The 54,486-nt window shown below is 50.9% G+C and carries 36 protein-coding genes and 2 pseudogenes; 14 read left to right on the forward strand and 24 right to left on the reverse strand.

Annotated features, from left to right (window positions below; genetic code table 11):
* Positions 1-85 precede the first annotated feature (85 nt).
* The 12 genes and pseudogenes from Q4A89_RS02405 to aroQ form a co-directional block, all read right to left on the reverse strand.
* Positions 86-841 carry a metal ABC transporter ATP-binding protein gene (locus Q4A89_RS02405; RefSeq protein ID WP_303183485.1) on the reverse strand — a complete coding sequence of 252 codons (756 nt, stop codon included), beginning with the start codon at positions 839-841 and terminating at the stop codon, positions 86-88.
* Between the two features lie 11 nt (positions 842-852).
* Positions 853-1,626, reverse strand: coding sequence for a metal ABC transporter solute-binding protein, Zn/Mn family (locus tag Q4A89_RS02410; RefSeq protein ID WP_303183535.1), 774 nt, complete (start codon positions 1,624-1,626; stop codon positions 853-855).
* 93 nt (positions 1,627-1,719) lie between these two features.
* Positions 1,720-2,937, reverse strand: a pseudogene (locus Q4A89_RS02415) (FtsX-like permease family protein); the annotation flags it as partial.
* A 7-nt stretch (positions 2,938-2,944) separates the two neighbouring features.
* Entirely contained in the window at positions 2,945-3,280 is a 336-nt protein-coding gene (gene rbfA, locus Q4A89_RS02420; RefSeq protein WP_303183487.1) for a 30S ribosome-binding factor RbfA, read from the reverse strand.
* Between the two features lie 517 nt (positions 3,281-3,797).
* A complete protein-coding gene (locus Q4A89_RS02425; RefSeq protein WP_303183488.1) occupies positions 3,798-5,336 on the reverse strand; it encodes an arylsulfatase in 1,539 nt (512 codons plus the stop codon).
* 7 nt (positions 5,337-5,343) lie between these two features.
* Positions 5,344-6,885: a RagB/SusD family nutrient uptake outer membrane protein gene (locus Q4A89_RS02430; protein ID WP_303183490.1), complete on the reverse strand. Its 1,542-nt coding sequence runs from the start codon at positions 6,883-6,885 to the stop codon at positions 5,344-5,346.
* 12 nt (positions 6,886-6,897) lie between these two features.
* Complete coding sequence (locus tag Q4A89_RS02435; RefSeq protein ID WP_303183492.1) at positions 6,898-10,317, reverse strand: TonB-dependent receptor; 3,420 nt, start codon at positions 10,315-10,317, stop codon at positions 6,898-6,900.
* 198 nt (positions 10,318-10,515) lie between these two features.
* Complete coding sequence (locus Q4A89_RS02440) at positions 10,516-11,535, reverse strand: FecR family protein (protein ID WP_303183494.1); 1,020 nt, start codon at positions 11,533-11,535, stop codon at positions 10,516-10,518.
* A gap of 69 nt (positions 11,536-11,604) precedes the next feature.
* Complete coding sequence (locus Q4A89_RS02445) at positions 11,605-12,180, reverse strand: RNA polymerase sigma-70 factor (RefSeq protein ID WP_303183496.1); 576 nt, start codon at positions 12,178-12,180, stop codon at positions 11,605-11,607.
* 186 nt (positions 12,181-12,366) lie between these two features.
* A complete protein-coding gene (locus tag Q4A89_RS02450; protein WP_303183498.1) occupies positions 12,367-12,996 on the reverse strand; it encodes an O-methyltransferase in 630 nt (209 codons plus the stop codon).
* 17 nt (positions 12,997-13,013) lie between these two features.
* On the reverse strand, positions 13,014-14,459 hold the full coding sequence (pyk, locus tag Q4A89_RS02455) for a pyruvate kinase (RefSeq protein ID WP_303183500.1): 1,446 nt from the start codon (positions 14,457-14,459) through the stop codon (positions 13,014-13,016).
* Complete coding sequence (gene aroQ / locus Q4A89_RS02460; protein WP_303183501.1) at positions 14,456-14,875, reverse strand: type II 3-dehydroquinate dehydratase; 420 nt, start codon at positions 14,873-14,875, stop codon at positions 14,456-14,458. Before aroQ ends, pyk begins: the two co-directional genes overlap by 4 nt.
* A gap of 79 nt (positions 14,876-14,954) precedes the next feature.
* Between aroQ and xerD the strand changes: the two genes are divergently transcribed.
* Positions 14,955-15,860, forward strand: a complete 906-nt coding sequence (xerD, locus tag Q4A89_RS02465) for a site-specific tyrosine recombinase XerD (RefSeq protein WP_303183503.1) — start codon at positions 14,955-14,957, stop codon at positions 15,858-15,860.
* A gap of 17 nt (positions 15,861-15,877) precedes the next feature.
* Here the strand turns inward: xerD and Q4A89_RS02470 are convergent, their stop codons facing one another.
* Complete coding sequence (locus Q4A89_RS02470) at positions 15,878-16,894, reverse strand: lysylphosphatidylglycerol synthase transmembrane domain-containing protein (protein WP_303183505.1); 1,017 nt, start codon at positions 16,892-16,894, stop codon at positions 15,878-15,880.
* A 178-nt stretch (positions 16,895-17,072) separates the two neighbouring features.
* On the opposite strand from Q4A89_RS02470, the gene rsmA reads away from it, so the two are divergent.
* The 3 genes from rsmA to Q4A89_RS02485 are packed head-to-tail and all read left to right on the forward strand — an operon-like array spanning position 17,073 to position 20,321.
* Entirely contained in the window at positions 17,073-17,888 is an 816-nt protein-coding gene (gene rsmA, locus Q4A89_RS02475; RefSeq protein ID WP_303183506.1) for a 16S rRNA (adenine(1518)-N(6)/adenine(1519)-N(6))-dimethyltransferase RsmA, read from the forward strand.
* Positions 17,889-17,892: 4 nt separating this feature from the next.
* On the forward strand, positions 17,893-18,840 hold the full coding sequence (gene corA / locus Q4A89_RS02480; RefSeq protein ID WP_303183508.1) for a magnesium/cobalt transporter CorA: 948 nt from the start codon (positions 17,893-17,895) through the stop codon (positions 18,838-18,840).
* 20 nt (positions 18,841-18,860) lie between these two features.
* Positions 18,861-20,321, forward strand: coding sequence for a potassium/proton antiporter (locus tag Q4A89_RS02485; protein ID WP_303183509.1), 1,461 nt, complete (start codon positions 18,861-18,863; stop codon positions 20,319-20,321).
* Between the two features lie 9 nt (positions 20,322-20,330).
* Here the strand turns inward: Q4A89_RS02485 and Q4A89_RS02490 are convergent, their stop codons facing one another.
* The 11 genes and pseudogenes from Q4A89_RS02490 to Q4A89_RS02540 form a co-directional block, all read right to left on the reverse strand.
* The gene (locus Q4A89_RS02490; protein ID WP_303183510.1) at positions 20,331-21,869 is read right to left on the reverse strand and encodes a YifB family Mg chelatase-like AAA ATPase; all 1,539 of its coding nucleotides are present in this window, start codon (positions 21,867-21,869) and stop codon (positions 20,331-20,333) included.
* A gap of 158 nt (positions 21,870-22,027) precedes the next feature.
* Positions 22,028-22,738 (reverse strand): hypothetical protein, encoded by a 711-nt coding sequence (locus Q4A89_RS02495; RefSeq protein ID WP_303183512.1) that lies wholly within the window; start codon positions 22,736-22,738, stop codon positions 22,028-22,030.
* 3 nt (positions 22,739-22,741) lie between these two features.
* Entirely contained in the window at positions 22,742-27,430 is a 4,689-nt protein-coding gene (locus tag Q4A89_RS02500) for an efflux RND transporter permease subunit (RefSeq protein WP_303183514.1), read from the reverse strand.
* Positions 27,427-30,513: an efflux RND transporter permease subunit gene (locus Q4A89_RS02505; protein ID WP_303183515.1), complete on the reverse strand. Its 3,087-nt coding sequence runs from the start codon at positions 30,511-30,513 to the stop codon at positions 27,427-27,429. The genes Q4A89_RS02500 and Q4A89_RS02505 overlap by 4 nt, the downstream gene beginning before the upstream one ends.
* A 49-nt stretch (positions 30,514-30,562) precedes the next feature.
* The gene (locus Q4A89_RS02510; protein ID WP_303183516.1) at positions 30,563-31,618 is read right to left on the reverse strand and encodes an efflux RND transporter periplasmic adaptor subunit; all 1,056 of its coding nucleotides are present in this window, start codon (positions 31,616-31,618) and stop codon (positions 30,563-30,565) included.
* A gap of 41 nt (positions 31,619-31,659) precedes the next feature.
* On the reverse strand, positions 31,660-33,132 hold the full coding sequence (locus tag Q4A89_RS02515; RefSeq protein WP_303183536.1) for a TolC family protein: 1,473 nt from the start codon (positions 33,130-33,132) through the stop codon (positions 31,660-31,662).
* An 82-nt stretch (positions 33,133-33,214) separates the two neighbouring features.
* On the reverse strand, positions 33,215-36,574 hold the full coding sequence (locus Q4A89_RS02520) for a xanthan lyase (RefSeq protein WP_303183518.1): 3,360 nt from the start codon (positions 36,572-36,574) through the stop codon (positions 33,215-33,217).
* 47 nt (positions 36,575-36,621) lie between these two features.
* Complete coding sequence (locus Q4A89_RS02525; RefSeq protein ID WP_124751911.1) at positions 36,622-37,518, reverse strand: ABC transporter ATP-binding protein; 897 nt, start codon at positions 37,516-37,518, stop codon at positions 36,622-36,624.
* 145 nt (positions 37,519-37,663) lie between these two features.
* The gene (locus Q4A89_RS02530; protein ID WP_303183520.1) at positions 37,664-38,635 is read right to left on the reverse strand and encodes a type I phosphomannose isomerase catalytic subunit; all 972 of its coding nucleotides are present in this window, start codon (positions 38,633-38,635) and stop codon (positions 37,664-37,666) included.
* Between the two features lie 84 nt (positions 38,636-38,719).
* Positions 38,720-39,280 (reverse strand): hypothetical protein, encoded by a 561-nt coding sequence (locus Q4A89_RS02535; RefSeq protein ID WP_303183521.1) that lies wholly within the window; start codon positions 39,278-39,280, stop codon positions 38,720-38,722.
* 139 nt (positions 39,281-39,419) lie between these two features.
* A pseudogene (locus tag Q4A89_RS02540) lies at positions 39,420-41,420 on the reverse strand (alpha amylase C-terminal domain-containing protein); the annotation flags it as partial.
* A gap of 653 nt (positions 41,421-42,073) precedes the next feature.
* Here Q4A89_RS02540 and Q4A89_RS02545 point away from each other — a divergent pair.
* The 10 genes from Q4A89_RS02545 to ilvC all read left to right on the forward strand — a co-directional run bounded on the left by Q4A89_RS02545 (position 42,074) and on the right by ilvC (position 54,322).
* A complete protein-coding gene (locus tag Q4A89_RS02545; RefSeq protein WP_303183537.1) occupies positions 42,074-43,564 on the forward strand; it encodes a 2-isopropylmalate synthase in 1,491 nt (496 codons plus the stop codon).
* Positions 43,565-43,623: 59 nt separating this feature from the next.
* Positions 43,624-45,060: a 3-isopropylmalate dehydratase large subunit gene (gene leuC / locus Q4A89_RS02550; RefSeq protein ID WP_303183523.1), complete on the forward strand. Its 1,437-nt coding sequence runs from the start codon at positions 43,624-43,626 to the stop codon at positions 45,058-45,060.
* Between the two features lie 40 nt (positions 45,061-45,100).
* Positions 45,101-45,508 carry a GxxExxY protein gene (locus tag Q4A89_RS02555; protein WP_303183524.1) on the forward strand — a complete coding sequence of 136 codons (408 nt, stop codon included), beginning with the start codon at positions 45,101-45,103 and terminating at the stop codon, positions 45,506-45,508.
* A 60-nt stretch (positions 45,509-45,568) separates the two neighbouring features.
* Positions 45,569-46,162: a 3-isopropylmalate dehydratase small subunit gene (leuD, locus tag Q4A89_RS02560; RefSeq protein WP_303183526.1), complete on the forward strand. Its 594-nt coding sequence runs from the start codon at positions 45,569-45,571 to the stop codon at positions 46,160-46,162.
* 165 nt (positions 46,163-46,327) lie between these two features.
* Entirely contained in the window at positions 46,328-47,908 is a 1,581-nt protein-coding gene (locus Q4A89_RS02565) for an alpha-isopropylmalate synthase regulatory domain-containing protein (protein WP_303183527.1), read from the forward strand.
* A 60-nt stretch (positions 47,909-47,968) separates the two neighbouring features.
* Positions 47,969-49,042 carry a 3-isopropylmalate dehydrogenase gene (leuB, locus tag Q4A89_RS02570; RefSeq protein ID WP_303183528.1) on the forward strand — a complete coding sequence of 358 codons (1,074 nt, stop codon included), beginning with the start codon at positions 47,969-47,971 and terminating at the stop codon, positions 49,040-49,042.
* Entirely contained in the window at positions 49,039-50,862 is a 1,824-nt protein-coding gene (ilvD, locus tag Q4A89_RS02575; RefSeq protein ID WP_303183530.1) for a dihydroxy-acid dehydratase, read from the forward strand. Before leuB ends, ilvD begins: the two co-directional genes overlap by 4 nt.
* Before the next feature lie 25 nt (positions 50,863-50,887).
* The gene (gene ilvB / locus Q4A89_RS02580; RefSeq protein WP_303183531.1) at positions 50,888-52,645 is read left to right on the forward strand and encodes a biosynthetic-type acetolactate synthase large subunit; all 1,758 of its coding nucleotides are present in this window, start codon (positions 50,888-50,890) and stop codon (positions 52,643-52,645) included.
* Between the two features lie 35 nt (positions 52,646-52,680).
* Entirely contained in the window at positions 52,681-53,259 is a 579-nt protein-coding gene (gene ilvN, locus Q4A89_RS02585; RefSeq protein WP_303183533.1) for an acetolactate synthase small subunit, read from the forward strand.
* 16 nt (positions 53,260-53,275) lie between these two features.
* Positions 53,276-54,322, forward strand: a complete 1,047-nt coding sequence (ilvC, locus tag Q4A89_RS02590) for a ketol-acid reductoisomerase (RefSeq protein ID WP_303183534.1) — start codon at positions 53,276-53,278, stop codon at positions 54,320-54,322.
* The last annotated feature ends 164 nt before the right edge of the window (positions 54,323-54,486 follow it).

Raw genomic sequence — 54,486 nt, forward strand, 5'->3', positions numbered from 1 at the left:
GAGTTCGCGGAAACTTTCGACAGCGATCAAATATTCTCGCGAGGTTCGCGGGAACTTTCGACGGTTATCATTGCTTCAAAAAGATTCAGTCGTGCCTTTTCAGGATGCGGTGCGGCAATTCGCCATGTCCCACCAGCTCGATCGGACAACGGTACACTTCATCCATCCATTGTTCCGAGACATCGGCTCCCGGGTGATAATGCAGCGATTCGTTCACGCACGCGACGTTCTTTACCAGCGAGAGCACCGTGCCTACATCGTGCGATACGAGAACGACAGCCGTATCTTGATTGATTTCGCGCAACAAGTCGTACAGCTTCGATTCGAATTGCTGATCGACGTACGTGTTCGGTTCGTCGAGAATAAGCATCTGCGGCCGCGAAACGATGGCACGCCCGAGCATCACGCGTTGCAACTCGCCACCGGACAGTTCGCCGATCGCTCGTCCACTTAAAGCCTCCAGCCCCATCTGTGCGATCACCTCAGCCATACGTTGCCGCTGTTGGGGCGTAAGGCGGCGGTACCCTTTTGTCTGTGCCATCAGTCCCGAAGCAATCACCTCCCGCACCGAAATCGGAAAACGCTTATCGATTTTGTTGATCTGCGGGAGATAGCCGATGTTCAGCGACGCTACAGGCTGCCCGTCGCGATAGAACGCAACGGTTCCCGTCACCGGCTTCAGTAGCCCAAGGATGACTTTGAGCAGCGTTGTCTTGCCACCTCCGTTCGGACCAATGATGCCTAAGAAATCGTTTTCCCACACCGTCAGCCCGACATTGCGCAAAACGACCTTCGTATCGTAAGCCGCCGTGATATGTTCGAGAGTAAGCAGTTTGTTCATTAGATATACGATTAGGGGGTTGCGAGTGATTGCGCGATACGGAGCATCTCCCTCTTCCAGTCGGCCGACAAGGGATTAATCGTTACGATGCGTGCCCCGATTTCGGCAGCCAGCGACTCCGCATGCTTGCGGTCGAACTCCTCCTGTACGAACACAACCCGCACTCCGGCCTCACGCGCCTCGTCGACGAGCACCTTCATCGAAGCGGCCGACGGCTCTTTACCGTCAGTCTCGATCGAGAGCTGCGTTAACCCGTACTCGTGGGCAAAATAAGTCAGCGCCGGATGATAGATGACGAATGTGCGGTGCGACAACGTATCGAGCATGGCGTGCAACACACGCCCGGTCGAATCGATTTCGGCCGATAGCGCGCGATAATTCGCTTCGTAGTCCGACGTATGCGCCGGGTCGATCGCACACAAGGCATTCAACGTGTTGCGGGCAATAATCTGAGCCATATCGGTCGAATTCCAGATATGCGGGTCCATCGCGCCGTGATCGTGGTCATGCGCATGGTCATGGTGCGTGCATTGTCCTTCGATCCACGTAACGCCTTCGGACAAATCGAAAACGAGCAGATGGGGATTGTTCTCCTGAATTGTCGACATCCAAGCCATCTCGAAGCCGATCCGCCCGATGCGCAGGTACGCCTTGCTCTCGGCTACGGCGATCATCTCGCGCGGCGTCGGTTCGTACGTTTCCGGACTCTGACCGGCCGGCACGACCGTATGCACATCCCAATGCTCGCCGGCAATGCGTTCGACGAAATAACGCTGCGGCTCCATCGTCACCGTCAGACGCTGCTCGTCCGATGTGCCTTGTCCTCCGCAAGCCGTCAACAGCAACAGCGGCGCAACGAATAACGCAAACGCTCCTTTTTTCAACCATTTGCCGCCAAGATAACGCACCGGATACCACGACGACAAACCGCCGATTACAAACACCGTAACGAAAATGGCCAAAATATCCCACGGAGCGATCCGCACCGGATAATTATCGCTGACAAACGCACCGACAGTACCGAGCTTGATAACCCCGTAATATTGTTGAATCAGACAGAGCACCACTCCGATCACGATCCCGACTAATGCACCCAGTACCGGGATCATACAGCCCTCGGTCAAGAAGATACGGCGTATCAGACCGTCGTCCGCCCCCATACTGCGAAGCATCCGCACATCGTCTTCTTTCTCGATCATCAGCATCGACAGCGAGCTGACGACGTTGAACAGCGCAATCATTAAGATAAACGCCAAGATCAGGAACGTCATCCATTTCTCCACCTGCATCATCTTAAACGATGCTTCCTGTTGTTCGTAACGATTCTGTACCCGGAACCCATCGCCGAGTATCGTACGAATCTCCTGCTGCACGGCCTTCGCATCAGCCTGCGACGAAAGTTTCAACTCCAGCGCCGACACCTCCTTCTCATAGCGAAGCATCGAACGCATCAGTCCGATAGGGAGAATCAGGTAATTCTCGTCGTACGAAGGCTGATTGAGACAGAAGACACCGCCGATAAACGCGTACTCGATCTGAAACGAGGTCGCCGGGTGAGCCATGTTTACCCGCTCATCCCGTTTGGGAGCGTAGATTTCCATCGGTGAGGTAAACGCAGCGTTGACGCCTAACGAAGAGGCCAAACCAATCCCCATCACCCCGTACGATGTCTCACCCTCCTGCAAAACGAAACGCCCGTCGACTAACACCGTATCGATCGAGACCATGCGATGAAACGTATCGTCCACTCCTTTGGCTACGGCAACCTGCTGACGGTCGTGATAGCGTACCAGCACGTTGTCCTGCAACACCCCGGTACACATCGCCACCTCTTCCAACGCTCTGACCTGACGCACGGCCGGCGTATCGGGATCGAATACTTTTCCGACGGCCGGCGTAATCTTCAGCTCCGGATCGAAGTTGCCGAACATCGACGCAACCAAGTCGTTAAAACCGTTATAGACCGACAGGACACAGACGAGCGCAACGGTCGCGACGGCCACACTGCACACCGAAATCATCGAGATGATATTAATGGCATTGTGCGACTTCTTCGCGAACAAATAACGGCGAGCGATAAAAAACGAAAGATTCAACGGACAATTACTTTTTTAAAAGATGGTCGATGTTATCCACGTAATCGAGCGAATCATCGAGGAAGAAAATCAACTCCGGAATCCTCCGCAATTGCAGACGCACCCGCTGACCGAGATCGTAACGGATCGTCTTTTTATTCGCCTCGATGGCTTCCATCAGCTCCTGACTTTTCTCCGAGGGGAAAATGCTCAGGAAAACCTTAGCCACGCTCAAGTCCGCGCTTACTCGCACGGCACTCACCGAAACGAGGGTACCCGGCATCCCTTTCGTCTGTTTCTGAAACAGGTCGCCCAACTCTTTCTGCAGCAACCTCCCGATTTTATTTAACCTTGTTCCTTCCATTTCTTGTTCTTTTTTAATGAGGTCATCGTCACGTTTATTCTTAGGGAAAAGAGAGGGATAATTACTCATGTAATAAAAAGCCATGTGCAACCTCCTCCCCTAACCTTATGAAAGACCTGACAAAGGTACGAAAAAAAGATCTTTCGACTGATCCGGGAATCGCAGATCGCGGATTTATTTCAGGAGGCTCATTTTAATTCCGCAAAATACACGCGTAAACGGTCAATAATTACCTCAAGCGATTCTGCCTCAATATGAGTAATAATATCTTTTTTCAGCCTTATCATTCTATGCAAGCACTTAGACTATAAAAGTGCTGATTTTCAATAAAAAAACACCCAAAACAATCCGTTTATTTTCTGCAAAAGAATACCCCCTCTGACTTAACGAAATATTCTCGATGTCGGAGAGGGTATCATTTTCTCATCAAAATAACTTCTCATTGATCGCTCCACAATAGACCAAATACAAGCAAGGTATTGTTATCTCCGGAGACAAACCAAGACTCAGCCTGTTTTCACTCTTGCATCCAACTCAGCTGGCTCCAAAACTCCGGTCCGTCATTCTTCTGAGGGACTCCGGGAGTACTACGACCTTCTTCCACATATTTGTTCATCAGGGCCTTCAACTCAGCAACCACTTCAGGATATTGAACATGTACATTATTTTCTTCTCCGGGATCTGTTTTCATATTATAAAGCTGAACCGACGGTAATGTTTGGATTACCTCATCATCCGTACCCGGTCTTGGGAAACTCCACCCTCCGGAGCTAGGAGATAATAGCAACTTCCATTCTCCTTTACGGATCGTGAAGTCTCCGTTGATAGAATGATGAACAGTCGCTTCACGAATAGCGCCCCCCTCTTCCTCATTCACCAACACAGGGAGAATATTATAACTGTCTTCTCCTTCCGAATCTTTCAACCGATAATCCACGATCGCTGCAAAGGTGGCAAAAAAGTCGGTCAAACAAATTGTCTGATTAACCGTATGAGGCTTAATCTTTTGAGGCCATCTCACTACGCAAGGAACACGATGCCCCCCATCGAAAAGGTCCGCTTTATGCCCGCGATAAATGTAACTCGGATAATGGCCTTTTTCGTGAAGCTCATCGAACAGAGCTTGCGGACTACACCCATTATCCGCACTGAATACGAGTATGGTATTATCATCCACCCCAGCATCTTTTAACGCTTGCATCACTTTGCCAACCATATCATCCACCATCAGGACAAAATCACCATAAGGATTCAGCCCTGACTTTCCTTGATACTCTTTAATCGGTAAAATCGGGGTATGAGGGGCCGGTAACGAAAGATACAAATAAAAAGCTTGCTTCTTTTTCGCTTGTTCATGAATGTAATTCACGGCCTTGCTAATTAGGTTGGGTAACGTCTGTTCATGGTCAAAATCAGCTCCAGTCGGGCCTTTACGCCAAAAAGCCATACCGGTATTGACCGTCTCTCTATCAGGCAAAGCAGTAACCCGATCATTCTCCACATACACATAAGGAGCCATATCTAACGATGCCGCTATGCCATAGAAGTAATTAAATCCCCTGGTAGTCGGACCGTTCGTAATCGGCTTACTGAAATCCACACTATGTTCTCCTGCTTCAATATTATTCCAATCCCAGCCCAGATGCCATTTGCCGATACAGGCCGTCTGATACCCTTGACCCTGTAAAACATCTGCAATCGTACGACGTTCAGGAGCGATTAATGCTTTATTATACCCCAACAAGACACCGGATTTGAGTTCCGAACGCCAACTGTAACGCCCGGTCAGTAAGCCATAACGTGACGGCGTACTGACTGACGAGCAGGAATGAGCATCCGTAAAAGTAACCCCTTCATGAGCAATCCGGTCGATGTTTGTCGTCTGTATCTTCGAGTTCTCATTCAAAGCAGAGACATCCCCATATCCCATATCATCGGCAAAAATGAAAACGATATTTGGTTTTTTATGTTCCTGTGACTGTTGAACGCAGCCATTCAGAACGACCATACTGCCCAGCGAAAAGAGCAATCCGCGATTTTTAATTAATTTACTCATTTTTATCTTATTTGTAATTTGGATTCTGAATCAGTACTCCCTTATTCTTGTCGATTTCACTCTGCGGGATCGGCCATAAATAGAAACGCTCTTCAAAGACTGATTTATATAAAGGTAATGTAGGCTCCTTAAAATTATTCATAACCTCTCCAATAATGCGCCAACGTTTCAAGTCAAAATAACGATGTCCCTCAAATGCTAACTCTATTCGTCTTTCATGGCGAATCTTTTCGCGCATCTGTGCTTTACTCAGACCAATTGGTAGAGGAGGCATATTGACTCCTTTCCGCGCACGGATCGTATTAATCGCATTATATGCTTTCTGGGTTGGTCCATTTACTTCATTTTCTGCTTCTGCGATTGTCAACAAAATCTCTGCATACCTGAAATGCACCCAATCCTGATCACTACGTGTATTATACCCTATGGGATATTGTGTTTTATCACGAGTAACAAATTTTTTCAACCCATATCCGGTTGGTAAAACGCCTGTAACAGGCTGTTCCACATCTCCTATGACTAATTGATGATAAAAGGTCGACATGCCCATACGAGGGTCCCTGTTTTCAATTGGATTTTCCGGATTATACAAAGTATTTTCTGTGGAGAAAGGACTTCCATCCTTATATTCAAATTCATTAACCAAATTAGTTAATGGAGCACACCATAACCATGCTCCAAATTGCAAATCACTTTTATGCCAATTATTAGGGGCCAAATATTTTGTAGAAAATATAATTTCAGGATTTGTCTCTTGCCCAGCTCCCTGGAATAGATTCTCAAAATTGTCACAAAGAGTGTATCCTTTTATTTGTTCTGAAACAGCTAATATTTTTTTCATTTTCTCCTCATTTGCCGAACCTGTATTATCATAAGCGTCATAGAGCATCATACGGATCTTTAAGGCTAATGCGGCACTTTTGGTCACCCGCCCCGGTAATTCTCTGTATGTATTATCTGGCAACAAGCCGATTGCATTGTCCAAATCTAAGAATATCTGATTCAACACTTTTACTGCATCTGCTTTGGGCTGATATTGTGTTTCCATATCTAATGGCTCCAAAATAAGAGGGACATCTCCATAACATCTATACAAATAAGAATAATAAAAAGCTCGCAAAAAAAGAACCTGCCCCTTATAAAAGTCTCTTTCAGAATCAGACAAGTCCGTATTTGTATACTTATCCAATTGATAAAGGAACAAATTCATACGTGTTATTCCAATATAAGAATCTATATAAACATCCCGAATGATACCAGTTGTAGAAGGATCTATATTGCCCTGAAAAACATCAAAAGTTATTCCTTCATCAACGCTGCGGCAGTTATCAACAAAACTATCCCATTTAGGTGTTCCCCAAGAAAAATAGCCTTGTACAGATTTTGTCATTGTTCCATAACAGGCGGTCAATGCCATGTCCAAATCTCTTTTTTGTTTCCAGAAGGTATTCCCTGAAGGTTTGGACGGGGGATTCTTTTCCAGGAAATCATCGCATCCATTTATTACAATTGCCAATACTAAAACCAAATAGTATTTCACTTTTTTCATAGCCATATCGAATTAAAATTGAATGTTAATACCGAAAGAACATATCCTATTCTGGGGATAAGCGACAAAACGACCATCTTCCTCTCTTTCTGGGTCTAATTCAGGATAATTCGTGATTGTCGCCAGATTATCTCCTGAGAAAAACACACGTATTTTTTGAATCAACCACTTCCTTGTCAACTTCGATGGGATGACATAACCAATCGTTACATTCTTCAAACGGAAATAAGATGCGTCTTTCAAGAAGTAAGAGTTTCTTCTTGTATTTTTACTTCCTCCGAAGTTATCGAAATACATTCTCGGATACTTTGCGTTATCCGGCTTCTCTTCTGTCCAACGATGTTTTACATAGTCAATCGTCGGAGCACTTCCTTGGCGAAAAGGCTGCAATCCCCAATCTGTTACATAATGCTTCTTACCTTCTACTCCTTGCATTAAAATAAAAACATCAAAACCTTTCCAAGCAGCTGATAAGTTCACAGCGTATTCAAATTTCGGAAATCGACCGTCTATCACTATACGGTCTGTATTATCTATTACACCGTCATTATTTACATCTCGATATTTCAGGTCTCCGGGCAATGTGTTATCATTAAACTGCTTAGGCGATCTTTTCACATCTTCTTTATCTCGAAAAACACCTATACAATCAAGCATATAATAAGAATTATAAGGTAAACCTTCTTTACGCAAATAGTATCCGGAAATCTCTTCCGAACCGAACTTCGTAACCTTGTTTCTATTACGGTCAAAATAGAAACCAACATTGTAAGTTAGTCCCTTGAATGATCCGCTTTTTATATCTTTCAAATATTGGATGTTCAATTCGAAACCCTTATTTTCCATTTCTCCACTATTAATGACAGGCGCTTCCAAGCCTAAAGTCCCTGTTACTTGAGCATTACGAAGAACGTTCTTCGTTTTCTTCTTATACCAATCAAATGTCACACTAAGACCATTCAATATCATGGCATCCAAACCGATATCCGTAACAGCCGTCATCTCCCACGTAATATTCTTATTTGCATATTTGGTTTGAGCATAACCTGTCGATAATGAAGAATTATCAAAAGTATAATTGCCCTCATTTTCCATTACTGCCTGATAAGGATATACTCCAATATTCTGATTTCCCAACTGCCCCCATGAAGCCCTAATTTTCAAGTTATTCAACCACGACAATGATATATCTTGCATAAATTTTTCTTCGGTGATTCTCCAACCAGTAGAAAAAGAAGGAAAAATTCCCCATCTGTCATCTGGATTAATTCGGGAAGAACCATCATAACGAAAATTAGCCTCAAACAAATAACGTTCTTTATAATTATAATTGAAACGGCCAAAAATCCCCATTAATGACCATTGCTCCTGATTACCTTCTGCCTCCTGCAACTCTTTTGAACCCGCATCAATCTCTGTTAAAGGAAATGGAAAATCTTTTCTGTATCCTTTCAACCAATCGTAATCATTTGTTTCCTGAGAATATCCAAGCTGGAATCCAAAATTATGATTCTGATCTTTTGTTACCACATCATATTTCAAATAAGAATACAGATAAGTATAAAAAGTATGATAATTATTCGCATTTAACCCTTTGGCCCCAACATCCAGTTCATTCATATATTCACCCGTATGATAATTATATAACTTCACTAAAGGACGCCATTCCTTTTCTCTTTCAGCAATCATGCGGACGGCGCCTTTGGTATGCCAAGATAATCCTTTAGCAATATCTATTGTTAACCAAGCTTGTGCATTTACATCATAATTTGTATTTTTCCGTAATGCATCATTGCCAACCAAAGCAATCACATTCTTATTGTTACTTTCCCAAGGGTATGCTTTATAAACCCATGAGCCATCTGTACGCCGAGGGGCATAAGTCGGCGCCTGTGCAAAAATAGAAGTAAAACTACCATCTGTCCCTCCCTCATAAGGTCGTTTCCTGTCTCCTCTCATGAAACCCACATATGAACCGAATTTCATCCATTTGGTTATTTGACTTTGCAAATCTGCCGTAAAATTATATTTTTTATATCCATGTCCGTCCATTGTCCCATTTTCATCCGCATAATACATAGAAACATTATATACCATCTTATCTGATCCTCCGGAAACAGCAATGTTATGATTATGCGAAAAGTTACTATGAATATGTTCCCCCAGCCAGTTATAATTAGGATATTCCGGACCTCTTAATTTTGCATGTTTATATAAATCTATTACATCTTGAGGATACAAACCAGAAGAAATACCGGAATTGGTTTTCGCTTCATTCCATAGATTCATATAATCAACAGAATTGGTAATAACTTTCAACATTCGTGTCGGAGAATAAATAGCAAAATTTCCGGAGTAGCTAATAGATGTTTTTTTTATCCCTGTCTTTGTGGTAACCAATACAACACCGTTTGCCGCACGCGCTCCATAAACGGCTGCAGATGCCGCATCTTTCAAGACGGAGATACTTTCTATGGCATTAGGATCTATGGATGAAAGCTCCCCAGGAACACCATTAATCAACACTAATGGATCAGAACCTGCATTGGAATAGGTTCCTTGTCCGCGAACACGCAAACTAACCTTATTATTACCGGATTGTCCGGAGCCATTTACAACCCGCAAACCAGGTATTTGTGCCTGCAACATAGAGGTTACATTCGTTATCGGACGCTTCGTCATCTCTTCACCCCTTACAACTGACACCGCGCCAGTCAGATTCACTTTTTTCTGTGTTCCATACCCCACAACCACTACTTCATCAATCATTTGAGTGTCTTCTTTCAAAACAATATCAAACGATGTGACTCCTTTAACCGATACTTCAAGAGGCAAATAACCAATATAAGAGATTTGCAATACGGCATCTGAGGAAACTTTTAATGAGAATTGCCCCTTCGCATTCGTTATCGTTCCATTACCCGGTACGCCTTTCTCGATTATATTGGCTCCGATTACCGGCTCTCCTTTCTCATCCCTGACAATCCCGGAGACAGTCTTTACAGGAGTATCACGACGAGATTCTTTTACCGATGACCGCGTCAAGACGATTTGCTTATTTTTTAACGTATACGTAATATCGGTACCGGCAAACAATTGCGATAAGGCCTCGGCCAAATCTTTGTTTTGTATGTCTATACTGACTTTACGGCTAACATCCACCTGTTCCTTGCTATACAAAAAGTGGTAGTCTGTTCGCATTTCGATTGCGGATAGAACCTGCTCTAAGGGCACATCCTGCAATTTCAACGAGAGATTTGTCTGTGCTTCAGCATAAAAACGTCCCGGATAAAGCAGGAAAAGCATACATAGAAGAAAAATCATCCGGCAATAAACGGAGACAAGAAAAGACTTTCTTCTTCTGGAAAATACGGTTTGTTCTGTCATGTGTTCTGCATTTAGATAATTAACATCGATTTTTAAACGCTTCATATATTTAAGACGTTTCAAAAATAAAATCCCACATTTTTTTATCTAATTCTTAACATGGCAGACTTTTTCATTGGAGAGGTTTCACATAGACATCGAAAGAACGACTCTCTTTATTTACGCCCGAAGAGCGCCAATAAAGCACCAACAATCAAACTGCTAAAAAAGACCGATAGAAGTCTGAAAAACTTGTCGAAAAAATCAGAGGGCCTGATTTTTATGATATACGTTGATAATTTTTTTCGGATTTCGTCTGTCACCCTTGAAATCATAACGGATGGGTGCAGAGATTCGCAGAAGTTCCAAAATTTCGTCCAACGACTCCTGTTCGAAAGTTGCACGATAACGTTGTTTGGCGAGTGCAGGGTCTTTTACACATATATCGACATTATAGGTTCTTGCAACTCGTTTAAAGATATTTTCAAGGGATTCATCATGAAATATCAGGACTCCTTCTCTCCATTTGCCATACAATAAAGGATCGACCTGTCGACAGTTACCTTTTCCCGTATTTTTATTCCATACGAATTGACCGCCCACCTTGACCTCCCGTATCCCTTCCCGATGAGGTAAATCGACGGAAACACGTCCCCGCTCCAATGTGACGGCACAAAGTGTATCGGAAGGATACGCCTCTACGTTAAAGCGGGTGCCGGTCGCATTAATTCTCATATCTCCTGCGATAACGATGAAAGGGTGCTTTGGGTCGGCTTCGACTTCGAAAAAAGCCTCGCCGGCCAAGTATGTTTCCCGCGTTTCTTGCTTAAAAGGAAGCATATACGATAATTTACTGCCCGAGTTTAGCCAAACGGTTGATCCGTCGGACAATGAAATCCGACTATATGTACCAAGGGGTGCCATAATTTCCTGATAAGAGCAAGTCGCATCTTTTGCCGTATGACGACTCAGCAACAAGTATACGGACAACAATAACAGAGGGACGACAATAACGGCGGAGACCCGTTGCCACCATATCGGGAAAGCCATACGCTTCGGCTGTTTTCTGTTGATTTTCTTCCAAATTGTAGCCTCTGCCTGATCCGTGTTCACTGTCCAAACAGGGAAAGCAGGCCGTGTCGCATCCCACACACTCTTCATTTGCACGAAAGCAGATTTGTTTGCTGCACTCTCGTTATACCAGTTTTTTAATTGCTCCTCTTCTGTTTCAGAGATTGTTCCGTTGAAGAGTTTGGCTATTAAGATTTCTATGTTTCGTTCCAATTTCGGTTATATTTTCTTTGATCAATGTATGTTTATAAATAAGACGTTTCCACACGGCCTTCCCACATTTCAAAACCACCAATACAATATAAGAATGCCCCAGAAAAGAAAATCACTCAAAAAACGACGCAGAAACTTCAATGCTTTGGCCATTCTCTCCTCAACGGTTCTTTCCGATATCTGCAACTTCGCTGCTATTTCTTTATACTTAAGCCCTTCAATCCGACTTAATACAAGCACGTTGCGACACTCTTCCGGCAGTCTGTTCAAGCCTTTTTTCAGGTGATTCTCAAGATCGGAATATAAAATATATTCTTCCGTTTCCCAATCACGATCTATTCCTGAAAAAGCCATGTACTCGGCATGCACCCTGACCACTCCCTCATGCCGCAGTTCATCTAAACAACCGTTCCGAACCGACTGCAATAAAAATCCTTTGACAGAAGTTTTAATGACTCTTTCGTTACGATGATTCCAGAGGTCCATGAATACATCCTGTACGATATCTTCACAAAGTTCCTTCCGACCGGGAAGAATCGTTCCGGCAAATAACACCAAATCCTTGTAATACTTACGAAACAGAAATGAAAAGGCCTCTTCATTCCCTTTCCTTAAATAATCAAATATTTGTTGTTCATTTAACATCTTTCTTGGTATCGCATATTAAGGATTGCACACAACCTACATACAGACTCGTTGATAATTATGCCTGAAAACGACAAAACGACAAGCAAGAAAAAGCCTTGCTAATCCGGTCTTAATTATTCTCATTCCGATCATATTACTTTTTGTGTGCGACTTGAGTGGACGAGTGCAGTTGATACCTCATCCCTATTTCTTCCAGATCAAGGTCAGGCCATCACGCAGAGGAAGGATGACCTTCTCGACTCGCTCGTCGGCCTTTATCTTTTCGTTAAAGGCCAAAATGCCTTGTGTTTGGGTATCGGACGAGGCAGCCCCCTCCTCCACGACCTTTCCCGACCAAAGCGTATTATCGGCAAGAATCAGTCCGCCGGAACGCACCAAAGGGAAAATCATATCGTAATACATGCAATAGTCGCGCTTATCGGCATCGATGTACACCATGTCGAACGTCTCGTCGAGTGTAGGAAGCACTTCGCGTATATCGCCCCAGTGAGGACGTATCTTCTCCTTATCCGGAGACTGCTCAAAATAGGGTCGGAAGAACGGCTCCATCTCATCGTTGATCTCGACCGTATGAATGACCGCATCCTCGTCTATCCCTTCGGCCATGCAAAACGTGGCATATCCCGTGTACGTTCCGATCTCCAAGATGCGTTTGGGACGGAGCATGCGGCAAAACATTTTCAGCACGCGCCCCTGCAACGGGCCCGCGATCATACGCGGACGGAGCAGTTTCACATGAGCGTCGCGGTTGAGCCTCGCCAGCATGGAAGGCTCGTCATCGCTATGCTCAAGAATATAATCTTCAATGCTCACGTCCGTAGTTTAAGATTTTAAAATGTCGGCAACTGGTACTCCTCTCCTCCCTGAAGCACTCTGTGCACGTCGTTAATCTCGAGGAAAGTCGTGCCGCCTCCTTCTCCGAAACTGCCACTCAAGTAAGCGACCTTATCCTGTTCGGTGAGCATACTGCTCGTGATTAACTGGTTCAAAGCGTCGTAATAATACTGGCGCCGGCTCGGTTGCCAGGGTTGGAATACAGCCCAAACACCGTACGAGAGCGAAAGCATCCGCATCACCTCCTGCCGGTAGCAGATAGCAAAGACGGCTGCACGGCCTCGGAAGGCAGCCAGATAACGTGCCGTACGCCCTGTATAACTGTCTGAAATAATCGCGCGCACCCCAAGTTTAGCCGACGATTTCACAGCCTGTTCGGCAAGGAACGAAGTCACATCCATCTCGGTTCCTTCGATCGGAATACGGATATCGTTTTCCGCGAGCTTCGTTTTTTCCGCTTCACGCGCGACTTTGGCCATCATCCGCACCGCTTCGACCGGATATTTGCCATAAGCCGTTTCCCCGCTGAGCATTAACGCATCGGTACGGTAATAAATCGCATTGGCGATGTCGGTCACTTCGGCACGAGTCGGCCGCGGATTATTAATCATCGAGTGCAACATCTGCGTCGCCACGATCACAGGACGTCTGGCCTCCACACATTTGCGGATCAGCATGCGCTGGATACCCGGGATACGCTCGGCCGGCACTTCGATACCCAGATCACCTCGCGCAATCATCACGCCATAGGCCACCTGAAGGATCTCGCCGATATTATCGACGCCTTCCTGGTTCTCGATTTTGGCAATAATTTTGATTCCACTTTTGTGGGCATCCAAGATGCGCTGCACAGCCTGCACGTCTTTCTTATTCCGAACAAATGAATGGGCAATAAAATCAAGTTTGTTGGCAATCGCCCACTCGATATTCTTTTTATCTCTGTCCGTGAGCGACGGCAGATTAATACGTACCCCCGGCACATTGATGCTCTTTCGGCTGCCCAATATCGCATTGTTCTGCACTTCACACACAAGCCGGTCGGCCTCCTTCTTAATTACTTTCAGTTCCAAGTCGCCATCGTCGATCAGGATGCCGCTGCCGACCGACAAATCTTTGACGAAATCGGGATACGAGACACAAATGCAATCGTGCGTTGTCTCCGTATCGGGACAGCCCTTCATCATCACTTGTTCGCCGGCCTGAAACTCGATCGGGGCAAACGTTTTTGTCGTACGGATCTCCGGACCTTTCGTGTCGATCAAAATCCCGATCCGGCCGGAGACCATGCGCGTATTCATCACCACGCGATTTAATCCTTCTTCATCCATGTGCGCCGTATTCAGTCGCACCACATTCATCCCCGCCTTGTAGAGCGAACGGATAAACTCGACGTCACAGCGCTGGTCTGAGATCGTCGCTACTATTTTCGTATGTTTAATCATTTGTTAAGCGCCTCCACCGCTAATCGGTACGAATCCATTCCAAATCCGAGAATAACTCCTTTGCATACGGACGAGAGGAACGAGCGATGCCGAAACTCCTCACGTGCGTAAACATTCGAGATATGCACCTCAACAACCGGAGCCGTTACGGCCTTCACCGCGTCGTGCAACGCGATCGACGTATGCGCGTATGCGCCCGCATTGAGTACAATACCGTCGCACACAAAGCCCGTTTCATGAATCTTATCGAGCAGTTCTCCCTCGCTATTACTCTGGAAATAGGCAATCTCACATTGCGGATAAGCTGCCCTCAATTGTTCCAGATAATCTTCGAACGAGACGTCGCCGTAGATTCCCGGCTCCCGTTTGCCCAACAGATTCAGATTTGGCCCGTTGATAATTTGAATCTTTTTCACACCTCGTTTTTTATTAAAATATGCTATCTTTGTCGTTTTTCAACGCACAAAAGTAGTGCTTTTTTTTGAGATTCTCACTATGAACCGTCATCAGAAAAACGACCCGGTTGAGAAATACAAGACGTATTTGCGTCTTGAAAGAGGCCTGTCGAAGAATACGGTAGAAGCGTATCTGGATGACCTGAAGAAACTGTTTCGGTTCGCGGACGAAGAGCAGCTCCCCATTCTACAGATCAGGCATGCCGACTTGCAACAGTTCGTAGCGCAACTTTACGACCTCGGCATCTCGGCACGCTCACAGGCGCGGATCATCTCCGGCATCAAATCGTTCTATCGCTTTCTCGTGCTCGAAGACTACCTGTGCAGCGACCCGACCGAGTTGCTCGAAGCGCCCAAAATCGGGATGAAACTGCCGGAGACCCTCACCCTCGGCGAAATCAACCGACTGCTCGACTCCATCGACTTGTCGACTCCTACCGGACAACGCAACCGCGCCATGCTCGAAGTGCTCTACAGCTGCGGGCTGCGTGTCTCGGAGCTGATCAGCCTGAATTATTCGGATGTTTATTTCGACGAGCAGTTTATCCGAGTAGAAGGAAAAGGCAGCAAGCAACGTCTTGTTCCCATTTCGGAAACAGCACTGAACGAAATCCGGAAATACCTCTACGACCGCAACGAGATGACCGTCAAGAAAGGATTCGAAGATACCTTGTTTCTGAATCGGCGCGGCGCCCGCCTCACGCGTATGATGGTTTTCCATATCATCCGGACGCAGGCCGAAGTAGCCGGCATTCATAAGACGATCAGTCCTCATACGTTTCGCCATTCGTTCGCGACCCATCTGCTCGAAGGAGGAGCCAATCTGCGTGCCATTCAATTGATGCTGGGACACGAAAAAATCACGACGACCGAGCTATATACGCACATCGACCGTGAATCGCTGCGCCGTGAGATCATCAACCATCACCCGCGAAACAAAAAGTAAGACGAGGAGTCGCGCCGTTATTCGGGAAATGTCTCTGCCGATTTATCTTCACGATTCGCAAGCGGCAAGGCGAAGATTCCGAACAGCCCGGTAAGAACGATCCAGACCGACTGCACGGTGAAGACGACTAATGCAAATGCGGCGGCGTCCGTCTCGCCTACTCCGAAAGCGACAAGCGTCGAGATCACCATAAAATGCCACACGCCAATGCCTCCCTGCACAGGCACAGCCACGCCGAGGCTGCTCATGGCAAAAGCGATCAACCCGATGCGAACGCCCAGATCACGCGTAAAGTCGAACGCAAAAAAAGTGATGTAGAAATACAGGAAGTAGCCTCCCCAAATAGCAAATGTCTGAATGATAAATTGGGCTTTGTGCTCCATTTTCCAAAGACTTCGGATGCCTTCCCAAACATTCCCGATCATCTCCCTCACTTTGCGCACAACGGTCAAGTGGTTCATCTTGACGAAAACAAACCAAAAGACCGCGATAAAGCTGACCAACCCGACATACGTCCAAGGCGAACGGATCAGCAGGTAGAGCGTGGCCATAATCGTCGGAGGATTCTCGGCAAAGAAATGACGGAAAAAACCGATATTAAAGACACACAGGCAAAGTGTCAACAGCCCCACCATCAGCGTATCCATCACCCGGTCGACGAGCAGAGTACCGAGCAGTTTCGTAAATTGCACTTTTTCGTATTTAGCCGTTACTCCGCAGCGCCATATTTCACCGACACGCGGCAACACCATATTGACGGCATAGTTGCCCAGCACGGCAAAGACCACATTGCGGCGTCGCACGCGTTTGCCCAACGCATCGATGAGCATGCCCCATCGGAAACCGCGCACCACATTAGCCCCCAACCCGAAAATTAATGAAAACAAAAGAATATCGTAACGCACACCCTGCCTGATGACTTCCATCATCTCCCCGAAATCCTGTTCCCGATAGAGATACCAGAACAACAAGATCCCCAACGTAAGCGGCAATATGATTTTGACTGTTTTGTTGATAATTGCCCTGAAATCCATAAAAATTCTTTATTTCGGAGGGCAAAGATAGTGCAATTCGGGGAGTTCATCAAAACATATCTTCCGAAAAGGGCACGAGCCATAACCCCGTTTTTTTATCCCCCAAGAAAAAAAACGATCCATTTTTTTTCGTATCTTTGCCGCGACTTCATCAAAAAAAACAAAAAGTTGGGAACAGATGACGATTATCCGGCCGAAAAAGTCTTTGGGGCAACATTTCCTCAAAGACCTTGGGATTGCGCAGCGTATCGCAGAGACGCTGGCAGCATATCGCGGCTTACCCGTTCTGGAGGTAGGGCCGGGTACCGGTGTGCTCACGCAGTTCCTGCTGGGCGCAGGGCATGACCTAACGGTCGTTGAGATCGATCACGCCTCGATCGACTACCTTCGCACGCATTTTCCAGCACTTAACGGACGTATTATCGACGAGGACTTCCTTGCGATGCACCTCGAACGTCTTTACGACTCGCCTTTCTGCGTTATCGGCAATTATCCGTACTATATTTCGAGCCAGATCTTTTTCAAGGTTTTGGAGCATCGCGACCGCGTGGTATGCTGCTCCGGGATGATTCAGAAGGAGGTGGCCGAACGGCTCGCGGCCTCGCCCGGTCGGAAGACGTACGGCATATTAAGCGCGCTGATCCAACCGTGGTACGATGTGGAATATCTTTTCACCGTGAGCGAGCAGGTCTTCAATCCGCCGCCCAAGGTGAAGAGCGCCGTCGTGCGGATGACGCGCAACGACCGTACGGAGTTAGGGTGCGACGAGGCATTATATAAAAAGGTGGTGAAGACGTCGTTCAATCAGCGTCGCAAGACGCTGCGCAACTCGATGAAGCCCTTGCTGGGCAAAGATTATCCGGGCTATGCCGATGCGATCTTCGACAAGCGACCGGAACAACTCGGCATCAACGATTTCATCCGCCTCACGAATATGACGGAGGCGTATCTGAGTCGTGAAGAAAGCAACGTAGAACAAACTTTAAACGATTAACATCATGGCGGAAATTCGTATTTTTTATCGCGAGGAGAACCGGCTGAAAATGTCGAAAGACATCGAAATTCTGAAAGACGTTTCGATGGATCATTTACTGTGGATCGACCTGAATGACATGCCCGAAGAGACGGAAAGCCGCCTGGAACAGTTCCTCAAAATCTACATTCAGGAAGAGGAAGAGATGGAAGAAATCGAGATCAGTTCGCGGTATATGGAAACAGAGAATTCGCTCGTAGCTAATTCACGCTTCCTGTTGAAAAATTACGACGAAGAAATAGTCTCGTTTATTGTCAAGAACAACATCCTTGTCTCGGTGCGTAGTCAGGATCTACCCTCATTCAACGAGACGACGCGTAAGATTTTCGCCAACTCGCGCAATTACCCCACAGGCTATCACGTCATGACGACGCTCCTCGAAACGCGTGTGGATTATGATGCTGACCTGATCGAAGAACTGACACGTGAGATTGCCGAACTCAGCGGCAAGCTGAAATCGGAAGAAGATGTAGACAACGAAATCCTGATCTCGATCAAGAATCTACAGGAAAGAACGATGGTTATCCGCGAAAACATCGTGGACAAGCAGCGCGTCTGCTCGAATATGATCAAAAGCATACTCTTCCCTCCCGATGCAAAAGCGAAGATGAGTATTCTGATCAAAGACATCAACTCCCTGTTCGAGCATATCCGGTTCAGCTTCGAGCGTCTCGAATATATGCAGGATACGTTTCTCGGGCTAGTAAACATCCAGCAAAACAAGATTATCAAAATCTTCACGATTGTTTCCGTCATCTTTATGCCCCCTACGCTAATTGCAAGTATTTACGGAATGAATTTCAAGACGATGCCCGAACTCGACTGGCGCTACGGCTACGGTTTTTCGCTGAGTCTGATGGTACTCTGCGTCGTGGGTATTCTCTGGTTCTTCAAGCGAAAGAAGTGGCTGTAACGGATAACTGACAGACAACTATGGAGTATATTACATCGGACAATTTTCTTTTCATCGGTTCTATCCTGCTTTTCGTAAGCATTCTGATGGGCAAGACCGGTTATAAATTCGGTGTGCCTACCTTATTGCTGTTCTTGCTCGTGGGAATGCTTTTCGGCAGCGACGGGCTGGGTATACAGTTCAACAATATGCATATTGCCCAGTTTATCGGGATGGTGGCATTGAGCATTATTCTGTTTTCGGGCGGCATGGACACACGGTTTGCGGACATTCGTCCCGTGTTGGGGCCGGGCATAGTGCTCTCCACGGCAGGCGTTCTGCTTACAGCCTTGCTTACGGGAACGTTCGTCTGGTGGCTGTCGGGCATGAGCTGGACGAATATTCATTTTGCCTTCGTACCGTCGCTGTTGTTGGCCGCCATGATGTCGTCTACTGATTCGGCTTCGGTCTTTGCCATTTTGCGCTCGCAGAAGATGCACCTCAAAAATAACCTGCGTCCGATGCTTGAGCTGGAGAGCGGCAGTAACGACCCGATGGCCTACATGCTGACGATCGTTCTGATACAAATCGCACAATCGGATGCGGGCGTGGGGATTGCGGAGCTTATCCGGCTTTTTGTCGTACAGTTCGCCGTAGGTGCGGCTGTAGGCTACATGCTCGGATGGATTGCCGTAAAAATGCTGAACCGACTGAATATCGACAATCAGTCGCTCTATCCGATCCTGCTCATCGCCGTCGCATTCTTCACCCTCTCGGCCACCGACCTGATTGGCGGAAACGGCTATCTGGCCGTCTACATCACGGGGATTATCATCGGCAACAATCGCATCCCCCATCGCCGTGAGATCGCTACGTTTATGGACGGACTTACATGGCTCTTTCAGATCATCATGTTCATCATGCTCGGCTTGCTCGTCAACCCGCACGAGATGCTCGACATTGCCCTCGTAGCCTTGCTCATCGGACTGTTTATGATCTTCGTAGGGCGGCCCCTGAGCGTCATGCTCTGCCTGCTTCCTTTCCGTCGCATCACCCTGCGATCGAGGCTGTTCATCTCGTGGGTAGGCTTGCGCGGCGCCGTGCCCATCATCTTCGCCACCTACCCGGTGGTAGCAGGCCTCGAAGCCTCCGACCTGATTTTCAATATCGTTTTCTTTATCACCATCATTTCGCTCGTTGTGCAAGGCACTACGCTCTCGCAAACGGCGCGCTTCCTGAAACTCTCCGCTCCGCTCGAAAAGACCGGGAATGAGTTTGGCGTGGAGCTACCCGAAGAAATCGACTCCGACCTCTCCGAAGTCACCGTCACCAGCGAGATGCTTGAAGAAGCCGATACGCTCCGCGACATGAATCTGCCGCCCGGCACGCTCGTGATGATTGTCAAACGTAACGACGAATTTCTGATTCCCAACGGCACGCTACGCCTGCACGAGGGCGATCAGCTCCTGCTGATTTCGGAAGGGAAGAAACAAGGTTCGTAAAGGGCGGGGTTATGCCCCCCATGTCTCGCGGTCTAAGTTGCGATACCCGATCGCTTCGGCGATATGGTGAGCGCTGATATGCTCGGCCTCCTCAAGGTCAGCAATGGTACGCGAGACTTTGAGAATGCGGTCGTACGCACGTGCGGAGAGATTGAGGCGCTGCATCGCACTTTTCAGGAGAGCGAGGCTGTCGGCATCGGGCACGGCATAACGATGCAATTCTTTCGCACCCATCTGCGCATTACAATATATCCCTTTCTGAACGGCAAAGCGCTCTTTCTGAACGGCACACGCACGGACGACACGCGCACGCACCGCCGCACTTGGCTCGGAAGGGCGCTGCTCCGATATCTTTTCGAACGGCACAGGCACGATTTCAACCTGTATATCAATACGGTCGAGTAGCGGACCAGAGATACGGTTCATATACTTCTGCACAGCACCCGGCGAGCAGACACACGGCCGCGACGGATGGTTATAGTATCCGCACGGGCAGGGATTCATGGAGGCCACGAGCATAAAGCTCGCAGGATAATCGACGGCAAAACGCGCTCGCGAGATACTGATATGCCGGTCTTCGAGCGGCTGACGAAGCACTTCGAGGACACTTCGATTAAACTCCGGCAACTCATCGAGAAAAAGCACACCGTTGTGTGCCAGACTGATCTCGCCGGGCTGTGGAAAAGTGCCACCGCCCACCATGGCCACGTCGGAGATGGTATGATGCGGCGCCCGGAACGGACGCTGCATCAGCAGCCCTGTATGCGTACCCATTTTCCCGGCTACGGAATGGATCTTCGTCGTCTCCAGCGCCTCTTGGAGCGTGAGAGGCGGCAGGATGGTAGGCAGACGTTTGGCAAGCATCGACTTGCCGCTGCCCGGCGGGCCGATCATAATCAGGTTATGCCCTCCTGCGGCTGCAACTTCGAGCGCACGCTTGACATTTTCCTGCCCCCGTACATCCGAAAAATCGGTCGCGCCTTCATGCGGCTGGCGGAATAATTCATCGTACACATCGACCGTCGTTTGCTCAAGCTCACGCTGACCGCTAAAGAATTCGATCACCTCGCGGAGGTTGTTCACGCCATACACCTCCAGTCCGTCGGCCACCGCAGCCTCACACGCATTTTGTCGGGGCAGGATGAGTCCCTGAAACCCCGCTTCACGGGCCTTGACGGCAATGGGCAGCGCACCTTTGATGGGTTGCAGGCTGCCGTCGAGCGAAAGCTCGCCCATCAGCATAAACCGGCTCAGGTGTTCGTGGCTCAAGGTACCTGCTGCGGCAAGAATCCCGACAGCCAACGGAAGGTCGTAGGCCGAACCTTCTTTCTTGATGTCGGCCGGCGCCATGTTAATCACCACACGGCTGCGCGGAAAAGCATAGCCGTTCACCTGCAAGGCCGAAACGATGCGCTCATGGCTCTCGCGCACGGCCACGTCGGGCAGACCGACCAGAAAGAATTGAATCCCCTTCGTACAATTGACCTCGATGGTAATCAGCGTGGCCGATATCCCATATACGGCGGCGGCATACGTTTTGACTAACATAGGCGTATTTTTTTCGTTAACTGCAATATACAAATTACATACGCAAAGCTATAAGAATTTACGGGGATTTACAAATTTAAAATAACGAATTACGAACGCAAGTAAGTGAAAAGTGAAAAACGAAAAGTGAAAGCTGTTGACTGACCGCTGACAACCTTTTAAATAAACTTCTCTCTGCGGCGAAGGTTCAGGAGCCCGGCCAGAAGAAAAACGATGCCTCCGACGAGCAGAAACAAACGACTCTTGAGAACCGTGCTTTGCCAGACAAGAGGATGCATCTCGCGAGGCAATGAGAAAGGATTGAGAAAAATGTTCCAGAACGAACGGCTGATCAGGTCGACGGCATTCATAAAGATAAAGAACAGCAGTCCCAGCACAATCATGATCACGGCCGTGGCGTTCCCGCTACGCGTGAGGGTAGAGAAGAGAAACGCAAGATTCCCGAAAAAGAGCATCGGGAAAAGCAGCTGAGCGGCCATCTCGAAGACGGGTACGGGATAGAGCAGCCATCGGGCGAGCAAGGCGAAAAACAACAGGATAACATAATCGGCCACGTAGACCATCAGCATACGCACGCCCCAGACCTTATAACGATAGTCGGGAATGCCGAAGATGATTTCGAGCATGCGACTGTCTTCGTCGTTCTGAATCCCAAAGACGACCGGATAGAAAATCAACAACATACACGGAAAGAACAGCAAATAATAAATGCTTTCTTCGTTGATTTCCACCCTGTCCCACGCCATCTGAAACATAAAAAAGGCAAAGAACAGGAAAGCAGCCAGCAGAAACCAAACGAACTTACCGGCAAAGATAATCTTCACGTTATAACGCACCATCCGCTCGGCCAGTATGATATATTTTCTCATCTTCTACATGTTTTTTAATAAGCACAAATAAGCGTCTTCGAGATTCGTCTCTGCCGGCACGGCGTCGGGGCGAGGCTGCACGGCCGACAGATAACGCACCTGTATGCGTTCGCCATCCTGAATATGATGTACGACGAACGATTGATCCAGCTCGTCGAACGATTTTCCGTCGATGGAAAACTGCCACACCTTGCCTTCGGCCATGTGAACCATGCCTTCGGGTTGTCCGAAGTATTTCAACTGTCCGCGGTCGATGACGGCGACCTGATTGCACGAGCTGGAGATATCTTCGATGATATGCGTCGAGAAGATGACGATACGCTCCTTGCTCAGTTCGACGAGCAGGTTGCGGAAACGGATCCGCTCGCGCGGGTCGAGTCCCGCCGTAGGCTCATCGACCACGAGGATACGGGGCAGATGAAGCAGAATCAGAGCGATGCCGATCCGTTGCTTCATACCGCCGGAGAAAGAAGCAATTTTCTCGTTTCTCCGTTCGTACATGTGGACGGCCTGCAACACGTATTCGATCCGTTCCCTGCGCAAACGGTCGTCGGTAAGCCCTTTCAGGATGGCCTGATAGTCCAGAAACTCCCACGACGACATGTGCTCGTACGTGCCGAACTCCTGCGGAAGGAAGCCGATCAGCCCCTGCAGCTCCTCACGGTAAACGCGGGTATCCAGTCCATTCACCCAAATACTTCCATAACTTTGCTCCAGAATGCCCGTGACGATCCGCATCAACGTCGATTTGCCGGCGCCGTTGGGGCCAAGCAGACCGAACATCCCCGTCTCGATCTCGAACGATACGCCCCGCAGCGCTTTGAACGGACGACGACGCTTGCCGAGCCATGGCACACTTTTGACCAGACGGAAGAACGTACGTTTCAGCCCCGCGAAGCGACCGCCTACGCGCTCGATATTCACTTCCCGCTCATACAGATATTGCGACGTAACGTAGATCGCCAGTCCGCATCCCCACAGGAGAGCGGTAAACACAATCAGAGACGGCTGCTCTAAACGACGAGACATCGCGAACAGAAGCACGACAGGTAAGCCCCAGAAAAGAAGACGGTTCAGATAGCGGACAGCCCGTCCGTCGCCGAAGCGGAAAAAGAGGTACATCCGTATTTTACGCCACAAATACAGGGTCAACGCATATACGATAAACGAAAAGATAACGAACCAGAACGCATGCTCCAGATAACCGTAGGTGAAATAGACGACGAAGGCAAACAACGCAAGCAGCCAGCCGATATGCAGAAAGTCCTTCAACGAACGATAGGCCTGATGAACGCCGAGACGTTTACGCCGTTCCTGTCCGCTGTTCCACTGGCGGGCGAAACGTCCCGCACGATCGTACACCTTCACAAGGTTGCGGATGACGATCCGGATCTCCTCTTCGGGATGAATCACATCGGCTCTTGCCCGGCGCAGACTGGCCTGTACAAAGGCTGTGACCCCGGGAATAAGGATGACCAGCGTCACGACCGATACCGCCTGCCACAGCCAACTGTCGATATAGACATAGAGGGCAAGCAGTCCGGAGAGCATGAGGACGAGATGCAGCCATCGCACCTTGGGCGAAAGCGTGCGGTACCATTGCAGCGTATGCTCCAGTCCCATGTAAGCCGTGGGGAGGATGACGAGCGTCAGTAATGATGAAAAGGTCAGCCCGCCGATCACGGTGATGGCAAAAGGCGCTCCGATGGCGCCGGCATATTCCGTGTCGCCCATCGCGAGCGGGAACATGGCGATAATCGTGGTGATGCTCGTGATCAGAATCGGACGGATACGGGACAGCCCGGCCGTCATGAGCGCACGTTCGCGCCGGAAGCCTTCCTTGCGGAGGATGCGGGCATAGTCGATCAGGATGATACCGTTGTTAACCACCACTCCCAGCAGGATCAGAAAACCGGTCAGCGTATTGGCATTCAGCAGGCTGTTGCCGGTCATAAGCAAGGCCAGCAACGACCCGATGGCCGCCAGAGGAATGGAAAAGAGCAGTACGAACGGGGTCCATATCGATTCGAAGACGCACGAGAGGATGATAAAAATCAGCACGAAAGCGGCAAGCAGGAGGAATTTGAAGTCGGCGAACAGGTCTTCTTCATGAACGACTTCGATGGCTACCCCGGCCGGCAGGTTATAATTCGCGATGTACCGGTCGATGTCGGCACGATACCCTTCGAGCAGCGCTTTCGAGTCTTCGACACTGCGGGAAAAGCGGTACCACACTTCCAGCTGCTTATCCTGATTCACCCGCGTGATACGTGAACGTCCGTTGCCCTTGTGAAGCGTAGCCAGTTCGTCGAGGCGGTGCATACCTCCCTGACCGTCGGCAATGCGTACGTCTTTCAAATCATCGACGGTGGGCTGCTTCTTTTCGCGTTTGGACGTCTTGTTCGGCAGCTCTTCCCGAATCACGATGTCGTACGTCTTGTTACCGACCTTAAACGGCGTCCCCGTAGCATATTCGGGTGTCAACTCCGCCAGTCCCGTCGCGATCTGACTGCGGGTGATGCCGTATGAAGCAAGCAGCAACGGATCGAAATGCAGACGCATTTCGGACTGACGGCGGGCAGACGCCGTCCACGATTGTTCGACGAACTCCTGCGCGTCGAGGTAATACCGGATATCTTCGGCCACCACCTGCATCATATCATAATCAGCGCCTTTGATAACGACCCGCTCCTGATTATCTCCAATACCCAGCAGCGCCATAAACGCCATGGCCGCGCCTGCGCCGTCACTTCCGCCACGCCCGCTCATAGCCTCGGAGAAGGAAATCTGGATGCCCCCCACGGCAGGCATCCGCGCCTGTGCATCAGACTTGATATCACCTATTTTACGCTTGCCCTTCGCCTCGTAATCTTTCCGAAGAATCACGGTCAGCATGGCTTGCTCCTCTTGAATACGGCTGACGACATCCTGCTTCTCCGGAATCTCATTCAGACGTTCCTCGATCACTTTCACGATCTTATCCGTATGTTCCAGCGTACTGCCCGTGTGCATCGTAACATAAATATCGAAACGATCGGAATCGACCTCCTTGTTCTGACGGATGTTCATCGTCAACGACAGAATCAACGTCAGGAAAAGCAGCACGACGGCACTCAGCAAAGTGATGCCCGGATGACGCATACACGTTTTGAGGAGTACCAGATAAATCTGCACGGGACGTTGCAGGAGAGAGATTTTTTCGTAAAACACGGCGCGGCCGTTCTTCCGGCACAAGATACCGTAGGTTGCCATCGGGATAAACAGCAGGGCTACCCCCATCGATACCAGCAACGTAGAGATAATCGAGACACCGATATGGTTACCGATCAGTTTGATCATGAAATTGTCGGAGAAGACGAAAGGCAGGAACACCGTGACGGTCGTGAGCGTAGCGGCGATAATCGAACGCCAGACCTCTTTCGTCCCTTTCGTTACGGACAGCTCGGGCGATTCTCCTCCGGCCGATCGCCGATATACATTCTCAAGCACGACGACGCTGTTATCGAGCAGCATCCCGATGGCAAGCGCCATGCCGACAAGCGTCAGGCTATTGATCGAGATGCCTGCCGCATAGAAAAAGTTAAACGCCGTATATACGGAGATGGGGATAGACAGGGCGATGAAAAACACGAGACGGATATTCTTCAGAAAAAACCAAAGCACCAAGATGGCCAACAAGCCCCCTATCAGCGCCAAACGGATGATCTGATCGATATTCTTCTCCATCGTTTCGGCCGTATCCGACTCGATCACGATCTCGACATCCTGCCCCTGCAAACGTTCATTGAGCCGGTCGATTACCGCCCGTGTACGATGCGACAAGTCGATGAGGTTCGTCCGGGCTTCGTTCACGAGCGCGACGGAGATCGCGTCCTTGCCGTTCACGCGGCTGAACGAAGTTTCTTCTTTCAGGTCGAAGCTGACGGTCGCCACGTCTTTCAGGAATACGGGGCCTTCGGCTACGACGAGATGTTCCAGCTCGGAAACGTGGGTGTAGGCCGAATGAACGTGAACGAAATAGCGCGAATCGGCTTCCGTAACATTTCCTGCAAACATCTTCTCCTGCGTCTGACGGTTCAGTAACTCACCGATTTTCGAGGCCGTCAGGTTCAACGCTTCGCACGCTTCCTGATGCAAGCGAATCTCGATGGCGCGCTCCTGTCCGCCGTAGACATCGACGGCCGCCACCCCGTCGATATGTTCAAGGTCGCGCCGAATTTCCTCCTCCACAATGTTACGCACACGATCCACCCCGCCCGAACCTCGCACCTGCAACGTCATAAAACGGTTCGCCATCATCGCCAGATCGACTTTCTGCACCTGCACGGTAAAGCCTTTCGGCAACGACGCGGAGACTTCTTTCATCTTCTCTTCGAGCCTGAGATACGTTGTCTTGAAATGGACATCGGCCTTGAAATCGACCTGTATGGACGACTGACGACGGTTGACTTCCGAGCGTATCTTATCCACCCCTCCGACCGTGCTGATCGCTCCCTCGATCGGAATGATCACCTCCGTTTCGACATACGCCGGATCCATCTCCTGCTGAGACTGAACGGAGACGAACAACACGGGCAGTTCCGCATTGGGCAACAATTCCACAGGCAATTGCTTATAGGACACATACCCCAATAAGGTAAGTGCAATAAACAACATGCTGACGGTTACCCGTCTATGTAAAAGAATGTTCATCCTTCGCCTCTTACCTTACTTTTCAGTTGTTCGAACACATAGTAAACACACGGAATCACGACAAGGCTCATCAAGGTGGAAGTGACGAGTCCGCCGATGACAGCGACCGCCATGGACGAACGCAAGGCCGCTCCTTCGCCGATATGAAGCGACATGGGCAGCAAAGCCAGAATCGTCGTGAGCGTAGTCATCATGATCGGACGGATTCGCTGCCGGCCGGCCTCGATAATAGCCTCGGTAAGTTCCATCGTCGTCTTCAGCTGGTTGATACGTCCGACTAACAGAATCGAGTTGTTCACCGCAATTCCGGCAAGCATGATCATCCCGATCACCCCCATGATATTGAGCGTCATTCCGGTGATCCAGAAGACCAGTACGGCCCCGACGAGCGCGAGCGGAATGGTCAGCAGGATAGTAAAAGGATGCAGCAACGATTCGAACTGCGATGCCAGCACCATGTATACGAGCACGACCGACAATAACAAGGCAAGCATCAGGCTGTTCATCGACTCCCGGCGCTGTTCTTCCTCGCCCGTCACATCAATCGAATAACGCGGGGGCAGTTCGACGTCGCCCACCGCCCGACGTATGCGCCCGGCCACTTTATCGAGCGACTGTCCTTCTTCTTTGTCCGCAAGAATCTTGTTGATACGGCTCTGATTCCGACGAAATATTTCCTTCGGGGCCTGCGTCGGCGTAATCGTCGCGATCTCGTGCAGCAGAAACTCCCGTTTGCCGTTCCGTATAACGAGATGTTTCAATTCTTCGGCCGTAATATCGGGCACTTTGATGACAATGTCGCGCATCTCTCCCTTATATTCCATCTTGCCGGCATCACGCCCCTGCAACTGTTGCTTTAACTGGGTGAGCACGGTCGAGGCCGTAATCTGATGAATACCGGCCATCGTACGGTCGAGGGTGATCAGCAGTTCGGGCGCTCCGTCGGCCATCGACGACTTGACGTTATAAATTCCTTCGACCGAAGCCATCCGTGCCAACACCTCGTCCGTGAGAGCAGCGATCTCTTCCGTTTCTTCTCCCTTCACCTCCACGACAATCGGCGCCTCTTCGTCTCCGAAGAGCGAACCCAGCGAATAATCCTCCTGCTTGAAGGTAAGTTCCAGTCCTTCGACCTCTTTCGTGGCTTCCACAAAGCGCGCTATGACCTTCTCGGGCGATAAAGGCGACGAATCAGAAAGCAAGACCGTCAGTGTCGCCGTCGACTCTCCTTCAAATACTTCATGCTCCGACGCCCCTTCTCCGATATGGCTGTACACGGTTAGCAGGCTGTCGCCGCTCACGGTATGAAGCAAATGTTCCAGATTTTCTACTACGGCATTCGTACGCTCCAGCCGTGTGCCTTCGGGCAGTCTCAGCGAAACGGAGAATGCACGTCCGGCGGAACGCGGTAAAAATTCCGTCCCGATGAATGGAGTAAGCAGGAACGTAACGGCCAGCAATCCCGCCGAGAGACCGATCACCCACCAACGACGCCGGAGAAACGAAGCCAGCAAAGCGCCATACCGCTCGAAGCGAACGGATTTCGCTTGCGGCTGTATCTGCTTCCTCCCCGATAGCCGGTCGTACAGCATCGGGATAATCAACAAGGCCACAAACAAAGAAGACAGCAACGAGAAAGCTACCGTCCACGCCTGCTCTTTGAACAGTTCGCCCGAAGCCCCGTGCAGGTAGACGATCGGAAGAAAAACGACGATAGTCGTCAGGGTAGAAGCAATCACCGCACCGGCGACCTCCGACGTCCCGGTGACAATAGCCTCTGCGCGGCTAAGCCCTCGCTCGTGATTCCGAAAGATACTTTCTATCACCACAATGGAGTTATCGACGAGCATTCCTCCGCCCAGCGCAAGCCCTCCCAGCGTCATAACGTTTAACGTCAGCCCGTTGAAGTACATCAGGTTAAACGTTGCCACGATCGAGATGGGAATCGACAGACTGACAATGAGCGTCGTCCCGATACGGCGAAGGAAGACAAACAACACTAAAACAGCTAATAACATCCCCAGCAGCGCCGTACTTTTCACTTCGCCGATCGCCTGACTGATAAAAGTGCCCTGATTGCGGATCACCTGAAAACGATAGCCGGGTAAAGCCTGTTCCATGATCTTCAACTGTCGACCGATCCGATCGACTACCCGCACCGTGTTATGCTGCATTTCCTTATATACAGAGAGACCGATGCAACGTTCGCCGTTGATACGCACGATGTTTTCGGGACGGGCATTTTCAAACCGGGCTGTAGCGACTTCACGCAAGTATATCGGCGCGCGGTTCTCGGTTTCGCCATTTGCGCGAACGTCCGATGCCGACGCAACCGTCGGACGATAACCGACAATCAGCTCCTCGAAATCGGCTTCGGAAGTAAAGAGCGACGAGCTTTTCACCAGATACTGCAACCCGAGTTCACTGACCCGTCCGCCCGATACGGTCTGGTTATTCGCTTCGATTCCGGAAGCGATGTCTTCCATCGTCAAACCGAACGCCTTCAACTTATAGGGATCGGTTCGTAAGGTCAGGACAGAGCGTTCCTCACCGGAAAGTAATACTTCGCCCACACCTTCTATACGAACCAGCTCGTTGCGCACGTAATTCCCGGCCATCTTACGCAGCTCGGCCATATCGATGATGGAACGATGCGACATGGCAATCAGCATCACCGGGTCGGTATTCGGATCGTGCTGAGTGATGTTGAGAGACTCAATATCCGTGTTGCGCGAAAAAGGCGCCATGGCTTTCTGCAAGTCTAAAAAAGCCTCGTCCATATCCTTATGCTGGACGTAGGTGACCGTGATGCGTGCCGAACCGGAACGAATCACCGAGGAAACCTGCGTGACGTCGCTCTGACGTATGGCCATCGACTCCATATTCTCTACGAACATCTTCTCGATCTCTTCGGGCGGACGTTCACCCGCCTTGATTTCTACGAACAGACGAGGAGCATTCATGTCGGGCAGTAAATCCACATTCAGCCGATTGTACGAGATATTGCCGAGCAATACGATCGCCAGCACCACCATCGCCATGGTCACGGGATTATTTACTGCGAACCGGATGACTTTCTTCATGTTATTGCGTACTCTTAAACTATCCTTTTATTACCGTTCCTCCGTACTACTACTTCAACACCTTCACCCGGCTATTTTCGCGCAAGGTCTCAAATCCTTTGACGATAAGATGATCATGTTCATTCAGCCCTTCCGTTACCTGAATCGATTCGTCATCCTCAAGTCCCGTCCGTATCTGACGCGCCATGGCCGTATTCTTCTCCACTACATATACATATTTGCGGTTTCGTGCCGAGAGCACCGCATGTTTCGGAATGATAATCGCACTGTCGGCCTGCTCCACAACGATATCGACTTTGATAAACATACCGGGACGCAGTTTCTGCTCGGCATTGTCAATCCGTACCCGTCCGGTGAAGGTGCGTGTCTCGGTACTGATGGCCGGCGACAGCTCGCTGATCACACCTTTCAACGTATCTTCGGGCAAGGTGTAGTGCGTCACACGGACCGGCTGATTGACGCGGATGTACGGGATCGTACTTTCGGGCAGGTTCACGTCCATGTACATACTCGCATACGACATGATACCGACCATCGGCTTCCCCTGCTCGACCCGACTGTCCGATGTATAATGAGGCAGGGAAACGATGACCCCGTCAAAAGGGGCCTTGATATTCATCTTCTCCAGACTGATCTTGGCATTCTCCAGTTCGTACCGGGCATTGGCGGCTCTCACGTCCGTATTGCGCATCTCACTGAGAGTCACTCCTCCTTTCTCGTACAACGCCTTCTGCTTGCTTTGCTCCTGCCGGGCAATTTCAAGGTTCAGCGTTTTCGATTCCAGCGCAATGCCGTTCTCATATTCCTTATTTTCGAGACGTATGATCAGTTGACCTTTCCTGACCCCATCTCCCAATTTATACGGTTTGCCCGTTGCCGGATTACGCTGAAGACCATACATCCCGCTCATCTCGGAAACAAGTTCGGCCGCATAAGCCGCCTGTGCCGTTCCCGTGGTATGAATCAGTTTGCTGATCGATCCTTTCCGAAGCTCCTGCACGGATACGGGAGTTTCCACATCGTTCTGATCGGATTGAGGTTTGGAACCGCATGCCGTAAGTACCGACAGCGCGGCTACGGCGAAGATTGTTTGGTATTTCATCATGAGGTATATCATTTATTTTTTACTCGAATACGGGAATAAATTTATTTATCGCTGCGACGGGCATTGCTCAATGTCCGGACAGGAATTACCGGAGCGTTTTTCTCAAAATCGTACAGCGAAAGAATTTTCAGATTCAGCAACTCGATTTTATAATTGATCAACGTTTGCGAATAAGCGATCTTCTTATTGGATAGCTGGGTCTGAAACTGACTGATCTGCATACCGGTGAGGTCTCCTTCACGATACCGGGTCAAGTTCAGGTCATACGTCAGTTGCGCGTTCCTGACATTCTTTTCGGCAAGGGTAATCTGCGTACGGAGGTTTTCGAGCCGGCGCCACACCTGACGGATATTCAGCTCGATGTCGAACTTTTCATTCTCCTGCCGGAGCTTCGCGATCGTCTGTGCCGTCCGCTGCGCTTTCACACGCGCTTTCTTCTCTCCCCAATCGAAGAGCGGAACCGTAAAACTGATCGCGATACGGGGGTTTTGCGTCGGATTGTCGTAGACGCTTCCCAATCGCTCATTGTCACCGGTAATACCGACAGACAAAGAGATATCCCCTTTAAATTCATTCAGACTCTTCGTGCGAATCATCTGCAATTCCGCCAACTCGATATCGATCTCACGCTGCCGAAGCTCCATCCGCGAGTCGAGCCCGTTGCGAACGGCCTCCTCAAGGCTGACGGCGATCGGGTTGATACCGATATCGGCCATGACACGAATCTGTTCGTGAAGCGGCAAGCCCAGCGCCTGCTTCAACTCGTCCTCCGCGTTGGCGAGCGCGACCACACGTTCCTCGACCGAAGACTGTGCCGTGGCCAAATTCAACTCCGCCTGATAAAGCTCCTCCTTGGCCGATAAATCGGCTTCGACCTTGTTTTTGATAATCTCGAAGCTCTGCCGGGCATTTTCCAGCTCCTCCCGGCTGATCTCCAGATTGCTCTGCGCCATATAAACCGTATAGAACCGATTCGTGATGTCTCGCTCCGTATTCAGGCGCTGAAGAGCATAATCGATTCCGGCGTTTTCATAATCGAACTCGATCTGCTTCAGCTCCATCTTCCGACGGTTATACGTAAACACCGGCTGAGTGAACTGAAGATAAAGATTGTTGCTGAATGCTTTGTTGCGGTTTTCATGCCCTTCGACTACCGACGTGTTATTTTGCCAGCCGAACCGGTTAATGAGCGAAAGCTCCCCGTCTGTCCACAAGATAGGCTGCGTGACACGGAACGTTCCGCTCGAAGTCAGCGACTCGTTCGTGTACCATTGCGACAGCCGGTTGTCGAAACGACGTGTCTTCGTATAATCAATCGGATCGAGATTCAGAGAGAACCGGGATTTTAACGATGCCCGTTGCGCGACGAGTTGAAGCTGATACCGCTCCAGATTGAGCTTTGAGTTGATCAGTGTCGGATTGTGCTCTTCGGCGATGTCGAGTGCCTGCTCTATGGTCACCGACCGTTGCGAATACGCTCCCGAAGGCGCTCCGCACATTCCCGCAAGGCACATCACCCCACTCACGTAAATCCTTAGGAATTCTTTGTTTATCATCATGCTTCTTTTCTATTACTGCTTCTTTGAATTTATTCGCTTATTTTCCGACAATTTTCACGGCATCGGCTGTGACGATTCTTAACTTCGTATCGTTGGTCAGCACGACACGTACCGTGTCACGGTTGAAATAATACGTACCCAACAGGCTCCATCCGTCTTCCGAACGGGCAAGGTCGATATACGCTTCTTCCTCATCGTGATCGTAGCAGACCTTAAACCGGTATTCCGTACGACCTCCTCCACCGCCGCCACGTCCCCCTTCACGAAGTTCCTGAGGCTTATACACGTAATAATAAAGGTCGTATTGTCCGGCATGCGGGACCGGAATACTCCATGTTGCCGTCTGATTTCCGCTACCGCTCTTGACCACGTAAGCCGATCGGATATGCGCACCGTAATACTTATCGTTTGTCGTCAATGTCCATTGCAAAGGAGCACGCCATTGGGACACGCCCGAATAGCGGAACGATTGATCGTTGTCCTTATCGAGCCACCGTGGCAGAAGGCCGAACACTTCGGGTTTGGACAAGGCGAACAGCAACGAGTCTTCATTATCTACGATCACCTCTCCGGAGGTATCGTCCGACAGAAGCGGCAGTACGAAATCGCCTTCCTGTTCGATCGTCCGGTTCTGTTCACGCTGGATATTTCCGACGGGCAGATCGATCAGCGCCGGCAGATTGGCTGATACCAGTGTATGGACACGAATTCTCCGCGGCGCTTCGTCCCAATGCGTCACGATGCGTTTCGTCTGATGCGGAGCGAAAGACAGGGTACGCTTCGTTCGCGGATCGTACAGGTCGCTGCGTCCTCCCGCTTCGGTTTCGATGCGGATCGTTCCCTCGTAATCGGAGGTATTGGTGATCTGCAAGGTCATGATATATGTCTCCTTATCGCGGTTCGTGACATGTACGATACGAGGCGTCCCGACGATATACACAGGCAGCGGCGTAGGACGTTGCCATGCGCCGAGAGGTGCCCGGAGGTCTTTGCCGGCCATCGTGCCAAGCGTATCGAGCAGGTGCTCGAAACGCAGATTCGTAAATTTGTTCCGTTGCAGGATGGCGCGCAGCGAATCGCGACACGCGCGGTATCCCATATCGATTTCGGCGGGAGCGAAGAGGCTGCTTGCCTTGAGCGACAGTACATCGTCGACCAGATTACGCAGTTCCGTATCGGCGAGCAGCTCCTTCAACGGCCGCTGCTCCATCAGCAGATTCGCCTTTTCCTTATGGCTGATACCGTTCATCTCCCTGACCCAATCGTTCTCTTCGGACTTGTCCTGCAGGTAGAGTTCGATCATGCGGTTGGCGGCAGACCATTCCGACGAAAAGACATTGTATCTGAAATTATACAGTTGGGGGAAAAGCAAATAAGGATTGACCTCGGCAGAGACATTCGCTGCTCCGCGATCGAATGACCAGTTGAAATCGCTCTCCGTACGGCGGAAGAGATGCATAAAGCTATGGAAAGTACGGATGGCTGCTTCCTTATCGGTAATCTCACGCCCATCCCAACGCGCCCATTTCTTTTCGCGCTTGACCCTTCTCGCAACGTCGGCCTCGTTGAACAGGCAACCTTTTTCGGGAAAGAAAACCATCTCGGGCTGTACTTTCTCCTGTGCCTGCGTCCATGCTCTGGGGTAGCTGTAAAACTGCACAGGCACTTCGACCAGCGAGAAGCGGCGAAACGAATAATCGAGCGCATAATCGCGTTCGATCGACTGACGAAACTCCCTGATTTGCGATGGGATGGTATCCATAATCGAGTCGAACGGAGTCGTAAAATCACCATGCCCCCGCAGATGCCAAATGCTGTACTCCGTGCTGTCCACCACGAGGCTTTTCTGTTCATAATCCCCCACGACGAGCGAGAGGGAAGGGGAAGGGAAATCAGTTTCGTAGACAAACACCTGATCTTTTTCTCTATCCGAAGAGAAGGCTGCTGTATCCAACGCTGTGGGAGAAGGCTGCTGTCGCGTGCCCTGCGAGAGAGCCTGCAGACCGTCCGTCGTACGCACCGTCAATCGGAAACGGCTGAAATACGTTTGCTGTCCGTCGGTGCTGAGGCTACTGTAGGAGGTGCCGGGACGCGGATACCAATACGCTTCGGGCGTAAAGAGCAGATAGTCGCGTTCCTGAAAGCTGTATTTCTTATCTATTCGGAGCATACCGTCGCCATAATCATGCTGTAAGATATCGGGAGGAATATCAAGGTAGCAGAAACGGTCGTCGATGCGTCCTTCGTATTTCATGACGATCGAAAGGGAGTCGCCTTCCGCGTGCTCACGTCCGAGATCGACAAGAACGATCTGGCTCTTACGCTCGAACGCTAACGGACGGCCGGCGACTTCGACCTCGCGCACGGTCAGGCCGGGATTGAGGGAAAACGTAAACACGGAACCGCGGGCGGCAGCCACCCCGCTCATGGATACCTCGGCGGTAATCGTCGACGGCTGTTGGGTGAGCGTGATGTCGTAACGGTCGACAAGCATTTTCGGCGCGTGCACATACTCGTTATTCAGCGCGATATAATGCTGCCGCAGTCTTCCTTCTTCCCGGACGGAATCCACATGACGATAAGCTGCCGCGATGCCTCCGAGAAAGAAGCAACAGCCGAGCGCCAGCCAGCGAAAACGTCCGTACTTCGTGTTCGGCAACCGCCGAAACAAAAACACGGAGAGGCAAATAAAGCCCAGCCCAAGCAGCAGGTAAACGGCACGATGTATCATCAGCGCCTGCCCGTTCGTAAACCCGACGACGGACGATTTGACCAAAGGCAGGTTGTAGGTCATGTAGTCGAAGACATAGTAGAACCGGTCGCCCACATAAAACAAAGTCAGTCCGATATAGCCCAGCAGCAGCACGAAGGTCACGGCCTGATTCTTCAGCACAAGCATCAGAAAGATGGACAGTCCGAGGATATAGACGAGCGTTGGAATGCAGATCAGGAAGAAATACGTAAGATACGCCGCCCAGTCGAGCGCCACGCCCGACGCGAAGTTAAAAAGCAGCACCATCGCAAGAATCATCAGGTCGAGGCGGAAAAATACGCTCAAAATCCCCCATATCTTACCCGCTACATATTCGGCATTGCTGAGCGGATGAACATAAAACACCTCCGAAGTGTCGAGCTTTTTGTCCGACTTGAGAAACTCGGACGACAAAAAGACGGCGATCACCGCCTGCCCGGTATTCAGGAACAGCAGATTCACGTACGGGATATTGGAAGGTAGCGACTGCATCAGCCAGTAGCCGTCGTCGCTAACTAAAGCCGCAAAATTGAACACTGCCAGAATCAACACGGCAAGCACCAAGAAGACACGATAGAACCACGTACGGAGCAACAGCTTGCGTTCGTACTTGGCGACAGACCGTATATTATTCCATACCGACATATTGATTCGTGTTCTATGAATGGTTAATTTGTGTTTCTTCGGTTAAATCAATCGTTCATCCACCGATTCAACTTGTTCTCCATATAATATACGTAAGCATGCTCCAAATTGGGAGGATACGGCTCGGCATCATACCCTTCGATCTCGTCGGCTACTACCTGTACTTCCCACCCCGTACCGGACGGAATGGTCGATATCACAGGGTATTTCGCATCGACAACGGGCATCTCATCACTGCTGATATGCATCCGCCACACCTTCCCCTCGGCTTCTTGCAGCATTTCCCGGGGCGATCCGAAAAACGCCACCTCGCCTTTGTTCATCAGCGCCATACAGTTGCATGTACTCGATATGTCGCCGACGATATGGGTCGACAAAATGATCGTCACGTCCTGCTTGCCCACTTCGGCCAGCAGATTACGGAAACGAATGCGCTCCTCGGGATCCAATCCTGTGGTCGGTTCATCGACGATGATCAGTCTGGGGCGATGTATCAACGCCTGCGCAATGCCCAGCCGACGTTTCATACCGCCGGACAGTTTATTGGCATAACGCTCCCTGACATCGAACAGCCCGACGCTCTCCAGCATGGCATCGACGGCTTGCCGGCGCTCCCGCCGGCTGTTCATCCCCGACAGACGAGCCGCATAGTCAAGGAACTCATGCGTCTTGTATTTCGCAAAGAAACGGAAGTCTTGCGGCAGATAACCGAGAATCCGGCGTACTTCCCGGCGCTGCTTACGCAAGTCGTAACCGAACACATTCACCTCGCCCGACGTAGGCTCCATCAGCGCCACGAGGATACGCATCAGCGTCGATTTGCCGGCCCCGTTAGGCCCCAGCAGACCGAACATGCCCGTCGGTATATCCATGTTGACGTCTTTCAAGGCATGGGTACCGTTCGGATAACGTTTGTTTAGCGAACGTATCGATATGTTGTTCATCTGTCTTTACCGGTTATCGTCTCCTATAACGCTGTTTTCACTTATCTTATTGTCTCGGAAAGCACCTTCGCCTTTCCCTTACCTGTAGAGGACGCTTTCCCTTATGTGCAAAGCCGTCCTTTCCTTAGGCAACGGTTGCGCTCGTTTACGCGATATAGGTTTCCAGCAATTTGGCCTGCGGAGCGGGCTTTAGGGTAACCGATTGTGTGGTTGCGGGAAAGAGCACGGTCTGTCCCTGCGAAAGAGTCAGTTCGTTGCCGTTATCGTCACGCAGTTCGACCGAACCGGCCATGCAGATATAAACGACAAACGAATCGAGCGTGGCATAGTCGCGTGTCATAGGCGTTTGCGTTTCCAGCAAACGGGTGGTGAAGTACGGGCATTGCACCAACTCGACGGCAGCGCCGGGCTCCGGCGTATAATGCGTCCGATAGTCGGATTGCAGCGTATAGTCGATCGCGTCTTTGGCCAGCTCGGTGTGCAATTCGCGTCCTTTGCCCTCGGCATCTTTGCGGTTATAGTCGTAGATGCGGTAGGTGATATTGCTGGTTTGCTGGATCTCGGCGATGAAGCATCCGGCGCCGATGGCATGCACGCGTCCGGCAGGCAGGAAGAAGACGTCGCCCGCAGTCACGTCGTAACGTTGGAGCACCTCCATGATGCTGTTGTCTTCGACACGTCGCACATATTCATTCGCATCGACCGGTTGCGAGAAGCCACAATACAGGGAGGCGTCCGGCGCGGCCTTAATCACATACCACATCTCCGTTTTCCCGAACGACTGATGACGTTTTTGGGCCAGTGTATCGTCCGGGTGTACCTGAATGGAGAGATCGTCCCGCGCATCGATAAACTTGATGAGCAGCGGAAAGCGTGTGCCAAACCGCTTTATTACGTGACTGCCCAGCAGACTTTCGCCATACTCGCGAATCAATTCGTCGATGGTTTTTCCTTTGTCGGCGCCATTCGCTACAACGGAAAAATCACCGTCAACATGCGACAGTTCCCAACTCTCCCCTATCTTTTCCTGCGTAGGAGCCATGCCTTTGAACGGACGGATATCGGTCCCTCCCCAGATGATTTCTTTTAAAATCGGTTGAAATAAATATGGATACATTGTTTTGTTTGTTGTTTGATTGTTCTGTTTATTTGTTTATCTCCCTCCTTCGACAGCTTCCACCCCCGAAGGAGGAATGCTAATCTACTTTTTCAGCCAACGGAATGATTCAATATGGATTCCTCTAAAACAGTCGTCTGTGCACGTATTCGGCACATACCCGCACAGTTTCAAAACGCCCTCGGTATCTGTTTCAAAATACAGCGTGTTCTGTTTTCTGTCTACCATCAAATACTTTCCGTATACTTCATAAAGTTCGTCCATCGTCAACGGCTTGTCCCCCTGCTCGTGTGTTCCGATATCGTTGACGGATTCGGTGTAGACGCATGTGGTGTCGCAGAGAAGACCTCCTTCCTTTTTGTAACGGAAAGAGCCGTCTGCATTCTGCAACGGAACCACTTTATAGAAGCTGCGCGCCGTAACCGCTCCGTTTTCCACTTGTATATCCGTATAGCTCGACCATCCCGTCCACGAAGAACGGCATACTCGATAAACATACGAATTCCCTTTCGCTTTCTTCAAGTCAGCCCACTTGCTACGGCTGTTCTGATACGCGTTTCTTTCTGCAAACTCGTCACTCCCGCAACCGGATAGCCCGATAACGGCCAACAAGCAAACGAGGCCTAATAAATCTTTTGTTTTCATTGATCGTACATGTTTAAGTAAATTATTCATCTCTTTTTACATGACGTTATTCTTTCCCTTTTCGTGGCGTCGTTTTTTTCTGTACCCGTCTTTTCGCCATCTCTCCTTGTTCGACCGATAATGAGCGAAGTTCAGGCAGCCGTTTCAATACCATAGCGGTGCGTGCCGGGAGATACAGTTTCAGCCAGCCTTTATATTCCTTCTCATAGAGCGGATCGTACTGCGTCAGATGTTCGACGGTATCGTCCGTCAGCCCGTTCCCTCCGAAGCGGAAGTCATCCGTGTTCAACACCGTACGATAGCTGCCCGGAGGAGTCAGGAGCCCATAATCGGTAAACGACTGCGCAGGACTGAAGTTGAAGACAAACACGTAATCTCCACGCATGTAGGCCAGCACCTGATCGCCGTCGTTATCCCACACCTTCTGCACGGGCAGCGCTTGAAAATCTTTTACACTGCGGATTAACGCAAGCATCTCACGGTCAAAGTCGCCCAAGAAGCGATATTTCAGGTTCGGATCATCGACCAGACTCCACTGTCGGCGAGCATACTTGTACGACCAGCCGTTGCCTTCGCGCGGGAAATCGATCCATTCGGGATGTCCGAACTCGTTACCCATAAAATTCAGATAGCCGCCGTTGATGGTCGTGGCCGTCACGAGCCGGATCATTTTATGAAGCGCCAGTCCGCGCTCGACCATAAAGTGCCGGTCGTCCGCCTGCATGTGCCAATACATATCGGCATCGATCAATCTGAATATAATCGTCTTATCACCCACAAGCGCCTGATCGTGACTCTCGGCATAGCTGATGGTCTTCTCATCGGCCCGCCGGTTCGTGGTCTCCCACCAGATGGCCGAAGGATGCCAGTCTTCGTCTTTTTTCTCTTTCAGTATTTTGATCCAGAAGTCCGGAATATTCATCGCCATGCGGTAATCGAATCCATAGCCGCCTTCAGCTACTTTAACGGCCAGCCCCGGCATACCGCTGACTTCCTCCGCAATCGTCACGGCATGCGGATTGACCTCGTGTATCAGTTTGTTCGCTAACGTCAGGTATGTTATCGCGTCATCATCCTGATGACCGTTGTAATAGTCGCCGTAGCTTAAGAAATCCTCACCCAGCCCGTGGCTGTAATAAAGCATCGACGTAACGCCGTCGAAACGAAAACCATCGAAACGGTATTCATCCAGCCAGTATTTGCAGTTCGACAGCAGGAAATGCAAGACCTCATCCTTCCCGTAATCGAAGCAGAGGGAGTCCCATGCCTGATGCTCGCGCCGGGCGCCGGTATGGAAGTACTGATGATACGAACCGTCGAACCGTCCGAGCCCTTCCGTTTCATTTTTCACGGCATGACTGTGCACGATATCCATGATCACCGTCAGCCCCATCCGATGAGCATCATCGATAAGATGTTTCAACTCGTCGGGCGTACCGAACCGCGATGAAGGAGCGAAGAAATTGCTCACATGATACCCGAACGATCCGTAATACGGATGCTCCTGTATAGCCATGATCTGAATGGCATTATAGCTATCCTTTACGATACGCGGCAGAACGTGTGTGCGAAACTCTTCGTATGTACCGATCTTCTCCTCTTCCGAAGCCATACCGATATGACATTCATAAATCAGCAATGGCGATGTGTCCGGCCGAAATGTCTTTACTTCGAATTGATACGGTTCTTCAGGAGCCCAGACTTGCGCCGAGAAGATTTTGGTCTGCTCATCCTGCACTACCCGGCGGCACCATGCGGGGATACGCTCTCCACAGCCTCCGTTCCACTCGATCAGCAGTTTGTACAAATCTCCGTGATAAAGCGCAGTGGCCGGTAAAGAGATCTCCCAGTTGCCATTGTCGAGAGGTTGCAGACGATAACTCTCGTTCTTTTCCCAGCCGTTAAATGTTCCTATCAGATAGATGGCTGTGGCATTCGGCGCCCATTCACGAAACACCCATCCTTCCGCTGTACGGTGCAATCCGAAATACAGATAGCCCGAAGCGAACTCGGCGAGCGTTTGTCGGCCACCCTCGGTTAATTGCTTTTCTTTCTCGATAACACGACGATAACGTCCTTCTATGGCATCCGAGTAAGGCTTCAGCCAAAGATCGTTTTGAATTAAAGCCAGCTTTTTCATCTTCCGTTTATATTCATGTTTACTTCGAATCATATCAGCAGAGAAGAGGGTTGCTTTGGAGTATGTTTCGTTGTCTATCCGTAAGCATTGCCTATCCTTGCGACCGGTGCAAATCTACATGATAATTTTCAATTCACACACAGCCCTGTAAAAATAAAAGTGAAGACCACTGTCTATACATATATATAGAGCCGTTTGCCCAAGCGTTCATCCGTAAGTATTCCTACTTAATTTCACACGCATGAAAATGACCGGTCTTGACGTCTACAAAGATACGATCTTTTGTGAAAGGAAGTGTCTGAAAATGCAAATTTTCGAAGGCTACTCCTGAAGCATGCAGGAAGAAGAAAACCGGAAGGTGCGGAAAGAAGAAAAGAAAGGAATTCGATATTTTTCCAGCATTAAATCGTGCAAATATTTTGCAATTACATCTTTTTTCTTTTACTTTGCAACCGTTATTAAAATTCGAACAACAATTATGTACAATAACATTATCGGTATTCTTATTATTTCTATTCAGCTTCTGGAAGGCTCCGGAGGGTGGGATTGGAATATCGGTAACTGAAAAAGATATAAGCAGCATAAAAAGATAGCCTTTCTCACCAGTGGTGGGAAAGGCTTTTTTTTAAAACAAAAATGAAGAATATTCTTTAATTATGGAACGGATTTATGTTTTCGACACTACCTTACGCGACGGCGAACAGGTGCCCGGATGTCAGTTGAACACGATAGAGAAAATCGAGGTGGCAAAAAAACTTGAGTTATTGGGTGTCGATGTGATCGAAGCGGGATTTCCCGTGTCGAGCCCGGGCGATTTTAACTCGATCGTTGAAATTTCGAAGGCAGTTACCTGGCCGGTCATCTGTGCGCTTACCCGCGCCGTGGAGAAAGACATCGAGGTGGCCGCCGAATCACTGAAATACGCCAAACGGAAGCGTATCCACACCGGCATCGGCACGTCGGACTCGCACATCAAGCACAAATTCAATTCCAACCGCGAGGAGATCGTCGAACGTGCAGTGAAAGCGGTGAAGTATGCCCGCCGTTTTGTGGACGACGTGGAGTTTTACGCCGAGGACGCCGGCCGTACCGACAACGAATACCTCGCGCGGGTGGTACAGGCGGTGGTGAACGCAGGGGCAACCGTGATCAACATCCCCGACACTACGGGCTACTGTTTCCCGCACCAGTACGGCGCCAAAATAAAGTACCTCGTCGATCACGTCGATTTGAAAGGGGCCATCCTCTCCACCCATTGCCATCAGGATCTGGGCATGGCTACCGCCAACACCCTTGCGGGGGTGCTCAACGGCGCGCGGCAGGTGGAAGTAACTGTGAACGGCATCGGCGAACGCGCCGGAAACACCTCGCTCGAAGAGGTGGTGATGGCACTCAAAAGCCATAAAGAGCTGGGATTCGAGACGAACATCAATACGACCAAGATTTATTCGACGAGCCGCCTTGTCTCGGCTCTGATGAACATGCCGGTACAGCCCAACAAGGCGATTGTGGGGCGGAACGCTTTCGCACACTCGTCGGGCATCCATCAGGACGGCGTGCTCAAAAATACGGATACCTACGAAATTATCGACCCCAAAGAGGTAGGCATCGACGACAACGCCATCGTCCTGACGGCAAGAAGCGGCCGGGCAGCGTTGAAAAACCGCCTGAGCCTGCTGGGCGTCAACCTCGATAACGGCAAACTTGACGACGTGTACCAGAAGTTCCTCGCGCTGGCCGACCGGAAAAAAGACATCAAAGACGAAGACGTGCTGGCGCTGGTCGGCAAAGAATCGAGAACGAGTCGCATCAAGATCGACTACCTGCAAGTTACTTGCGGCATAGGGCTGCGCCATGTGGCGAGCATCGGGTTGAACATCGCCGGCGAACACTTCGAGGCCTCTGCCACCGGGAACGGCCCGGTCGATGCGGCTATCAAAGCGGTTAAAAAGGTTATCAGCCGCGAAACGGTGATTCAGGAGTTCCTGATTCAGGCCATCAACCGCGGAAGCGACGACGTAGGAAAAGTGCACATGCAGGTAGCACACAATGGCATGCTGTACTACGGCTTTTCGGCCAATACCGACATCGTTTCGGCATCGGTCGAAGCCTTTATCGATGCGGTGAACAAGTTCGTGGAATAGCCCCCCGAAAAAGAATACGACAACAATAGTTTATTAAATAACAACGACAAAAACAGAAAATGACAAATCATACATCACAGGCAAACAGTTCGAAGCCCTCGACCGGACAGAAGGGGGCGACCTTGTTCGATAAAATATGGGACGCTCACGTCGTTACCACGGTACAAGAGGGGCCTACCCAACTCTACATAGACCGTCATCTGTGCCACGAGGTAACCAGTCCGCAAGCCTTTGCGGGGCTTCGTGCGCGCGGACTGAAAGTATTCCGTCCCGAACAGACGACCCTCACGGCCGATCACAACATCCCTACCGTGGGACAGGACCAACCCATTCGCGACGAGATTTCGCGTTTTCAGGTCGAGACGCTTGCCAAAAACGCACAGGATTTCGGACTAACCTATTACGGCCTGAACAATCCCAAAAACGGCATCGTTCACGTGGTAGGCCCCGAAAACGGCTACACTCAGCCGGGCATGACAATTGTCTGCGGCGACAGCCATACCTCTACGCACGGGGCTTTCGGCGCCATTGCTTTCGGCATCGGCACGAGCGAGGTGGAGATGGTGCTGGCCTCGCAATGCATCTTGCAGACACGACCGAAGACGATGCGTGTGAATTTCGAGGGTAAGCTGGGCAAGAACGTGGGAGCCAAAGATATGGCGCTCTATATGATTTCGCAGCTCACCACAGGCGGTGCGACCGGCTACTTCGTGGAATACGCCGGCGAGGCCGTTCGCAACCTCACCATGGAGGAGCGGATGACGCTTTGCAACCTGAGCATCGAGATGGGTGCCCGGGGCGGGCTGATCGCTCCCGACGAAACGACCTTCTCCTATTTGAAAGGGCGCGAGTTCGCTCCCAAGGGCGAGAAGTGGGAACAGGCGTTGGCCTATTGGAAAACGCTGAAAACCGATGCCGACGCGGTATTCGACAAAGAGGTCTCTTTCGACGTGTCGAACCTCCGCCCGATGATCACCTACGGAACCAACCCCGGCATGGGCATGCCTGTCGACGGCGCCATCCCGCAGATGGAGGAGATCGACGAGGCGGGAAAAATATCGTTCGCAAAGTCACTCGAATACATGGGTTTCGTTCCCGGCGAAAAGCTGGAAGGGAAAAGCATCGATTACGTGTTTCTGGGCAGTTGTACCAACGGCCGCATCGAAGATTTTCGAGTATTTGCACATTATGTGAAAGGGAAGCGCAAGGCCGATCACGTAACGGCGTGGCTCGTGCCCGGAAGCTGGCAGGTACGCAAACGGATCGAGGCCGAAGGGCTGGACCGGATCCTCGAAGAAGCCGGATTCGAACTTCGTCAGCCCGGCTGTTCAGCCTGTCTGGCGATGAACGACGACAAAGTGCCCGCCGGCAAATATGCGGTATCTACCTCGAACCGGAACTTCGAAGGACGTCAGGGCCCGGGAGCGCGTACCATTCTGGCCGGCCCGCTGGTAGCGGCCGCCGCGGCAGTTACAGGGAAAATAACCAACCCGTAAAAAGAACGCAAATTACGCGAATAACACAAATTTCCGCAACATGGTAACACAAGAGAACGCTCCTGCTTCGGTTCCTAAAGAACTCGTAAACATTATTATCACCCAATTCTATCGTGTTTACAACGACTTAGGATACGGCTTTCTTGAGAGAGTCTATAAGAATGCGATGTATTTTGCATTGACCGATTTAGGACTGAAATGCGAAGTGGAGAAAAACATAAAAGTGTACCACGACGGACGTGTGGTAGGAGATTATTTTGCCGATCTATTGGTTGAAGACTGCATCATACTCGAACTAAAAACGTGCGAGAACATTGATCCGGCACACGAAGCTCAATTAATCAATTATCTGAAGGCAACAGAAATAGAAGTTGGTTGTTTGCTGAATTTCGGCCGTAAAGCCACTTTTAAAAGGAAAGTATATTCAAATCAGAGAAAATTTTTATAATACAAAAAAGGACTTGCGTGAATTTGCGTTTTTTGTGCAATTTGCGTTCAAACAAGACTCATGGACAAATTTCAAACACTTACATCCACCTGTGTTCCGCTTCCCATCGAGAACGTGGACACAGACCAGATTATCCCGGCGCGCTTCCTGAAAGCGACCACGCGCGAAGGTTTCGGCAACAACCTGTTCGCCGACTGGCGTTACCACAAAGACGGTAGCCCGAAGTCCGACTTCGTACTCAACAATCCCACCTATTCCGGTCAGGTGCTGGTGGCGGGCAAGAACTTCGGAAGCGGCAGCAGCCGCGAACATGCCGCATGGGCTATTGCGGGTTACGGATTCAAGGTCGTCGTATCGAGTTTCTTCGCCGATATTTTCCGGAACAACGCGCTCAACAACGGCATTCTGCCGGTGGTAACGAGCGAAGGCTTCCTGAGCGAACTCTTCGCGTCGATCCACAACAACCCGAAAGCAACGGTTACGGTCAATCTAGAGGAGCAAACCATCCAGAACAACGAGACCGGCACGTCGGAATCGTTCGAGATCAACTCGTATAAAAAGGAGTGTCTGCTGAAAGGACTCGACGACATCGATTTCCTGTTAAGCAACCAATCGTTGACGGAAGAGTGGGAAAGGAAAGCTTATAAATTTTAAAACGATGGAAGGAGTTTGGAGTACACCGTTTTCTGTCGGTAAAGAGAACCGTAACAAAAAAACAGGGGTTGAGCCATCATGCCTCTCTTTTATCATGTCGGACAACCCGATAAATTATTGAAACATTCGCAATCCTGACGAATAAGCATAAAAACAATGACAACAATGAATCATTCACAACCTTTCGAATTCTCGTCGAGGAGAATCGAAATCATGGACACCACGCTGCGCGACGGCGAGCAGACCTCGGGCGTCTCGTTCGCGGCCGAAGAGAAAGTGAGCATCGTTCGTCTGCTCCTCGAAGAGCTCCGCGTCGACCGGGTAGAAATTGCCTCGGCGCGCGTCTCGGAGGGGGAATTCGCGTCGGTGCAAAAAATCGCCCAATGGGCAAAGAAAAACGGACAGCTCGACCGGATTGAAATTCTCGGGTTCGTAGACGGAAGTGCCTCTCTCGACTGGATCGCCACTGCCGGATGCAAGGTAGTGAACCTCCTCTGCAAAGGCTCTGAGAATCATTGCAGGCATCAACTCCGGAAGACCGTCAAGGAGCATCTGGCCGATATCACATCGGTCATTGCCGATGCCAAAAGCCGCGACATGACCGTAAACATCTACCTTGAAGACTGGTCGAACGGGATGCGCGACTCGCAAGCCTACGTCTTCGAAATGATGGACGAGCTCCGCCACCAGCCCATCGCCCGATATATGCTGCCCGACACCCTGGGCGTCTTAAATCCGTCGGAGACAAAAGAGTTCTGTGAAACGATGGTGAACCGCTATCTCGATCTGCACTTCGATTTTCATGCCCACAACGATTACGATCTGGCGGTGGCCAACGTTTTCGAAGCGGTGAAAGCCGGTGTGCACGGCGTGCATGTAACCGTGAACGGTTTGGGCGAACGCGCCGGAAATGCGCCGATTACCAGCGTAACGGCACTGATCCACGACCAGTTGAAACTCAAAACGAACATTGCCGAAGACAAACTCTACGGCGTGAGCAAAGTGGTGGAGAGCTATTCCGGCGTGCGCATTCCGAACAACAAACCGGTCATCGGCGACAACGTGTTCACGCAGGTTGCCGGCGTGCATGCCGACGGCGACAAAAAGAAAAACCTCTATTTCAACGATCTGGCGCCGGAGCGCTTCGGACGTTCGCGCGAATATGCGCTGGGAAAGAATTCGGGCAAGGCCAATATCCTCAAGAACCTTGAAGCCTTGGGCATCGAGGTGGACGACGACGCGGCGAAAAAAATAACCGCCCACATCATCGAATTGGGTGATAAGAAAGAACTGGTCAGCCCCGACGAGTTGCCCTACATCATCTCCGACATCCTGAAAAACGGAGTTGAGAATCAGAGCATCGAGATACTCAACTATTCGCTGATGCTTACCGAAGGGATGCGTCCTACGGCCACCGTGAAACTCTCCATCGGAGGGCAGGTCTACGAACAGTCGGCCGCGGGCGAAGGGCAATATCACGCGTTTTCAAAAGCCATGTACAAGATTTACAAGAAGCTCGACAAGCCGACGCCTGAGCTGCTCGATTATGTGGTAGTCATCCCTCCGGGCGGAAAGACGAATGCTTACGTGCAAACGATTATCACTTGGAAGTTCGACGGAAAAGTTTTCAAAACAAGAGGGCTGGACGTTGATCAGACGGCTGCGGCCATCAAAGCGACCATGAAGATGCTCAACATGATTGAGAAAGGCAATATCCCTGCCATCAACTATATGCTGTTGCCGTAGGGAGAAAAAACGGAAATAATAAGAAGTAAAAAAATCAGATATCAGCAATTCTATAACACAATGAAAATCAATATAGCAGTATTAGCCGGCGACGGCATAGGCCCCGAAATCATGGCGCAGGCGTTGCACGTAACGCAGGCCGTTTGCGACCTGTTCGGGCATCAATTATCGTATCGGGAGGCTCTTGCAGGCGCATGTGCCATCGATGCCGTGGGCGACCCCTATCCGCTAGAGACGCATGCGCTGTGCATGGAGTCCGACGCAGTGCTTTTCGGGGCGATCGGCCATCCCAAATTCGACAACGATCCCAACGCCAAGGTACGTCCCGAGCAGGGTTTGCTTCGCATGCGCAAGCAGTTGGGACTGTACGGAAACATCCGCCCCGTGATGACTTTCCCTTCGCTGGTGCACAAATCGCCGCTCCGCGCCGACCTCGTGTCCGGAGCCGATTTCGTATGCATCCGCGAGCTTACCGGCGGCATGTACTTCGGTCGTCCGCAGGGACGGAGCGAAGACGGCAATACGGCCTACGACACGTGCGTTTACACCCGCGAAGAGGTAGAACGCATCCTGCATCTGGCCTACAAATTTGCCGCCCAGCGGCGCAGGAAAGTAACCGTGGTGGATAAGGCGAACGTGATCGCTACGTCCCGCCTGTGGCGGCAAATCGCGCAAGAGATCGCCCCGCAGTACCCCGACATCGAAACCGATTACCTCTTCGTGGACAATGCCGCCATGCGCATCATCCAGTGGCCGAAGAGTTTCGACGTGCTCGTTACCGAAAACCTTTTCGGCGATATCCTCACCGATGAGGCCTCGGTCATCACCGGATCGCTCGGGCTGTTGCCTTCGGCTTCGATCGGACTGCACACGTCGCTCTTCGAACCGATTCACGGGTCGTATCCGCAGGCGGCAGGCAAGAACATCGCCAATCCGCTGGCCATGATTCTCTCGGCCGCGCTCATGTTCGAATACGGTTTCGACCGGATGGAGGAAGGCGCGGTGATCCGTCGCGCGGTAAACGCGTCCATCGGTGCGGGCATCGTAACCGAAGACATTGCCGACGGCGGAAAAGCCTACACCACAAGCGAGGTAGGCGAGTGGATAACCCGATACATCGCAGAAGAGGCATGAATAAACAACTGAACAGCGCCACCTCTACGCAGGGACGCCGCATGGCCGGCGCGCGCGCCTTGTGGCACGCCAACGGCATGACACGCGAACAGATGGGCAAGCCCATCATCGCGGTAGTCAACTCGTTTACGCAGTTCGTGCCCGGACACGTGCATCTGCACGAAGTCGGGCAGTGGGTAAAAACCGAAATCGAGCAACTGGGCTGTTTTGCGGCCGAATTCAATACGATAGCCATCGACGACGGCATTGCCATGGGGCACGACGGGATGCTTTACTCCCTTCCTTCGCGCGACCTGATTGCCGACTCGGTAGAGTATATGGTGAACGCCCACAAAGCCGACGCGATGGTCTGCATCAGCAACTGCGACAAAATCACCCCCGGCATGCTTATGGCTGCGATGCGGCTGAATATCCCGGCCATCTTCGTGTCGGGCGGACCGATGGAGGCCGGTAAGATCGGCGACGAACAGGTGGATCTGGTGGACGCGATGATCGAATCGGCCGATGTCTCCGTTTCCGACGAACGGGTGGCGGAACTCGAACGGTTGGCTTGTCCTACGTGTGGCTCCTGCTCGGGCATGTTCACCGCCAACTCCATGAACTGCCTGAACGAAGCCATCGGGCTGGCGTTGCCCGGCAACGGAACGATCGTCGCCACGCACGCCAACCGCAAGGCGTTGTTTGTGAAAGCCGCTCGCCAAATTGTGGAAAATGCCAACCGCTACTATTTCGACGGCGACGAGAGCGTGCTGCCCCGCAGCATCGCTACACGGCAGGCCTTCCTCAACGCCATGACGCTCGATATCGCCATGGGCGGCTCGACGAATACGATCCTGCACCTGCTGGCCATTGCGCAGGAGGCACAAATCGATTTCTCGATGGACGACATCGACATGCTGTCGCGCCGCGTGCCCTGCCTCTGCAAAGTAGCTCCCAACACGAAGAAATACCATATTCAGGACGTAAACCGCGCGGGTGGCATCCTCGGCATCATGAACGAACTGGCAAAAGGCGGATTGGTCGATACGTCCGTACATCGCGCCGACGGCACGACCCTGGCCGAAGCCATCAGGCGATACGACATTCGGAAGAATCATCCGTCGGAAGAGGCGCACGCAATCTATTCGTCGGCCCCCGGAAACCGCCGGAACCTGGTGATGGGGTCGCAACACGCACGGTTCGCGACGCTCGATACCGATCGCAGCAACGGCTGCATCCGCGACATGGCGCACGCCTACACCAAAGACGGCGGACTGGCAATCCTCAAAGGCAACATTGCCCGCAACGGTTGCGTGGTGAAAACCGCCGGTGTGGACGAGAGCATCTGGAGGTTCAGCGGAACGGCGCGGGTCTTTCATTCGCAGGAAGAGGCCTGCGAAGGCATCCTGAACGGTAAGGTGCAGGCGGGCGATGTGGTCGTGATCGTGTACGAAGGTCCGAAGGGCGGCCCGGGCATGCAGGAGATGCTCTATCCGACCTCCTACATCAAAGCCCGGCACCTCGGCAAAGCGTGCGCCCTGATTACCGACGGACGTTTCTCGGGCGGCACCTCCGGATTGTCCATTGGACATATCTCGCCGGAGGCGGCGGCCGGAGGCGCGATCGGACTCGTACGCGATGGCGACATCATCGACATAGATATCCCCCGTCGCATCATCGACGTGCGCTTGTCGGAAACCGAACTGGAAAAACGGCGCGCACAGGAAGATTTCCAGCCGAAGCGCAACAGAAGCGTCTCCAAAGCGCTGCAGATGTATGCGCATTTCGTAAGCTCGGCCGATCTGGGCGCCGTGAGAATCCTCAAACACGACAAAGCATAGTATAATCATCTGAAAACAAACAAATATGAGCAAAGCAAATCATTCGGAATCAATCATTCCATCCCCCCCGGCAGAGACGGAGGTTCTTTCGGGCAGCGAAGCGCTGATTCGCTCCCTGATTGCCGAAGGCGTCGAGGTGATGTTCGGATACCCGGGCGGAGCCATCATGCCCGTTTTCGACGCCTTGTACGACCATAAAAAAGAGATCAAACATATTCTGGTACGCCACGAGCAGGGCGCCGTACATGCGGCACAAGGCTATGCGCGCGTATCGCAGAAAACGGGCGTGGCGCTCGTTACATCGGGGCCGGGCGCTACGAACGCCATCACGGGCATTACCGATGCCATGATGGACAGCACCCCGCTGGTCGTCATTTCCGGACAAGTGGCGTCGGGACTGCTGGGTACCGATGCCTTTCAGGAGGCCGACGTGATTGGTGTCACGCTGCCCATCACGAAATGGAACTACCAGATACGGAGGGCGGAAGATATTCCGTGGGCGGTAGCGCGGGCCTTCTACATTGCGTCGAGCGGCCGGCCGGGGCCTGTGGTACTCGATATCGCCAAAGACGCACAGATCAACCGATGCCCTTTTTCGTATCGGAAGACCGACTTCCTCCGCAGCTATCAGCCGGTACCCTATCCCGAAGAAGAAAAGATACGGAAGGCGGCCGAACTGATTAATGCAGCCCAAAAACCTTTCGCCTTGGTGGGGCAGGGTGTCCTGCTCGGTCGTGCCGAGGAAGAGCTGCGCGCGTTTCTCGAAAAAGGCGGTATCCCGTTTGCGTCGACCATCCTCGGGCTGTCGGCCATGCCTTCCGGCCATCCGCTCAATTGCGGCATGCTGGGGATGCACGGGAACATCGCGCCCAATATGAAAACGAACGAGTGCGATGTGCTTATCGCCATCGGCATGCGTTTCGACGACCGCGTTACGGGCGATCTGAAAACGTACGCCAAGCAGGCGCAGGTGATTCATTTCGACATCGACCCGGCCGAGATGGACAAGAACGTTAAAACGACCGTCAAGGTATTGGGCGACGCCCGACAGACGCTTCCGATGGTAACGCAGCTGCTCGGAAAACAAACGCACGAGGCGTGGTTGTCGAGTTTCAAGCCGTATGCCGAAAAGGAATACGACTGCGTGATTCAGGAAGAATTGTTCCCCCGGAACGGAGGCGCCATAAAAATGGGCGAAGTCGTGAATAAGGTAACGGAAGCCACCCACAATAGCGCCATTTGTGTAACCGACGTGGGACAACATCAGATGATGGCGACCCGTTATTTCAAATATACGCGCTCGCGAAGCATGGTTACCTCAGGCGGACTGGGAACGATGGGTTTCGGACTTCCGGCGGGCATCGGCGCCAAGTACGGTGCGCCGGATCGGACGGTGTGCATCTTCGTGGGCGACGGCGGCTTCCAGATGACCATCGAAGAGCTGGGCGCCATCATGGAACACCACATCGACGTAAAGATTATTCTGCTCAACAACAACTTTCTGGGCATGGTGCGCCAATGGCAGGAGCTCTTTTTCGACGAGCGCTACTCCGAGACGCATCTCAAAAACCCTGATTTCATCAAGATAGCCGACGCCTACGGCATCAAAGGGCGGAAGGTTACGGAGCGCCAAGAGTTGGACGGCGCCATCGCCGAAATGCTCGCCCACAAGGGCGCCTATCTGCTCGAAGTCGTGGTGGAAACGAAAGGAATGGTCTATCCCATGGTACCGGCCGGCGGATGCGTAACGGATATTCTGATCGGAAACGGACATACAATATAAAACAATCGGTTCACAGCCTACAAACACAGAACAGTATGGAAGAAAAAAGATTATACACCATCACCATCTTCTCCGAAAATACGGTGGGAGTCCTCAACCAGATTACCTCCATCTTTACACGGCGGCAGATCAATATCGAGACGCTGTCGGTCTCGCCCTCGGCCATCAAAGGGATCCATAAGTTTACGATCACGGCCTACGCCTCGTGCGACGAATCGATGAAAAAGCTGGTACGCCAGATCGACAAACGGGTGGACATCCTGAAGTCGTACTACAACACCGACAGCGAACTGGTACATCAGGAGCTGGCGCTGTACAAACTGGCTACGGAAAAAGTCATGGAACACGGCTCGGTCGAATATTTCATCCGCAAATACAACATCCGCGTGCTGGAGATCTCGAAAGACTGCGTGGTGTTTCTCAAAGCGGGACATTATGCCGAGACCCAGGCGCTCTTCAACGAGCTGGCCGAAACGGTCGGCGTGTTGCAGTTTATTCGCTCCGGACGAATTGCGATCACCAAGTCGCCCGTCGAGCGACTGAGCGATATGTTGCTCAAACGCGAAAAAGAGCGGGAAAGAGATCAGGAAGAAAGAAACTATACACAGCAATAATTTAAAACGTAGAACAATGGCAAAAATGAATTTTGGCGGGGTAGAAGAAAACGTAGTCACCCGCAACGAATTTCCGCTGAGCAAGGCTCAGGATGTATTGAAGAACGAAACTATCGCCGTGATCGGTTACGGTGTGCAAGGGCCGGGACAGTCGCTCAACCTGCGCGACAACGGTTTCAACGTGATTGTAGGACAGCGCAAAGGCGGCAAAACGTGGGACAAAGCCGTGGCCGACGGGTGGGTACCCGGCGAAACGCTTTTCGAGATCGAAGAGGCGTGCGCACGCGCTACCATCGTTCAGTACCTGCTCTCCGACGCAGCCCAGATTGAAGTATGGCCGCGCATCAAGCCGCATCTGACGGCCGGCAAGGCGCTTTACTTCTCGCACGGCTTCGGCATCACCTACAAAGAACGCACCGGCATTATCCCGCCGGCCAATATCGACGTGATTCTTGTAGCTCCGAAAGGGTCGGGCACATCGCTCCGGCGCATGTTCCTCGAAGGGCGCGGCCTCAACTCCTCCTACGCCATCTTCCAGGATGCTACCGGCAAAGCGTATGAGCGCGTCATCGCACTCGGCATCGGCGTAGGATCGGGCTATCTTTTTGAAACCGACTTCAAGCGCGAAGTCTATTCCGACCTGACCGGCGAGCGCGGCACGCTGATGGGCGCCATTCAGGGGCTGCTGCTGGCACAATACGAGGTGCTGCGCGAAAACGGTCACACCCCTTCGGAAGCCTTTAACGAGACGGTCGAAGAACTGACCCAGTCGCTCATGCCCCTTTTTGCCGAAAAAGGAATGGACTGGATGTACGCCAACTGCTCCACCACCGCCCAGCGCGGCGCACTCGACTGGATGACCCCTTTCCACGACGCCACCAAGCCCGTCTTCGAAAAACTGTACAAGGAAGTAGCAAGCGGAAATGAAGCGCAGCGCTCCATCGACAGCAATTCACAACCCGATTATCGCGAAAAACTCGAAGCCGAGCTGAAAGCCCTCCGCGAAAGCGAGATGTGGCAAACGGGCACCGTCGTGCGTACCCTGCGCCCGGAGAATAATTGATTATCTCAGAAACTTTTTCGGTATGCAAAAAGGAGGTGTGTCATAATGCACGATACACTTCCTTTTTTGTTCATCGCTATACAAATCGGTTCATTATCTTTAAGCTGCAATATTTTGAAGATTTCTTTGATTTATGTGTTTCCAGCACTTAAATAAAGCGGCAG

It is taken from the genome of Tannerella sp. (genome assembly GCF_030528505.1).
GTDB lineage: Bacteria > Bacteroidota > Bacteroidia > Bacteroidales > Tannerellaceae > Tannerella.

What these genes read in the sequence shown, in the direction of transcription:
- ilvD (WP_303183530.1), top strand. Translation starts at nt 49,039, where the DNA reads ATGAATAAACAACTGAACAGCGCCACCTCTACGCAGGGACGCCGCATG.
- Q4A89_RS02495 (WP_303183512.1), bottom strand. Translation starts at nt 22,738, where the DNA reads ATGAGAAAATATATCATACTGGCCGAGCGGATGGTGCGTTATAACGTG.
- Q4A89_RS02565 (WP_303183527.1), top strand. Translation starts at nt 46,328, where the DNA reads ATGAATCATTCACAACCTTTCGAATTCTCGTCGAGGAGAATCGAAATC.
- Q4A89_RS02525 (WP_124751911.1), bottom strand. Translation starts at nt 37,518, where the DNA reads ATGAACAACATATCGATACGTTCGCTAAACAAACGTTATCCGAACGGT.
- leuD (WP_303183526.1), top strand. Translation starts at nt 45,569, where the DNA reads ATGGACAAATTTCAAACACTTACATCCACCTGTGTTCCGCTTCCCATC.
- Q4A89_RS02410 (WP_303183535.1), bottom strand. Translation starts at nt 1,626, where the DNA reads ATGGAGCCGCAGCGTTATTTCGTCGAACGCATTGCCGGCGAGCATTGG.
- Q4A89_RS02505 (WP_303183515.1), bottom strand. Translation starts at nt 30,513, where the DNA reads ATGAAGAAAGTCATCCGGTTCGCAGTAAATAATCCCGTGACCATGGCG.
- ilvN (WP_303183533.1), top strand. Translation starts at nt 52,681, where the DNA reads ATGGAAGAAAAAAGATTATACACCATCACCATCTTCTCCGAAAATACG.
- Q4A89_RS02425 (WP_303183488.1), bottom strand. Translation starts at nt 5,336, where the DNA reads ATGAGTAAATTAATTAAAAATCGCGGATTGCTCTTTTCGCTGGGCAGT.
- Q4A89_RS02515 (WP_303183536.1), bottom strand. Translation starts at nt 33,132, where the DNA reads ATGTGCCTTGCGGGAATGTGCGGAGCGCCTTCGGGAGCGTATTCGCAA.
- Q4A89_RS02485 (WP_303183509.1), top strand. Translation starts at nt 18,861, where the DNA reads ATGGAGTATATTACATCGGACAATTTTCTTTTCATCGGTTCTATCCTG.
- ilvB (WP_303183531.1), top strand. Translation starts at nt 50,888, where the DNA reads ATGAGCAAAGCAAATCATTCGGAATCAATCATTCCATCCCCCCCGGCA.
- ilvC (WP_303183534.1), top strand. Translation starts at nt 53,276, where the DNA reads ATGGCAAAAATGAATTTTGGCGGGGTAGAAGAAAACGTAGTCACCCGC.
- Q4A89_RS02520 (WP_303183518.1), bottom strand. Translation starts at nt 36,574, where the DNA reads ATGTCGGTATGGAATAATATACGGTCTGTCGCCAAGTACGAACGCAAG.
- xerD (WP_303183503.1), top strand. Translation starts at nt 14,955, where the DNA reads ATGAACCGTCATCAGAAAAACGACCCGGTTGAGAAATACAAGACGTAT.
- Q4A89_RS02555 (WP_303183524.1), top strand. Translation starts at nt 45,101, where the DNA reads ATGGTAACACAAGAGAACGCTCCTGCTTCGGTTCCTAAAGAACTCGTA.
- Q4A89_RS02535 (WP_303183521.1), bottom strand. Translation starts at nt 39,280, where the DNA reads ATGAAAACAAAAGATTTATTAGGCCTCGTTTGCTTGTTGGCCGTTATC.
- Q4A89_RS02530 (WP_303183520.1), bottom strand. Translation starts at nt 38,635, where the DNA reads ATGTATCCATATTTATTTCAACCGATTTTAAAAGAAATCATCTGGGGA.
- Q4A89_RS02405 (WP_303183485.1), bottom strand. Translation starts at nt 841, where the DNA reads ATGAACAAACTGCTTACTCTCGAACATATCACGGCGGCTTACGATACG.
- pyk (WP_303183500.1), bottom strand. Translation starts at nt 14,459, where the DNA reads ATGATTAAACATACGAAAATAGTAGCGACGATCTCAGACCAGCGCTGT.
- Q4A89_RS02435 (WP_303183492.1), bottom strand. Translation starts at nt 10,317, where the DNA reads ATGAAGCGTTTAAAAATCGATGTTAATTATCTAAATGCAGAACACATG.
- leuB (WP_303183528.1), top strand. Translation starts at nt 47,969, where the DNA reads ATGAAAATCAATATAGCAGTATTAGCCGGCGACGGCATAGGCCCCGAA.
- corA (WP_303183508.1), top strand. Translation starts at nt 17,893, where the DNA reads ATGGCGGAAATTCGTATTTTTTATCGCGAGGAGAACCGGCTGAAAATG.
- rbfA (WP_303183487.1), bottom strand. Translation starts at nt 3,280, where the DNA reads ATGGAAGGAACAAGGTTAAATAAAATCGGGAGGTTGCTGCAGAAAGAG.
- Q4A89_RS02430 (WP_303183490.1), bottom strand. Translation starts at nt 6,885, where the DNA reads ATGAAAAAAGTGAAATACTATTTGGTTTTAGTATTGGCAATTGTAATA.
- leuC (WP_303183523.1), top strand. Translation starts at nt 43,624, where the DNA reads ATGACAAATCATACATCACAGGCAAACAGTTCGAAGCCCTCGACCGGA.
- rsmA (WP_303183506.1), top strand. Translation starts at nt 17,073, where the DNA reads ATGACGATTATCCGGCCGAAAAAGTCTTTGGGGCAACATTTCCTCAAA.
- Q4A89_RS02490 (WP_303183510.1), bottom strand. Translation starts at nt 21,869, where the DNA reads ATGTTAGTCAAAACGTATGCCGCCGCCGTATATGGGATATCGGCCACG.
- Q4A89_RS02470 (WP_303183505.1), bottom strand. Translation starts at nt 16,894, where the DNA reads ATGGATTTCAGGGCAATTATCAACAAAACAGTCAAAATCATATTGCCG.
- Q4A89_RS02510 (WP_303183516.1), bottom strand. Translation starts at nt 31,618, where the DNA reads ATGATGAAATACCAAACAATCTTCGCCGTAGCCGCGCTGTCGGTACTT.
- Q4A89_RS02500 (WP_303183514.1), bottom strand. Translation starts at nt 27,430, where the DNA reads ATGAACATTCTTTTACATAGACGGGTAACCGTCAGCATGTTGTTTATT.
- Q4A89_RS02445 (WP_303183496.1), bottom strand. Translation starts at nt 12,180, where the DNA reads ATGTTAAATGAACAACAAATATTTGATTATTTAAGGAAAGGGAATGAA.